Source organism: Vallitalea sp. (assembly GCF_025211055.1).
Lineage (GTDB): Bacteria > Bacillota > Clostridia > Lachnospirales > Vallitaleaceae > Vallitalea.
The window spans coordinates 1-48,358 of sequence record NZ_JAOARO010000071.1; the positions used below are offsets into that span (position 1 = coordinate 1).

A 48,358-nucleotide genomic window follows, 5' to 3' on the forward strand; every position below is an offset into this window, starting at 1 on the left:
ATAAAATTCCTGATAACCTTAAGCCAGGGGCAACATATACTGTTGAATACATTGTAAAAGACTTAGAAAACACATGGAGTTTACCATGTATAAAAGAGTTCACTTTACCAACAGTACCACCACCACAGATATTAGATACAAAATTGAAAACTCAATTAAATAAATTTAATCTAAACAGTATACCCGCATCCGAAAATCTCTTAGCATATGATATAAAAACTAGATTTCCATATAGTCATCACATAGAAATGGCTATGTACAATCAAAACACAATCAAAACACCAAACAAAATTATTACATCATACTCAATTAAAAATGGTCAAGATTATAATTGGAAAGATGTAATTTATAAAATTCCTTCGACATTACCAGACGGGTATTATCTATTTAAGCTTTTTGCAGTTGATAATAATAATAGTAATAATAAAAGGAATAAGGATTTCTCTGTAAGAGTTAAGACTCCTGTTGATCTAAAGGGAACAATACAAAAAGATAAAATAACCTATGACAGAGAAACTTTAATTGAAGCTAGTACATCAAAATACGTGAATACTGTCACTATCACACTATATAAAGATACAAGATATGAACGTACAAGGAATTTATCCTGCATCAAAACTGAAGATGATAAGAAATTTTGGTCTCTAACTTATAAAGAAGAAAGAAATTATATAAAGGATGATTTTTATACTGCTAGATTTACAGCTAGAACGCCAAACAATAATCAGGAAATTCAAGATAATAATTATGAATTCACTCATAATACACCACCAACGGTAAGTATTCAATCTACTGAACCAAGCTATATATATGAAGGAGATAATGTCTTAGCTAATATTATTGTCAAGGATATTGATTTGGATACCTTAACACTTGATATTGATTTATACAAAGATAACAACAAACTTAGTAGTAACAGGATTATAGCTAATCCAAAAGGTATGACCTATGATTTAATCAAACAGAATCTAACGAACAATATAACATCTGGTGATTATGAGATAAAAATACATGTAGATGATGGTAATGGGGGTGTGGCAAATGCTACTAAGTTATTTAAAGTGTATGAGTTAGATATTGATGGCTATGTTAATCATACCCCTAAATGGGATGAGAATAGAATCAAATATAATAGAACAATATCAAAAACTGATGATAATCCTAGAGACAGTAACACATATTGGTCAGGAGAACGTTTTATTATAAGTGCTGATACAACAAAAATTAATCCAGACAGTAATGTTGTTGCAAATCATGTGAAAACTGAAATCTTAGATACATCTTATGATGCTAATCTAGTATCAACCAATAAAACCAATTGGCATGGCGAACTATGGGATAATTCAATGATTAACAAATGGGGAAATGATACAGCTATCTACATCACTTTCAGATTTACAGTTAACTATAGCAATGGTACTGTCAAGACAGATGATGTAAAAGTTAAAATTGACAATATAGATCCATATTTTAGATATCATAGAAAATGGTAATAGGTAGTTTACATTTTCATACCTATTATATTAATATTATCGCAAAATAAATCTAGGCAGGAAATACTTACAATTCAAGTATCTCATGCCCAAATAATGAAATTGTTATAACCTCAATTAATCTACATAAATATTTTGATCTCTGTTAGGCCCTACTCCAACCATAGTTATCTTAGCACCACATAACTCTTCTACTCTCTTAACATAAGCTTTCGCAGTTTCTGGTAACTCATTATATGAACGAATGTTAGTGATATCTCCCCAACCGTCCATTTCTTCATATACTGGTTCACATTTAGCTAAATCTTCAAGACTTGCTGGGAATTCTTTTACTAATTCACCATCTTTTTTATAAGCAACACAGATCTTAACTTTATCAATGTTAGCTAATACATCAATTTTATTAAGTGCAATAGCTGTAAGCCCACTTGTTCTAACTGCAAATTTACCAATTACTGCATCGAACCATCCAGTTCTTCTAGGTCTTCCAGTAGTTGTACCAAATTCATGTCCAATCTTCCTAATCTGCTCTCCCATCTCGTCAAATAACTCTGTTGGGAAAGGTCCTTTTCCCACTCTTGTAACATAACCTTTCATAACTCCAATACAATCATCAATCAAAGTAGGTCCAACTCCTGCTCCTACACAAACACCACCAGTAACTGGGTGTGATGAAGTAACATATGGATATGTTCCAAGATCTATGTCTAGCAATGTACCTTGAGCACCTTCAAATAATACTTTCTTACCTTCTTTTATTGCATCATATACGATAACTGTAGTATCTGCAAAATATGGTTCAAGTTGTTTTAAATAACCTCTGTATTCTTCTAAAACTTCATCTGCATCAAATTGAACGTTACCGTTATATACATTTTTGATAATAGAATTCTTTAATTCTACATTTTCTCTAACTTTGGCTTCAAATACTTCTGGATTAAGGTAATCGCACATTCTAATACCTGAACGTTCTGCTTTATCCATATAACATGGTCCAATACCTTTTTTGGTAGTTCCAATATCACTTTTACCTCTATATTCTTCTTTGATACCATCAAGAGTTTTATGATAAGGCATTACTATATGAGCTCTAAGGCTTATTCTTAAGTTCTCAGTAGAAATACCTTTATTATGTAATAGTGCTATTTCTTCTAGAATTCCTTTTGGGTCAATAACAACACCATTACCAACAACACATGTAGTTCCTGGATATAGAATACCTGATGGCACTAAATGAAATTTATAAACTTCTCCATTAACTGTAACTGTATGACCTGCATTGTTTCCACCTTGAGAACGTACTACTACATCTGATTGTTCTGATAGAATATCAATGATTTTAGCCTTTCCTTCATCGCCCCATTGGGCTCCTATAATTACTTTTGCTGACATATTTATTTCCCCTTTCTAGAGAGAATTGTTCTTGCAGTTATGATGCTTAATGCAGAAACTTCTTGTTACTTCTGCACTGTCACCAGCTACAAAAAATTATTGATACCAGATTCTAAATTATTAGTTAACTATATACATAATACGTGACAGCTTTTAATTCCATCCCGTATAATAAAAATCTATATGGAAGTACCAGATTAAAAATACCTGATACGGCATCTTATAATTCAATTACATTATATCTATTATTACCCATACTATCACTTTCTATAAAATATTTTCATCACACAAAGTTATATCTCATATATTTATATAGAAGGAATTTTCTTTAGTAACATATAGAAATAAATAAACATAATCCTTTAAAATTTTAACAGAAAAAGAGAATAAAATCAATAGTTTTTCGAACATTTATTTATTTTTTTAAAAAAACATTCGTTTATTAAATGACAGCAATATCCTCTTTACATTTTACCCTACTTTCTATTATACTATACATAAGAGATAATATGTGATTTGCATAAGAAATCTCAAATTGTAACTTTCTTTTTTAATATGTAGGCAGGCAATTAATATATATCGGGTTTTATAACTATCGGTTTTATGAAATTCAATATATAAATGATTAAATGATATATGCTAGGTTAAAACTTAAGCATATATAGGTCAAGTATTAAGGAAGTGATAATATGAAAATTGAAAAGATAAGTAATGCTCAAATTAGATGTACTTTAAATAAAACAGATTTGACAAAAAGACAAATAAAGATCAGCGAACTTGCATATGGAACCGAAAAGACACAAGAATTATTTAAAGATATGATGACACAAGCATCCGTTGAATTTGGTTTTGAAGCAGATAATGTACCTTTAATGATTGAGGCAATACCCCTTTCAAAAGAAAGCATAATGTTAATAATTACTAAAGTTGATAATCCTGAAGAATTAGATGATAAATTGGCTTCTATTCCTCAACATAACATACGTAATTTTAAGAAAAAAGAAGTTGCAGATAATAACGACCAGACAGTTAACAAAGAAATCAATCAAAATACAAAACAGATTATTTATTCCTTTAAATCTCTTGACGAAGTGATTAAAGTAGCCCAGATTATTAGTCCACTTTATGATGGTCTTAATTCATTATATAAAGACGAAACTATTAATGAGTATTATCTTGTTATCCACAAATCAGATAATGAGAATCATGCATTTATAGGTCTTAATGGCTTTTTGTCCGAATACGGAAATAAGGTACCATCTACCAATATAATGGAGATATTTTATGAAGAACATCATGAAATTATCATAAAAAATAATGCAATTCAAATATTATCTAATTTATAAATAAAAATAAGGTACCCTACTTATATGGATAAGGGTACCTAAATTTAAATCAATCTTTATTTACTCTTTAGATTCTAAAAAAGTGTTGATTTTGTTAATTAATTCATCTATATCCATTCCGTGTACAAAAGCTGCTTCTTCCAATGTTTCTCCTTGAGCAGATGGGCAGCCAATACAATGCATACCTGCTTCCATTAAAATAGGAATAATATTTTGATCTACTGCAATAATATCAGCGATTATCATATCTTTAGTTACTTTTGCCATAGCATTTACCTCCTTTTAAATAGTAGTATTAGTCGTTATAAACGTCTAATCTGAAGTATTTTGTTACTAAAATTTGAAGTACCAACATCAAATTTTAATTAATTATAATATAAATACTAATTATTTACAATAAAATTAAAGTATTTAAATTTTTTTCTATACGCAACTATTACTATCTTATTACATGAACTTTTTGTGTAGATTAGTTATGTTCTTCTGAAAATGTCAACTCTATATTTATATAAGTCTGGTCTATAATATGATTCTTCATAGAATAATTTTTCCCCATTACTTGTATAGCTTATACCTGTTATTTTTAATAATGCTCTAGCTTTTTTCATATTGAATACTTTCATCATTATATTATTAGCAATACAAGCATCAATATCACAGGATATATTCTCAACTTTATAGCCATAATGCTCTTCAAATACTTTATATAAGGATTGACTTATATCATATTTGTGAAGTCCCAGACATTTATCTTTTTGAATATATACAGTTTCTAACGCCATAGGAAGTTCATTGCCTAATCTCAATCTCTTTAGTTTGTAAAATTTTGTTTCATAGGGTACTTTCATTATATTACTAATCTCTCTAAGATTATAAACCGTTGAAAATTCAATAATATTAGTGCTAGGATTAAATCCTCTTTCTCTTAATGTATCAGTAAAACTTTTAACATTTCTTTGGAGAAAATTAGGTGATGAAACAAAAGTACCTCTACCCTTTTCTCGATAGACAATACCCTCTTTCATAAGTTCATTGACAGCTTGCCTTGCTGTCATCCTGCTTATATTATACAAATCACATAGTTTTCGTTCAGATGGTATTTTTTCCCCGGATTTGAATTCTCCAGTATTAATTTTTTCTTCTATATCTTTTTTGATTTTTTGATACTTAGTTTCTATTTTCTCCATTAATTTCACTCCATCTACTTCTCATGTTTAAACTATATAATACATTTTATCATTCTATTTTTTTAAGTTCAATATCTTTTATCAATATCTTTTACTAAACGAGAATGATTATTTTGTAAAAATCTCTTGACGTGTATACAGTATCCATATATAATATAACTATAAATTATACATGATGTTTTTACATATTATAATTTATTTACTACTGAGTTATAAAATCGCTTAAATTTATTTACTAATTATATCTTGCTATTCAACTTATAAAAGAATATTGAACTTATTGAAATAGTTTTATAGATGTTTAAGTTCAATATATATAGCTAATAATAACTATAGCAATTAATAACTTTGGTAACTGTATTTAATATAAATCTAGAAGGAGGTCATTGACCATGAAAGATTATTGGGAAAATTTTACACCTGGAAATTGGAAAAAAAATATTGATGTAAGAGATTTTATCCAAACAAACTATAAACCATTTGATGGTGACGATTCTTTCTTAGAGGGACCTACAACAAACACAAAAAAACTCTGGGAAGAAGTATGTGAACTAACAAAAGAAGAAAATAAAAAAGGAATCTTAGATGCAGAAACAAAAGTTCCTTCATCTGTTATATCTCATGGTCCTGGTTATGTTAACAAGGATTTAGAAAAGATTGTTGGATTCCAAACTGATAGACCTTTGAAAAGAGGTATAATGCCTAATGGTGGTATCAGAGTTGTAAGAAACGCTTTAAATGCTTATGGCTATGAACTTGACAAAGAGACTGATAAAATTTTCACAAAGTATAGAAAGACTCATAACGATGGTGTTTTTGATGCTTATACCGATAACATGCGTCAAGCAAGACATTCAGGTATTATTACAGGGTTGCCAGATGCTTATGGAAGAGGTAGAATAATTGGTGATTATAGACGTGTGGCTCTATATGGTACTGATTTTCTAATCTCTGGTAAGCAAGAAGAGAAAAAGCAATTAGAAATGGATTTCATGGAACCAAATGTAATTGTTCTTAGAGAAGAAATCTCAGAACAAATCGATGCATTAAAACAATTAAAAGAGATGGCTGCTACTTATGGACATGATATAAGCAAACCTGCTACTAATGCAGCAGAAGCTATTCAATGGACTTATTACGGATATCTTGGAGCTATTAAAGAACAAGATGGAGCCGCAATGTCATTAGGTAGGGTTTCTACTTTCTTAGACATATATATTGAGAGAGACCTAAATTCAGGCGTTCTAACTGAAAAAGAAGCTCAAGAATTAATGGATCAGTTTGTAATGAAGCTTAGAATGGTAAGATTTCTACGTACTCCTTCATACAATGAATTGTTCTCAGGAGATCCAACATGGGTTACAGAAGTTATTGGTGGAATGGGAATTGACGGTAGAACTCTAGTAACTAAAAATAGCTTTAGAATTCTTCATACATTGAACAATCTAGGACCAGCACCAGAACCTAACTTAACAGTTTTATGGTCCGAAAGATTACCTGAAAACTTCAAGAAATTCTGTGCAAAAGTTTCTATCAATACAAGTTCCATTCAATATGAGAATGATGATCTGATGAAAGCTTGGTATGGTGATGATTACGGTATTGCTTGTTGTGTATCTGCTATGAAAATCGGTAAACAAATGCAGTTCTTTGGTGCCAGAGCAAACCTTGCAAAAGCATTACTATATGCAATCAATGGTGGTAGAGATGAAAAATCTGGAGACCAAATAGGACCAGAATTTGCTCCTGTGACTTCTGAATATCTTGATTATGATGAAGTTACAAGAAAATTTGATGCTATTCTTGATTGGTTAGCTCAATTATATATTAATACATTAAATATCATTCATTATATGCATGATAAATACTGCTACGAAAAATTACAAATGGCACTTCATGATAAAGATGTACTAAGAACTTCTGCTTGTGGTATAGCTGGATTATCAGTTGTAGCTGACTCATTATCAGCTATAAAACACTCAAAAGTCAAAGTTATCAGAAATGAGGAAGGTCTAGCTGTAGATTACGAAGTAGAAGCTGATAGCTATCCTGCATTCGGTAACAACGATGACCGTGTTGACAATATTGCAAGTGAAATAGTTGAAAACTTTATGAACAAACTAAGAAAACATAAGACTTATAGAGATTCAGTTCCTACTATGTCAATCCTTACTATTACTTCCAATGTTGTTTATGGTAAGAAAACTGGTAGTACTCCAGATGGCAGAAAAGGTGGAGATCCATTTGCTCCAGGTGCTAACCCAATGCATGGACGTGACAAAAATGGAGCAATCGCTTCAATGTCATCAGTAGCCAAACTACCATATGAGCATTCAGAAGATGGTATCTCATATACTTTCTCAATCGTACCAAAAGCACTTGGTAAGAATGAGACAACTAGAGTAAGTAACTTAGTAGGTCTATTAGATGGTTATTTCCATGATAAAGGTCATCATATCAATGTAAACGTATTTGATAGAGAAACATTAATAGATGCTATGGATCATCCAGAAAAATACCCACAATTAACAATAAGGGTTTCTGGTTATGCTGTTAACTTCATCAAATTAACAAGAGAACAACAGTTAGATGTTATTCATAGAACATTCCACGAAAGAGCGTAAAACAATGTGTTAAGCCATACCTAAGGAGGTTATTACAATGAGTGTACTAGGAAAAATTCATTCTATTGAGACTTGTGGTACTGTAGATGGACCTGGTATAAGATTCGTAATCTTTATGCAAGGCTGCCCTTTGAGATGTAAATACTGCCATAATCCAGACACTTGGAAACTAGGTGATGGCGAAGAGAAGACTGTAGAAGAATTAATTCAAGAAATCAAGAAATATAAGTCATACATGAAATTTTCAGGTGGTGGAGTCACTGTTACAGGTGGTGAACCACTTCTTCAAGGAAAATTCGTTAAAGAACTATTCAGAAGATGTAAAGAAGAAGGTATTCACACTGCTATTGATACCTCGGGTTATATCTTTAATGACACAACAAAGGAAGTACTGGATTATACAGATCTAGTACTTCTGGATATTAAGTGTTATGATAATAATAGATATAAATATATTACAGGTGTGTCCCTTGACCCTACTATATCCTTTATGAATTATCTAGGCGAACTTAATAAACCTGTTTGGATAAGATATGTATTGGTTCCAGGATTAAGTGATAATGAAGAACATATCAAAAATCTATCAATATTTTTGAATAATTTCAATAATATTGATAGAATTGAACTTCTACCTTTTCATAAAATGGGTGAATTCAAATGGGAAGAATTAGGATATACTTATGAACTTGGAGACACCAAAGAACCTACCAAGGAAGAAGTTATTAAAGCAATAGGTATTATAAAAGAACATAATCTTAATGTTGTAACTAGCTAATTAATAACTTTTTGATAATTAAATTAAGTAAATAAGCATTAAATTAAATTATTTTTATTTTTTAATTTAATGCTTGTATTATAGCTATTAATATATTAAAATGTAGCTATAAGTTTTATAAATAAAATTAGGAGGTGCTTTAATATGTCATACGTAATTAATGATGAATGTATTTCATGTGGGGCTTGTGAATCAGAATGTCCAGTAGACGCTATTTCAGAAGGCGATTCAAAATATGTTATCGATGCTGATACTTGTATCGAGTGTGGCGCTTGCGCAGGTGTCTGTCCAGTAGATGCTCCACAACCAGAATAATAATAGTTACTTATATAAAAAAAGGAGCAAATTTAATTGTTTGCTCCTTTTTTATATAAAATAATACCCTATTTCTTTGATTTCTTAGATCTGAAAAATCTTCTATTCGATGTAGTTGCTGTTTCTTGTCTCATTTTTTGCATTTCTCTTATAGTTTCATCTAGCTTTTTATATCTTTTTTCTTCTTTTTCTTCACGTTCTTCCAATAAGAATCTAACTTGGCTTGATACTTCTTTTGTTAATTGTTCTTTTAATATCTGGTTATTTTCTTTTAATGTATCTTCAAGAACACATTGGATGAACTGTTGGAATTGCTGTACCTTACTGCTTCCCGATTCTGATACTTCCATAGGAACTACTTTAGATACTTCTTGCATCTCCTGTTTTGGGGTATCTTCCTCCTCACGCAACTTGTCCTCCTCTAGAATCCCTGGCAACATCATTTTTATAGCTTTTAATTGTAATCCTTCTTCTTTTAATTTCTTTATGCTCTTTAATATATTTAAGTCCTCAGCTCGAAAGTATCTATGTCCAAGTTCATTTCTAGGGATATTAAGTTCTAATTCTTCTTCCCAATATCTAAGTACATGGGGTTCTACATCTAATTGTTTTGATGCATCCGATATAATATAACGTACTTCCGCCATGTTCCCCCTCCTACCTATAAATTATTTCCATTTGATTACTATTATACCATATATTTACAATAGTTCAAGTCTTTTAGGTATTTTAAGAAAATAATATTAATAGGTTAAAAAAAGACGCTTAATTATTACATCAGCATCTTTTCGTTTTTTATTATTTACTTCTATGCTTTAAAACCTCTAGATTCAACTTTGTTTATTATTGTTTCATTAAGTGTACCTTTTCCATATGTAAGACCAGCATATAATTTCTGTGAATTTTTGATAAGTGATTGGCTATTTTGTCCTTTTGCAGCTTCTTTGAAACCTTCTAATAGAATATCAGCCAGTTTCTTAACTTCTATCAAAGGTTCTATATTAAATTGGATTGAAGATTCTATTAGCTTTTTATTCATATAGATATATAGTGATAATAAATACCTTGATATCTCATAAGACATATCTAGTGTATCCGTTAATTCTCTATGTGATTTGTGGACTTTCGTCATACAGTGGTTAAATGTATCTTCATCCTCATTGTTAATAGCCTCAATAGATTTATCAATCTCACTTATAAATAATTCATAGGTAATTATTAACAGTTGTTCTCTACCCGCACTAATTATTTTATTTTGATATATTTTTACTGTATCTTCTACCATTATAACATTCCTTTCGGGATATATAATATTAACTCAACTTTCCTACTTCATTATTCTATGTAGGTAAGCTAATTAAAAGGCTTTGCAGAATATAGGTATTTATTCTATCTTATCCTTGCAATAATTGCAGAATAGATTGTGGTCTTTGGTTAGCTTGTGCTAACATAGAAGTTCCAGCTTGAGCTATAACATTTTTCTGAGTATATTGAGCCATCTCAAATGCCATATCCGCATCTTGAATACGTGACATAGCCTCTGTCATGCTTTCTGAAGCTACGCCTATATTATTAACTGTATGTTCTAATCTATTTTGGTAAGCTCCAAGTTTTGCTCTAATACCTGATACTTGGCTAATTGCTTTATCTACAGTATTAATCGCAAGCTGTGCATCATTAGTAGTTGAGAGATTAAGTGTATGTATTCCTAATGCTTTTGGTGATAAGTTAGGTATCCTAATTTCCATAAATTGTCCTTCATTAGCACCTATTTGGAGGTCTAATGGACCGGCGTCGAGTACGCTTACGTTAGTTTGATTAGAGACAGCCGCTTTGTAAGCCGCTAAAGCACTAATTGCTTCTCCTCTTGTTGCGGGTTTTTTCATAATTTCTGCTATAATATCCTCTTCTGTATCTCCATTAGTTAAACCTGCTTTAATAATTGTACCTACTCCACCTTTTATGGCATCTGCTGCATCGCCTGCCTTATTTAAAATTGCATCAACAGTGTTTGCTACACCTGGAGCATTACTACCTACGCTAATCGCATCACATGCAGCGTTTTTTGCCTCATCAACATTTTTGCCCTTTCCTAAGGCATTCATGAATGCCTTAACAAAGATCTCTGCTTTTTCATTAGTAAGTCCCATTCCACCTGTACCTGCAGAAGCTTTTGTAATACCCTCTTTGTAAACTTCATTGTTTCCTGCTATACCTTCAACCGCTTCAAATTTTATCTCGAATCCATTAGTATCAGTTACAGTTATAATATTCCCTTTAGTTGATACTGTTGCTGTAGGTGAAAAATCACTATTCTTACTATCAATACTCGCTTCAACATCTTTTCCTTTTACTGTCTGTGAAGATAAGCCAAGGTTATCCAACACTTCATTAGAACCCTTTAAGTCTAATTTATAATCTGAACCATAATGCTTTGATTCAAATTGTAATTTTACGCCAGCATTCAGTGCAAATCCAACTGAATTACCAGCATTATCTACTGCTTTTAAATTAACCCCTACTTTTTCAGCTAATCCTCTTAACTTAGCAAATATCATCTCAGGTGTATCAGTCTTATTTATCTTAACTTCTTCCCCATTTAGACTAACTACTCCATTTTCTTGAATTGTTTTACATTCTTTTGTAGATGTTATCTTAGCTTTTGTTGCATCAGATACAATATTTATCTTATAATTTCCTGGCTTAACAGTATCTGATAAAGATACTATTTTAGCGATATTATCAAAGTTTGGAAATGCTCTTCTATCAATCTCTCCATTTAACAATTTTCTCTCATTAAACTCAATATTATCAGATATTCTCTGAATCTCCTTTTGTAACTGTCGTACTTCTTCTTGAATAGCTTTTCTATCTTTGTCATCATATGTACCATTAGAAGCTTGTACTGATAATTCCCTTATTCTTTGGAGCATGGAATGCACTTCATTTAGTGCACCCTCAGCAGTTTGTATAAGAGATATACCATCCATCGTATTTCTTTTTGCCTGGTCTAATCCTCTTACTTGTGTATCCATTTTTTGAGTAATAGCAAGTCCAGCTGCATCATCTGAAGAATGGTTAATTCTAAGCCCTGATGATAACCTCTCTAATGTTTTATCTAATTTAGAATTGTTCATTGTTAATTGATGTAAAGCTCTAAGTGCTGGTATATTGTGATTAATTCTCATTCTGACACCCCTTTTTTATTATATAAGAAAGTTCTACTTTCCAATTTTCCAAAGTTTTTATCATATCTTTTTGACTACATATAATTTATCGACTTTTTTTAAAATATATTTAGCCATAGGTCCTAATAAAACCCTTAGTCATTATTCATCATTTAGATTCTTTTTTTTATCTAAATCACCTATAAATTCTGCTAGCTTCTTAGCCAATAAATAAATATCAGCTTTAGCCTGCTTCTTATTATTTTCATTAACTCCTGTATTCTCTATAATAACCACCCCTTTTTGTACATTAACTACCTAATAATCTCTTATCATACTATTATATACGGATTTCAAAATTACCCATTTTATTATCAGATGTACTATTATTCACCTGTTGTTTAACTTCTAGAGGCGTTTCAATCTGTGGGTTATCATATTTTATTGCAGATACATTATAACCCATATCTTCTATCATCATCTTTAGTTCTTTACTATATTCCATCAAATACTTTGTCTCATTAACCTTAGTAGCCGATATATTGATTTCAATATCTTTATCATCCATCTTTACTAATGAATTGACTGTTCCTAGATTTTTGGTTTTAAGAGATAATAATACTTTTATTGAATTTTCGTCAATTGCTTTATCTTTGTCTATGTAATACATATTAAGTTGAGTCATCTCACCATTTAATAAGATAGGTATCTGAACATAATCTTCTTTGTCTTCCATCTCTTTGTTCATATCTAATATTCTATCTATCTGTGTGAGGTCGTTAGTTATATTAGGTCTCTTATTTGGATTAAGTTCAAATGACTTTCCTTTAATCTCTTTCAATTCTTTCTGTACTTCATTATAGATATTGGATATTTCTTCTCCACTAGCAAGGCGATCTAGTATTCCTAAAAAAGTCTTATCTATCTGGTTATTAATATCTGTATCATTGAATTCTCCCATAAGATGCTTCAGTTTATTACTAAGTTCATTATTATCCTGTAATAAATTACTTATTGTGTTTAGATTTTTTAGGTTAACAGGTAATTGTAGTTTTTGTAAGAATCTAATTGATTCAGAAGATGTATTCTTTACTTGGTTAATCTGTTCTCTTATTCTATAGGTATCCAATTCTTGCATTTCACTTTCATCTATCATATTTAATATCTCTTCAATTGGTTTATCCATTATCCCATCTTCTTCTAATATTTTTTTTAGATTATTAGGAGATGATTTCCTAATTAATTCTTTAATGTTATTTTCGAGATACTGCATATCAATTATATTATCTTTGGTTATCTGTAACTGGAACTCTTCTATGCTTTCTATAAGTTTTATATTATTTTTGTTTACCTCAAAACCTGCTTTCTCAAATGCTTCTTGTATCTGGTTCCTAATAGATTCACTATCATATTTTAAGTTTTCTAATGTACCAAAATTGTCATCTATGTTCACATTGATATCTGTACGTTTTCCACCAGTTTTTCTCAAATATTTTGCTGCTTCCATAAGATTGTTTAGAGATAGTTTCATATCTTTTTTTACTAGAAACCCTACTGCTCTTCCTTCTGACTTGGATATGGTATTAAGCATTCTATATATACCTATCATACTTTTTCTCTCTTTTTCAGATAGAGTATTATCTTTATCCATCTCATTAATAAACGATGCAATTTTGTCTGTTATATCTTCTCCAATTAGCTCCTCAAAATTATGCATGTAGCTAGTAACTTCATTAATATTCATTTCTACTGGTGATAGATTATCTTTTATCATATGTGCAACTATATTAGGATGAAGTCTGTTCAACACAATATTTACCTGTTGATCCAGAAGCTTTATATTATTAATATTACTTTCTGAGATTTCCATTTCATTGTGGGCTAGAATTTTGGCAGCCCTTATATTTTCAGTATTAATATCTATATTTAACTCTTTTAGAATACTCTCTACCTGATTAAAAGTCTTTTTAATATTATCTCCTAGATCTGCTCTTGGTTTTGTTCCCAGTTTATCATACATTTCCTGTAGCATATTACTCTTATTGGTAATGTCATTATTATTACCAGTTATAGCTTTCAGAGTAAAATCTACCTCTTTTTTCATTACTTGTCCTAATACGTTAGTAGATGTATTTCTTGCTTTCTCAACTGTTTCTAGTATTTGGTTCATCTTATCAATATTAGAATCTGTTGCTTTAGCTCCTACTGATGACAGTTCATTTTTTATATCAGCTCTTTCTAGTTTTTTAAGCTCTTCGACAAGTTGGTTCAATGGTGCTGTATCAATTTTTATTCCATTATCAATCATTCTATTGGCTGACTCTATAGTCATCTTTAATCTAATCTCTTCAAGCTGTCTCTTGGCTGTTATATATTTATCTTGTTGATTTTCAGGTAAGTTAGTTTCTCTTTCTCCCCTGATAGAATTATCTTCATATTCTTTTTCTAGATTGTCTAGGTTAATAGTTTTTCCCTTGATTATAAGTTTCTTAAGATGCTCATCTTTTATGTTAGATAGATTGTCTATGGTCTTTTTAGCCTTTAATCTATTTGATTTATTATTTATAACCTTATTATACTGGGATATATTATTAGTCAATTCAATGGCATCTATTTTCTTGTTATTAACAATATTATCAACAGCTTTATCTATAATCTGTTGAGGTTTAATATTATTTTCTATATCTTTTAGGTATAGATATTTTTCAATATTTGTCTTATCTATTTCTATATTATTTTGAATTAAGGTTTTAGCAGCCTTAATAGTTTTCTCATTTGGGTTAATATCATTATTCTTAAGTATGTTTTTTATCTGTGGTTCTAGTTCTTTTAACTCATCATTTGTAATATTTTCACTTTGATTATTAGAGTTATTACCGTATGAACTATTAGTACTACTAGATTTTCCACTAGTATATTTTGCCTCATATAGTTTTTCAACTGTCATTTCTATATTATTTTTAAGGACATTTAATATGGCTTCTTCTTTTAGCTGCTTAATGGCATCATATTTATTGAGTGCACTTCTTAGTTTCATTATGTTGTGTTCATTAACAGGAAGATTTTTTTCTTTTAGTTTGTTTATTATTGATTTTATTTCTTCTTTACTTCCAAAAATTTTGGTGTATCTTTCAATTTCTTTATTTATTTCTTTTTTTATTTTTTTAGTATCATCTTTTTTTACTGCTAATTTATTCTTGGATACTATTTTTTCAAATAGATCTATAGTCATTTTTTCTGGATTGTAGCTTTTTCTAATAATATCTTTTATATCATCATCAGTAACTTTTGATAGAAGTATCTCTAGTTGTTTTTTAGTACTATTTATTATATCTTTGTATTCATCTATGGTACTTTTATCTTTGTTTTTCATAGATGTGATTATATCCATCATTTCTTTGCTCTTAGGCGTATTTTTGTTCCATATATCTCTAAAAGATGACATTTTATTGTTTCTTTTGGTTATTTCCTTTTCTTTTGAAATATATTTCAAACTAATCTTATCTCCTTTAGCTTCTTCTATCTGAAAGCTACATGTTTCACCTATATCTTCTTTTATTTCAACATTATTAGGTACCATAATATTTCTACCCATAACCTCTATCAATGTACCTGCTTCATTTTTATTCTTCACAAGTCCTGTAACATTATCTTTATTGTAGTTCATTTTCTTGGGAGCATCGTCAATAATGAAGGTAGTACTTGTTACATCCCATATAGTATTCATAACCTAATCAACTCCGTTTTGATTCAATAGTTATTTTATATATCGGCATTTATGCTCAAATAATGAGATAAAAATAATTTCTATTTCATATGCAAAATCTCCGATAAAAAAGTAAAAGAGACAGATCTCTCTGTCTCTTAATGGCAATGTATTGAAAATCTATTTTACTGGTATTGCTAATACCTGTCCTTCATAGATTTTATTAACATCCTTTATTACATCTTGGTTAGCTTCAACAATCTTATTAAAAGCACTAGCATCTTTATAGAATTGTTTAGCTATCTTAGCTAAAGTATCTCCCGCTTTGACTACATATACTTTTGTGTTTTCATCTTCAACAGGTGGCAAGTATTTTGCTGGTTCTGGAAGAACTAATGTATCACCAACATTTAGTTTGTTACCCGTCTTTTTGAAGTAATCTTTATTAGCATTATAGATTTCTTGTTTCATTGAATAATCGCCGTAATATCTTAATGATATATTACCTACTGTATCATATTGCTTGATTACAAGAGAAGTAGGCATTACTGTTTTTATATCTGCATTATCAGTTTTCTCTGATTCGGCTGAATTTTTATCAGCTTCATTATCTTGAGGTAAAGTATCAATAATACCTTCATCTACATTAGCTTCAACATTCTCAGATTCTTCTTTTTTATACTTTTGTAAATCAACATTTGACTTTGAAGTACTATTTTGAATCTCTGCTTGCATTGCTTCTATAGTATCAAAAGATTTGATATATATTTTTCCATCTTGTAACTTAGCAAAAGATTTAACTTCAGCTTGACCAATAGCATCTCTTATTATTTCTGATAATTTATCATCTCCACCTGATAATTTTAAGATAGGCTTTAGAACCCCGCCTAGTCCAGGTATTTTGTAAATCATATCAGTGATAATTACTCCAACATCACCATCACCTAAAACATCATTAATTGATACTTCTCTTACTTCTTTTTTCTCTGAACCGTCTTTATTTGTTTTTGCATTACCATTTTTATCTTTTTTTGTATCTTCCATATAGAATACAATATCGTTGATGCTATCTTTTATTTTATCTCTAAAACTATTACTTATTGGATCTCCAAATGGTACTAATGAATTTATTCCATCTTGTATTCCATCTGCAATCTCAAAAGCTATATCTGCTGGTTTTTCAAATTCATTTTTATAAATCACTTGAAGTTCATTAGCATCTGCATTGTTGATACTAGCTACAAATGCAACCTCTTCTTTATTAAGAGCTCTTTTTTCAGTAGGAATTTCTATATCTCCAAGTTTTAATGTAACAGTAAAATCATCTCTAACACCATACTTTAGTCCAGTTATTACTAACATGTAATTTCCTTGTAGGTTAGCTTTGTCACCTTTAATAGTATATGTAAAATCCATTCCATCTACTGTATCACTTGGTACAATACCGTCTTTGTAAGGATCTATATCAACTAATGTATAATCTTCTAATTCATCATTGATAGCATCTGCTACTTTGTCCCCATAAACAAATGAATAAGGAAGTAGATTAGCTACATATTCCCCTATATTAATATTTCCTGATGTTTCAGAAACCTCTGTAATTACAAAGTTACTCCAATATTCAGTAAGGCCAATATCTTTTAAAGCTTTCTTTAGATGCTTTTCTGCTTCCAATGGTAACTTTTTTTCTTTGACATTATCACCGTATATAAAAGTTCCAGTTTCTGAAGTGAGTACATTTGTTGCTGTAGCTACATCCATATTTAGTACAGGTAATAAATCAAGTTCACTTAATTCAGGATTATTTTTTAATACGTCATCCATGAACTCAGATACATCTTCTATTGCATTTTTTGTCCAGTCTGTTGCATCATCTACTGCATTTTCTGTCCAATCCTTTGCATCATCTACTGCGTTTTCTGTCCAATCCTTTGCATCATCTACTGCGTTTTCTGTCCAATCTTTTGCATCATCTACTGCGTTTTCTGTCCAATCCTTTGCATCATCTACAGTATCTTTTACTGTATCTTTTACTTTATCCCAAAACCCAGCATGTACTGAAACGCTTTGAGACAGTAGTATAGTCGTTAATAACATTAATGAAACTGCTTTCTTGATTACTTTTTTAGTTCTTTTCATAAATTTCCTCCTTAATATAAATAACATTTGAAATAAGAGATTATAATGATTACACTCCTTATATCAATTAATAAATTTCTTATTCAAAAATAAAATTTACTATTATTAAAAATGATTACATATGTAGTCACTGTCTTTAATAAAATTTAGTTACTTATAAATATTACCATAAATACTTATAGATGTAAATACTGTTTTTGCCTATATATATTAAATAATGCATTAGCTCCTAGTTATTATAACGATTTATTCCATATCTATTGATTCTTTAGCTATTTCTTATATAATATATATTGGTGATTAATATGCTGAATCTAGATTATTTATTTAATGTATGTACTATAACCTCAATTAAAGGTATTATTCTTATTATTATAATTCTTTTACTGCAATATATATTTAAGAGAAACTTTACATCTAGATGGGTCTATACTCTATGGTCAGTGGTTATACTTCGATTACTGATACCTACTAGCCCTCTTGAAAATGTATTATCTCTGTATAATTTAGGAATAATCAAAAGATTAAGCTTTGATAAAGGTAATATTTTGTTAGGCAGACTAGGTACTTCTTATGATAGTTTTAAGTTTATCGGAGATAATATCCCTATAGACTCGTTTATCAATAGTGCTTTTTCATTAGACTGGAAACATTTGTTTGCAATTATTTGGATAATTGGTATTCTATTTTTCTTGTTAATTTTTACTTATATCAATATGAACATAATAATACTTTTCAGAAATTCTAATATATGTACCAATGAAAATATACTAAATATTATGAACGAATGTAAATCTCAAATAAATGTAAAGAAAAATACTAAGCTATATATTTCTTCTAACTTATCTTCACCTATGACTTATGGGATTGTATTTCCCAAAATAATTGTACCACAAGAGATAATTACTGGCTTAGACTGCATTGAGTTAAAATTCATATTTCTCCACGAACTAGTTCATATAAAAAGATATGATGTATTATTCAATATTCTAGGTATGCTAGTATGTATCTTACATTGGTTTAATCCTTTAGTATGGTACGTTTTCTTTAGAAGCAAAAAAGATTGTGAATTAGCTTGTGATGAAAGCGTATTAAAATATCTAAAAAAACATGAATATCATACTTATGGACTTACTCTGATACAGATACTGGAGCTAACTCTTGCAACAAAAATCAATAATACTATTGTAGCAAAGGCCCTTATAAACGATCGTTCTGAAGCTAATGCAAGAATACTTCAGATAAATAGTTTCAATAAAAAAAGTAAACCTGTAATTATTTTTTCCGCAATTATAATATTATTAATCGCATTATTAGGACTTAATGATGATACATGCACAAGACCTTCAATTACTTATCACAAACAAGATTTATATACATACTTACAAGTATCTGAACAAAATGTTTGTGTAAGTTATGGTATTCAACCTGTACATACTTTTTTATTGAAGACCAATGATATTCCTTACTATATTGTTTATTATAACGTACTTGGAGAAAAAGTACAATTTTGGTTTGATGGTACTGTTGGAAATGGTTCATCTAGAAAAACACTGGAAATCACAACTACTGGATATAAGGATATAAAACAGGGTATGTCTGAATCCATAGCACTTGAAATAGCCCAAGTTAATAATATGGAACTGATAAATAAGGATCTTACCAATTCATTTCATAAATATTTCTATGAAGACACAGACTGTAACGTAATGATACTCATTAACTCGAATAATGAAAAAGTTTATAGTATAACTATATATTAAGGTGGAATAAGATGAGATTAAAGAAAAAGATTTTTATTATATTATTGTTTTTAAATGTGTCTGTATTATTCTACTTTTTTGTGGTAGAAGATATATACATACAATATGATGATAATCCATTAGACCTAAGATCGGGGAATAATCTATTTAATAATATAACTCCCTTTGTAGATAATTCTTACAATGCTTTAATAACTGAGCGTACCATATCTACTGGAATGTATACTGATGCCAATTACAAGAATTTCTATGTAACTATAAAAATTCCAAGTAGTCATCTATTGTTAAAAAACAAAGATAACGTACATATAGAGTTTGAATCAAAACTACAAAAAACAAACGAATGGATTTCCAATAATAAATATATTATAAAAATGTATTATTATAAAGATGATAATTCCGACAATGACCCCATTCTGTTTTATAATAAAAAATGGGTAGGTTTAGATAAAATAGTATCTACCAAACAACTGATTCCAAAAGAAGCACATGGTAATTCCATATACATTCAATACGCTTCTGATTTAGGTTCTTTTTTATTCATGAAAAATGGTAATGATATACGTTTCTTCCATAATTACTTGTCAATAATAAGTTAATAATATTATTCTGCTTTGAATACCTTTACTGAGCCAAAAATAAAACTCATGAATAGAGTTTTATTTTTTATTTTCATCCTCATTGAGTAGATCTTTTAATACATCTATATCCTTCTGTGTTAGCTTATTGTTCTTAACGAAATTAGATACCAAAAGTCCTATCGAACCTTTGTATACTTTATTAATGAATTTATTAGTTACTTCTTTGACACATTCCTCTTTAGATAATAGAGGATAGTACATATTGAATTTTTCCTTTTCTATGGCTAATACTTTTTTATCCACCAATCTTCTTATTAGAGTCCTTACTGTCTTATCACTCCAAGAAGTTTTCAGTTCTAACTTTTTGATGATGTCATACGCTCTTATCTTCTTATTATCCCATACTACCTCCATTACTTCCCATTCGGCGTCAGAGATCCTATTGTCTGTTTTCATTATTTATCATCCCTTATTATTTAATCTATACTAAGTTATGTTACTATTATACACTATTTTTATATTAATAACTAATAACTTAATCATATAAGATTTTAAGCGTAATAGAAAGTAGTACTTTGGTCTTAATAAAAACAAAAATCATAATTAAAACAACTTTTAATTATGATTTTCATATATAAGTATATTATTATAATTCTATTCTTCCTTCTAATGCCCTTGATAATGTTACTTCATCAACATATTCCAAGTCTCCGCCAATAGGTACACCATTAGCAATTCTAGATACCCTTATCTGTAAGGGTTTTATTAATTTACTTAGATACATTGCAGTAGCTTCTCCTTCTACTGTTGAATTGGTAGCAAGTATAACTTCTTTAACAGTATCAGATGATAGTCTTGTCAACAGTTCTTTTATCTTAAGGTCCGATGGTCCTATTCCAATCATAGGTGAAATTGCTCCATGAAGTATATGATATACTCCTTTGTACTGTTTTGTTCTTTCATAGGCAGCCATATCCCTAGAATCTTCTACTACCATTATAGTATCTAAATCTCTTTTTGGACTGCTACAAATAGGACATAGCTCTGCATCTGTAATTGTACAACACTTGCTACAGTACTTAACATGTTTCTTAGCATCAACTATTGCACTTGATAATCTTTCTGCTTGTTCTACTGGCATATTAATTATATGAAAAGCTAATCTCTGAGCTGTCTTACTTCCAATACCAGGTAATCTTGATAGTTCTTCTATTAACTTTCCTATTTGATTTCCAAAGTAGTCCATTATATCATCCTTCTAGAATAATCCTGGCATGTTTAATCCACCAGTAACTTTTGACATTTGCTGGTTAACCTTCTCATCAGCTGTACGCATAGCTTCGTTAACAGCAGCAAGAATTAGGTCTTCTAACATTTCTACGTCATCTTCATCTACTACTTCAGGGTTTATGTTTACTTTTGTAACTTCTTTTTTACCAGTTACTGTTACTGTTACTGCTCCACCGCCTGCTGAAGCCTCAAACACCTGATTATCTAGATCTTCTTGCATTTCTTGCATTTTCTTTTGCATCTTTTGTGCTTGTTTCATTAAATTGTTCATATTATTAGGCATTCCGCCTCCAAAGCCGCCTCTTTTTGCCATAGTGAAAAATCCTCCTTAAATTAATAATTCAATAATAATTGATAATTTTTTGTTTTATTTATAGAATCTTAACATCCAACTTATCTTTTGACGTCATTTCTTCATATTCTTGTTAATAATTTCTAACCCAATGTATATTTTACTAATAAAAACATCTTATGACAAGTACTTTTTATTAACATTATCAACATAGATAATATACTTACGTGAGGTTGTATTCCTTCATTATGTTCATCTTACTTATTGTTTTTATAGAATCTCAACATCCAAATTAACCTTTGCCACAATTTCTCCATAATTGTTTTCTACCTTATTCGTCTTTTCAGTCGAAGTTCCACCACTTAACATCTTGTATTCATCTGCGTCGATAATCTTAAGATCAAATTGCTTATTACCTATATTCTGTAACTCACAATTAACTTTACTGATAATAGCCTCTTGGGATAAGTACTCCTTACCTACATCATCTTTACAAACAATATATAAACATCCATCCATAAATATGGGCTTTGCATCGCATATTAGTGCTTTTCCAATACCACTAAAATGTTCTACAAATTTATCCCAATTATTAATAACTTTTTTAATATCTTCTGGAACCGCCTTGGATAAAGGTTTCATCTTATGCACCTTTTTTTTCACTGGCTCATTGATATTTACTTTACTTTGTGTCTGTACAATTTGGACACCTTTTTCCAATTTTTCTTCTAGATCCTTAATACGTTCTAATAAGCCCATTGCAGAATTATCCATAGAAGGTTGACATAACTTCATAAGTTCAACTTCTAATAGAATTCTTTTCCTAGATGAATATTTAATCTTCGCTTCTAGTTCAGAGAATACTTTTATATAGTATATTAATTCATTCTCTGTAACTCTGTCTGCCTGAACCTTAATTTCCTCAATATTCTCCTTAGACATATCTAATATCTGCATACCATCTTTTACTGATTTTAGGACTAGTATATTTCTCAAGTGATTTATCAAATCCATAATGAACTGATTAATATCTCTTCCCTGCATTATTACGGATTCTGTTAATTCCATACATTTCTTAGCATCTTTTTTGTTTATTGCATCTATCATATCAATGAAAATACTAGTATCAACTGCTCCAAGAACTTCTAATAATTTTTCTATAGTTATTTCTTGCCCCAGATAGAAAGCTATACATTGATCTAGTATACTCAGTGCATCACGCATAGAACCATCTGCTACTTTTGCTATATATCTAATTGCTTTTTTTTCTATATCAATATGTTCCTCATTCATATAAAAAGCAAGTGTATCAGAGATTGTCTGTATGGATATTCTTTTGAAATCATATCTTTGACACCTTGATAGAATTGTTGCAGGTATCTTGTGAGGTTCTGTCGTTGCAAGTATGAATATAACATGCTCTGGAGGTTCTTCTAGTGTCTTTAAAAGTGCATTAAAGGCTCCTGTTGAAAGCATATGAACCTCATCAATTATATATACCTTGTATTTACCTTGTGTAGGTGTGTATTTGACTTCTTCTCTAATCTCTCTAATATTATCTACACCATTATTAGAAGCGGCATCTATTTCAATAATATTCATACTACGATTCTCATTGATGGTTCTACAAACCGAACATTCATTACAAGGACTTCCCTCTACAGGTGTCTCACAATTGACAGCCTTTGCGAATATTTTAGCAGTTGAAGTCTTACCAGTACCTCTTGTACCGCAAAATAAATAGGCATGTGCTATTCTATTTGCCATTATCTGATTGCTCAATGTCTTAACTATATGTTCTTGTCCCATCACGCCCTCAAAACCTTTTGGACGCCATTTTCTATAAAGAGCTGTATATGACATGATTACACTTCCTTCTAAACATCTAAGAGATTATTTCTCATCAAAACTTTTCTAGTCTGCACACTTATATTAAATTATATCACAAAAAACATACTTGTTAAACATATACACAAATTTTGGATTCTCCAAACTCTTTTTCTGACTTACTTGTACTATATTTAAAAAAACTAATTTAAAAAAGGCTACTAATAATTACTAGTCAGCCTCATAAATTCACATAATTAAACCGTGCACCGCACATCGACAAATATTCATAAGCGTTACCTCTATAGTTAGCTCAAATCAGGCAACCTTACGGCACACAGGAGGTTCTACTTAGTGCTGCTTCCTTCCAGACCTGACACGGTTCATAGATTCCTGTTGCGTAAGACCCAATCATCATCGCCACTTTTAAAGGGCAGCCTTACAAAATAAATGCCTCCGATTGGCAACACCCCTGCTATAGCGGATTGCAGGTATAGGGCACCGCTAACTCCCCGGCTGCACGGAAACTTTATATTATTCATATTAAAATCATATGAGACTCTAATATGATAATTCACTTTTATAATATAAGTATAAGCTAATAGGTCAATAATATACTTTATATTGTATCGAATAGTATATATGTTTTTTGCCCATATGTCAACTGGAATATTATATATTTCATCAATTTTTAATCTTATGTTTGGCTTATTACCTATCCTTGGCATCCTGCTTAAGGTTTAGTTACATATATTAACCTGATTTATCTAATAATTTATTAAGTGATTTTTATCTAGTATAAAAAATTATTTGTTCTTTTCTCTTAATTTTTTAAAAAAATCTTTTAATAATTTACTACTTTCCTCTTCCAGTACTTCTCTAGTTATGTCAACTTGATGATTAAATCTTTCCTCTTCTAATAAGTTTATTATAGATCCTGCGCATCCTGCTTTTTTGTTATAAGCTGCCATTACAACTCTAGGTATTCTAGCTTGTACTATGGCTCCAGCACACATAGGACACGGCTCCAATGTGATATACATTGTACAATCATCTAGTCTCCAATCCCCCACTACTTTGGAAGCTTCATTTATAGCTAATATCTCTGCATGAGCTAGTGTATTTTTATCTGTATTTCTTCTATTAAAAGCTTTTGCAATTATTTCATCATCTTTAACTATTACTGTACCTATAGGAACTTCATCTATATCATATGCCTTTTTTGCTTGTTCAAGTGCTTCATTCATATATTCTATGTCTTTATTAGTTTGCACACCCTCACCTACATTTCTTCTACCTTGAATTATTGAAACATTTTCTTGCATTTTCCCTTAGATAATGCTACCATTATTATAAAATAACTGTGCGATAAAAACAATGATATACTATAACATTTTAACATAAAATAAGGTTAATTCTAAGGAGGTTATTATGTCTACTTCATTCAATATGGTAAAAAAAGGTTACGACCCTAAAGAAGTACAAGAATACATACAACTATTAGAAAAAGAATTAGCAACTTACAAGAATAAGGAAGAATTTATTTCAAGAGCTCTAGTTGAGGCACAAGTTTCTGCTAAGAATGTAGTGGAACAAGCGAAAGAGCAAGCATTACAGATTGAAGAGGATGCAAAACTCAAACTTGAACACATTAAAGAAAGAATTACACAATCTAAGGATAAGATTTATCAATTTGAAGAGGAATATGCAAATTTTACTAAAAGATTTGAAGCTTCCTTTAATAAGAATGAACTTAATAAATTACTTACAAGTTTAGATTCTATATATACATCTTTAGAAGTAAGTCAATCTTTGAATGAAGAACCTACAGAAGATGTAATTAACTCTGCAGTATAATTTAAGATTAGGAGTTTATATATATGAATATAAAAGGGTTTACAAAAACAACTTTATTAGATTATCCTGGACATATTGCATCCACTATATTTACTGGTGGATGTAATTTTAATTGTCCTTATTGTCATAATGGAGATTTAGTTATCGCTCATAAGGACATGGATAATATTACTGAACAGAGTGTACTAGCTCATATAAAAAAACGCTGTGGTATAATTAACAATATATGTATAAGTGGCGGAGAACCAACATTACAACCTGATTTGATTAGTTTCCTACGGAAAATTAAAGAATATTCCATAAAAATAAAGCTTGATACCAATGGAACCAATCCTAGTGTGATTAAATCAGCTTACGAAAATGATTTAATAGATTACATAGCCCTTGATATAAAAAATAGTAAGAATAAATATGCTCTTACATGTGATAGAAAAATTAACATTACTGATATTGAAAAATCTGTAAATTATATAAAAACCTGTGGTATAGATTATGAATTTCGAACCACTGTTATAAAAGAATTCCATACTATAGATGATATAGTTAGTATTGGTGATTGGTTAAATGGTAGTAAAAGATTTTATATTCAACAGTATGTTGAAAGCGATAAACAAATAAAACAAGGTTTCCATGCTTACAGCCATAAAACATTAATGAATTTTAAAAATCATGTTGAACCTTATTTTGAATCAGTATCTATTCGAGGAGTTGGTTAGATGGTTAGTAATTCTGGTTATTCTGAAAATAATCAAGAACCTTTAGGTTACAAATCCGACGATCAATTTTTCATTGTCAACAGTTGTGGTAATGACAAATTTTATAATACTAGTTTTTGGCAGAGAAGGTTTAACGGAAGAAAAGATTATTATCTAATATATGTTAAAAAAGGTGTTCTATCATGTAATATCAATTGTACTCCATATAAAATTAATAAAGGTGAAGTAATTATTATAGATCCTGACATATCCCATGAAATATATTATTCAGATAAAGTATATCATGAAATCTTTTGGGTTAATTTTACTGGCTATGGAGTTATTGATGTATTACAACAACTACATCTAATTTGCCAAAATATCTATTCTGTTAAAGATTGTCCAGTAATTGATAACCTTTTTTTAAATATAATAAAAGAACTTCAAATTAAAAGCAAATCATATATCATAATATGTAGTGGATACCTTGTTGAATTGCTGACAACTATCTCTAGATGCAAAAAAAATTGTCATGGTAATACCCATGCCAGTGAATTTGAATTACATAAAATCATGAATTATCTAAATGAAAGTTACCACCATCAACATACAGTAGAAGAACTGGCTAATAAGTGTAATCTATCACCCTACTATTTTATAAGGAAATTCAAAAAAATATCTGGTTATTCACCACAAAAATATTTATTAAGAATACGTATGGAAAATGCTAAGAAAATGCTTGTAGAATCAAATCTTAATATTGGTGAAATCGGAACTATGGTTGGATTTAAGAACGCATTATATTTCAGCAAAGCTTTTAAAGAGTTTGTTGGTATAAGTCCTTCTCAATATAGGAAGATATCACAGGATATAAAAGAATAAAATGAAATAAGAATACTTATTAAAGCTAAAGCTATCAAAGGTACATGATAGCTTTAGCATGAGACGAGTAAATCTAGCTTTTAAGGAATAGGTCAAAATAAATGCTTACCAATAAAGCTCCCAATCTTTTACAAGTCTTGTAAGTGCTTCAAAATAAAAGTAGTCTCCCCAAGTGTTGCATTCATCAACTCCAAAATTCTCACAAGGATTATTAGGCGATTTTCTAGCATATACACCATGTAAAAGCTGACCATTTGAGAATTTAGCATCTTTCACACTGTAATTATCTATAAGAGATTTTAATATTTTCAAAGCAACATCTTTGTAATACTCGCTTTCAGATTCCTTTAGATATTTAGACATTTCAAGCATTCCACATACAGCAATTGCTGCCGCAGAACTATCCCGTGGCTCATCACTTCCATCTGTAAAATCAAAGTCCCAATATGGAATTAAGTCTTTTGGCAAATTATTAATAAAATAATCTGTAATATCCTTGAAAACCTTAATATATTCATTGTTCTTAGTATATTTATAACTAAGTGCTACACCATAAATACCCCATGCTTGTCCTCTTGACCACGCAGAGCCATCTCTATTACCTTGTTTTGTGACTCCTTTTATAGGTTCTCCTGTTTTTACATCAAAAAAGTATGTGTGATAAGTTGATTTATTATCACGCATTATATTCTTTAGAGATGTTTTAATATGTTTCTTGGCTATGTCAGCATATTTATCATCCCCGGTTACTTCCGTTGACCAGTAGAGTAAAGGCAAATTCAAAAGACAATCAATTATTAAACGGTAATTATCTTCTGCACCAAGTTCTCCCCATGCTTGTATAAACTCTCCCACAGGTTGATACCTTGAAATCAAATTATTAGCTGCGAGAAGTGCTGCTTTTTTACCATTATTATTTTGCGTAAGTTTATAGGCAGCTACACAAGAAAGACTATATAAAAAACCCATATCATGATTATCTATATCTATTCTCTTTTCAATTCGATTGAGAAAGCTCTCTACTTGAATTTCAGCAGCTTTCTTAAATTTTTCATCCTTAGTATGCTCAAATGCTAGCCATATTTCACCAGTCCAAAATCCTGAAGTCCAGCTTATATTCTCTTGTGGTCTATAAAAATTATCTATACTAGCATCTACCTTAAACTTATAAGTAAATTCTGGCAAACATCTTTCTACTTGATTGATAGCATTGTCTATAGCTTTTTTTACTTCACTATCTGTGACTTTTTCATACTTTAATAAATCTATCATAGCATATATCCTTTCTCTATTATCCTTTTAATCCTGAAGATGCAAAACTTCAGCTACCATAATAAGTCTATAGTCAGAATATTAAGAAATAAACCTTCTTATACCTAATTGAATTATTTTATTTATTTCAGAATTGTTTTTACCGCATTTTTTTTGTATAATATTACTATACTAGATTATATTTTGTTAGTGAACTTATAATCTTATGATGATATAATCAAATTTTTAAATTTATAAAATTTTACTAATATAATTTCTATTTTATAATAATATTTTTTGATAACCAATTGAGGAGTAGACATATGGATAAAAAATTGATTTATAAAGTTTTACTTGTAGATGATGAACTTATTATTTTATCTGGATTAAAATTTTTAATTAATTGGGAAGCTATCAGCTGTGAGATAATAGATACTGCAAGCAATGGACAAGAAGCGTTAAGAATTATAAAAGAACAATCCCCTGATATTGTAATCTGTGATATTAATATCCCAGTATTTGATGGTTTAGAAGTTTTAAAACAAGCAAATGAGTTCAATAAAAATATAGTCTTTATAATGCTTACAAATCATCAAGATTTTCATCTTGCACAACAGGCTCTTAAGTACAAAGCAGTGGATTATATACTAAAAACTAATTTACAGCCGAAACTTCTTACACAAGCAATTGAAAATGCACAACATGAATTAAATAAAAGAAAAAAAATAAATAAAATAGATTTTGTAGAAAGTTACATAAATAAAAATGAAAAAAAAATGGTAAAAAATAGCTTATTAAATATTTTAAACAGCACTGTAAATGATAGGTATTCTCTAGTTGAACAATTCAAAATATGCGAATCTGCGGGTATTTTTGAATCATATTCAATAATGCAGATTTATATAAATAATCCAGATATTGTTAATATCAACCTATTCTCCGCAGAAGATAAAAATAAGCTAGTGGAGTGTGAAAAAGATATTATCAATAAAATATTCAAGAATTTCTTTGAGCATTATATCATATTAGATTACGGTAGTAGTTCTGTACTTGCAATTATATCAAATCATCCTAATATGGAAAAAGAATATATAAGGCATTTTTATAGAAAACTATTGACAACTTCAAAAAACATTCTCGAAACATCCGTTGATATTGCTATAACACAAGTTTTTAATGCTAGAAAAGATATTTACTCATGCATTGAACAATTAAAGCAAATAAATAACTTCTATTATTATAATAATACAAATATTGTTTTTTATGATGAAATAAATCAGAAACTCTATAATGGCAGTTTTGATATATCTAATATCATTAATGATTTGAGTAAGGCATTAACAACTCATAATACAGAAAATATTAATAATGTATTTGAAAAACTTATAGATCTATTAATTTCTTCAAAACCCAAAAAGCAAAATGCTATAAATTGTTGTATTAGAATATATAATTATACAATGGTCACTTTACAGTCTCTTGACAACCAAAAAGCTTTTAATGAAAGCTTTAGTAATAGTGCTGATACGATAAATAAGTTAATGTCTCTTGGTACTTTTGAAGATGTTATTCTATGGATCAAAGAATTAAATAACACTATTATTAATTATAATTTATTAGTTGCATCAAAGAGCAATAATTTAATCAACAGTGCTAAAGAATTTATACTAGAGCATATAGATACTAAACTAACATTAAATTCCGTAGCAAATTATTTAAATATTTCACCAAGTTACTTATCTTACCTTTTTAAAAAAGAATGTAATCGTAATTTTGTAGATTATATAAATCAATTAAAAATAGAAAAAGCTTGTAACTTATTAAATAAAAAACAATACTTAATATATGAAATAGCATATATGTTAGGATTTGATAACGCCTATTACTTTACTAAAATATTCAGAAAATATAAGGGTGTTACCCCAAAAGAATATCTACAAAAAATTAATGGAGACCTTAATGTATAATTTTTCTACACTGATAATACTGAACTGATAATACTGATTTGGGTTCTCAGCACATTAATTGTTCCCCTGTGATAGGTCTTGTACTGTACGAGACCCATCACAGGATATTATTTACTGGGCAATCTATTAACTCTCCTATTATTATCTTTTTTCTTATCTATTCCTACGATTTTATATTCAAATTCTTGATACACAAATCTTTCCTCTATTCCTCTTTGTAATAAATCTTTGCTAAAATTACTCATTATATTTTTATTATAGGGATTAGATTCAATATCTACTTCAAAAACTTCCTTAGACATATTATCTTGTACATATACTCTATCTCCAAACCATACTGTTTGTTCTGGATGAAAGTCTCCTTGCAATTCAACATTTTCTACATTTTGTTCATCCTTTTCAACTATAGTTTGTTCATTACTATCATTTTCTTTCATTTTACCTTTTATGAATTCAATTCTATCAATTACATTATTTACAACCTTCTCGGAATCCTTCCACCAATCTAAGCTCCATATCCTGTATAGATTCCAACCTCTTGATTCTAGAAATCTCTTTCTATGGATATCACGTTCTCTTGTAGAAGGCTGGTTATAATAAGAATAACCGTCGCATTCAATTCCTAGTAAGTATCTAGAACTATCTTTGTCATATACTGCCAAGTCGATTTTATAATCAGAGACTCCCACGTTTTTCTCTACAAGATATCCTTTATCTTTTAACTTAGCATATAACTTGGATGTAGTATTATCCATATCATCTGCTTTTTTATCCCTATCTTTTGTAAATACCAACTCTCTTAGGACATTTTCTGCTTCAGCATTTTCTTTAGAAGATACTTCTCTAGCATACTGAAGATAGTTTTTGAATAATTTTGCTCCCATATTTTTTGTTCCTTCTACTCTTAATTCTTCTGGTTCAATAGAAGTTATCACATATATCTTTTCCTTAGCACGGCTAATAGCAACGTTTAATCTATTTTCGCCCCCGTCTTGTGATAGAGCACCGAAGTTCACAGAAACTTTGCCAGATTCATTAGGAGCATAACCTATTGAGAATATAATTATATCTCTTTCATCCCCCTGGACATTTTCAATATTTTTGACGAATATACTAACATCTTCATTTCCGTTCTTACGATTCTTTTCATGGTTATACAGCTTTTTGAACTCTTTGTCATAGTTTCCTCTAGTATCCAATAAATCGCTGATTAGATCTTTTTGGGTCACGTTGAATGTGATAATTCCTATAGTCTCATTGTTTTTTCTTGTTTTCAATATTGAACCTACCAAGTCCACTACTTTACTTGCTTCTGCATTATTTTTCCTCTCTATCCACTTACCATCGACTTTTATTCTTTCTATTGGAGAAGGCTTATTACTTCTTATGTTAACTATGTTAGGGGATATATTAAGATTACCACCATAAAAAGCATAGTTAGAAAAGTTTATAAGTTCCTCATATCTAGAACGATAGTGATAGTTAAGGTGTACTGAAGGATAATTAATCTTAGCAAGGTCTAAGAGACTTTCTTCTTCGAATGCCGCTGCAGTTTCTATAGTAGCTAGTTCTTCGTCAAAATCATCATATCTTGTCATAAATGTAGAACTTGGTTTTAACTGCTTATCATCCCCAGTTACCACAACTTGTTTTCCTCTATATATGGTAGGTATTGCATTTTCAACGTACATTTGAGAAGCTTCATCAAATATTATCATATCGAACATACCCTCTCTTAGAGGTAATATATCAGAAACAGTTTCTGGGCTAAGAAGCCAGCATGGGAAAACAGTCAATAGAAGTTCACTGAATTCAATGACATATTTTCTGATTGGCCATGTCTTACGTTTTTTCTCGGCTTGTCTCTTAAATTCCTTAAAAAGAGGTGTATCAACAAACAACTGCAACTTATCGTTCCATTTACTTTTTATCAGGTCAGCAGTAAGACCATTCTTTTCCTTCATCAAATTATCAATTTCTTGTATAGTCTCTTGGTACATGGAAAAATGAAGATAAAAATCGTTATATTCTTTTGTTTTTTCTATATCATTAATATGTATCAACGTTGTAAAAGGAATTATATTACTTAGTACTTCATTAATGTTACCATGATCTTTTACTGCACTTATAGCATAATCCAGTATTTTTATTTGGAGATTGGATAAATTGTCTATTCTATTTTTTAATCCATAAAACACTTCAATATTATCAGCTGCTTCTTTTATTTTTTTGAGGTCACTGATAATATCAAATTCTAGTACGAATTTTTCACATAATGAGTTGAATATATCTTCTCTTATTACTGGTTTCAATTCTTTTAACATAGCTATTACTTCATTGATTATTATGCCATACTTAATGAATAGCTTCTCAAGGTCAGTTTTTTTTCCTTCAAAAGTCAGCATATTTTTCTCGTATTCTTCTTTTTTGCTTTTATGTTTTATCCAATGATTGGGACTCCACCATTTCTTATCTTCATTTTGCTCTACCAACTGACCATTAACCTGTTGATTTGTCATATGAGCATGATTGATTACCTGTTGTTTGGTTACTCCAAACCCATTTTCAGCATACAATCTCCCTACTTTTTCTAAGTTATCTAGCTCTATTTTTGGTATTTCACTGTTGATTTTATCAGTAATCCTAATAATGGTATCTTGTAATTCTTGTATTTCAATAAAATCTAGTTTTCTTACAAAAGTATCGAGCATGGGATTTTCTTTACACATTTCTTTGTAACTGATATAGGTCTGTGCAATTATATCATTAAATTCTATACCATCCATAGCTTCTCGTAATTCTTGATATTTAGTATTTTCAAAAGGGTTGTCCTTACGAAAACTGATATAGCTTTCATATCTTATATCTTCTGTTGAGGTTATAGCTTCTGAGCATGCATACATGTCATGAAGAGTTATACCGTATTCTCTTTCTTTATGAAGTATTTTTGCCATATTTGTTAGATAGCTTATCTTTCCATCAATTGCAGATGCATCATCATCAATCTTAAGGTTAAGGGAGTTGTCGAAATCCATTGCTTCTGTACTAATGCATTCACATACTTTTCTATAGAAATCTCTCTTATTCTTGTTGGCATCATGTATTAGGGCAATCTTTTGATTAATATCCGCTAATCTATTATATATTACATCTAGGGCAGCTCTTTTTTGAGATACCATCAAGACTTTTTTCCCTTTGGCTAGAGAGTCACATATAATATTAGCTATGGTTTGGGATTTACCTGTTCCTGGAGGTCCATATATAACTAAATTACTTTTCTCATTAGTACTTAAGACTGCATTTTCTTGACTATTATCAAGTGAAGATAAGAAGTAAACTTCTTTTTCTGATAACTGTTTTACTTTTTCATCTGATTTTTTGACAGGTTCATCAGATACATTCTCATCTTCTTTGTTCATCAGTAGTAGTTCAAGTACTTCATTGTATAACTCTTCCTGCTCTAGATATTGATAATCAGTATATATGGAGTTAGATAATGGAAATTGCCCTAATACCATATAGTTTTTCAATATCAATTCTCCCGCTTCATAGCTAGGCAGTTTTGCATTAGTGTAATCAACAAATTTTTCAATATCTCTTTTACCCGTATCTTCTATATTTATTTTATTATCATAAAGATATTTTATTAGTCCAGAGACTGCATCATCAGAGAATTGTTCTAGTGATGAGAACTCCATGTCTAATTCTGTTATCTTGGATTCATTGAACTTGCAATAAGCAAATATGAATACTTTATTTATTAATATCTCTTGGTCAATAATATTGGAAAGCTGCCAATTATTACTAACTTTTTCTAGTTTTACAGGAAACATAAAAAGTGGGGCTCTAACAAAGGTTGTGTCATTGAATCTTCCCTCAACAAATGGATAGCTTAGATATAATTCATATTTTCCTGTTTCTTTTTCTACTGCATCAATTTCTCTAAGCAAGTAGTTAATGTTGTTAGAGTAACTAATCATCTTTTCAATCTTATCATCTATCTTTTTCTTGCTCGCAATTAATTCCATATCATATTTATCATTGATTTCTTGTTTTCTAATAGCGAGTACTTGTTTTTCTTCTTCAGATACATCATTTAATTCTTTTATTATCTCTTCAAGAGCTAATAATTCCTGTTTTCTATTATTGGCAATTTGCTTTTCTGAAGCTTTTACATCTTCATTTCTTATCTTGTAAGGGTCGTCAATAATTATTTTCTTTCCTTTTTCCCTGTTTATTAGAAAATTGGTAAGTTCATTATTTATGTTTTTATCTAATTCAATCAACCTTGATATATCGAATGATCTTTTTTTATGTATTTTCTTGAGAACCAGACTTCTATTTCTTCCGCTTAAGTTAATTAACCTGTCTTTATATGTTTTTAGAATATCTTTCACCTAATATTACCCCCTGCTAAGTAGATAAATTGATATTTATTGCTTACTAATGGTTTTATTATATCAAAATTATAGCTTATTACAAATAATTTAAGATAGATTTTTCCTAAGCTGACTAACTCTTTGTCATAATAGCGACTTTAGATTACGTAATATTCACAGATAATATGGTTAAACTAGATATTGATAACACTGTTAGAAGGGAGCATATCATGTTAAATAGTATATATGAAACACGTACAAGATTAGATGAAGGTTACCATATCTCATTAACAATGCCAAAAGAAGAATACACAGTTATTTATGGAAATGATATTAATGAACAACATGCTACTGAGATTATTAATGATTATCTACAACATAGAGATGATGACGGTGAAGCTTATGACATCAAGATATATGACCATGATACCAGTAATTTGATTGAGATAGAAGCTCAGTTGAATTATATAGGAAATGAGCATACTGATTATAGTAAATCTCATGGAGAATTGTTTTCAAATAATGCCAATGAATAATATACTAAGGGGCTTAATTAATTAAATTTTCAGCCCCATTTTTCCCTTATAAAGGACTCATGTCCATTGACTGCTGTCGGGAATTATACTATAATTATAGTACTTGGAGATATTATAATTTATATCTTTTAATATATTCAAGTATATCATAATTAAATATCATTGGGAGGATTATTATGAAAAACAGAGTAAGAAAGTTATTAAGTATGTTATTAGTTCTAACCGTAGTATTTAATCTACACACTGTATTCATGTATGCAGGCGAAGACGCTTCAACACCAACAAATACTGACACAACCTTACCAGCAGTCAATCAGCTAGAAAATGTAATTGACATATTAACTGTCAACGACTTTCACGGAAATGTAAAAGAAAGTGGTAAAAACATAGGAATGTCTAAAATGGTTCGTTATATTAATGATCAAAAAGCTATAAATCCTAATACCATTGTAGTTTCTGGTGGAGATAATTACCAAGGAACAGCTCTCTCTAATCTAACATATGGTGCTCCTGTTAATGAGATGTTTAAAGGAATGGATGTTCTTGCATCAGCAGTAGGGAACCATGAATTTGACTGGGGTGTAGATAGAATTAAGCAATGGGCAAAAGATGGTAATTTTACTTTCCTGGCTTCTAATATCTACGATAAAACAACCAATAAACCTGTAACTTGGGCCAAGCCTTATCTAATTCATGAAATAGCTAATAAAAAGATTGCTTTTATTGGTCTTTCCACTATAGAAACAGCTCATAAAACTAAAGTAGATAATGTAGCTACTCTAGAATTCAAACCAGCTGACGAGGCTGCTAAGATTTGGGTAGATTATCTACAAGCTGGTAAAGCTGAAGAAGGAACTCCAGATATAATAATCGCCCTAACTCATGTTCCTACATGGCAGGATAATTATGGTGAAAATCCTGAAACTCCTATAACTGGTGATGAAATCAATGCTCTATGTCAAGTTGAAGGACTTGACGGGGTTATAACAGGTCATTCGCATAAGACAGTAGCTGGTTATATCAATGATAAACCTGTTGTTCAAGCGTATAAATATGGTAGAGCAGTTGGTAAAATATCTATTAAACTAAATGAAGATGGTACAGTAAAATCCATTACTCCATCTGTAGATTCTGTTTATAAAAATTCTAAAGACCTACTTGAAGAGCCAGAAACCAAAGAAGTATATGATAAATACGAAGAAGATTTTGCTCCAATAGCTGACGAAGTGGTAGGCCAGTTAAAAGGGCGTTTGTCACATGATACTAATAACGTTACTCCACTAGGCTATTATGTTACAGATGTCATGAGAAAATCTGCTAATGCCCAAATAGGATTAACTAATGGTGGTGGTCTTAGAAGAAGTCTTGAAGAAGGCGACATTACTATGGGAGATCTATACGAGGTAATACCTTTTGATAATACTTTAGTTACAATGGAAGTAACAGGTTCTCTACTTAAATCATTAGTAAATCATGGAATTGACGCAGCTGACATGGTAGACGGTCAATTTGCTGGATTAAAAGTTATATATGACCCTAATTCAGAATATGAAAAAAGAATAATCAGCATTACATTAGAAGATGGTACTCCATTAGATATGAATAAAAAATATTCATTGGTAACTAATGATTTCGCAGCTACTGGTGGAGATAAATACAACTTTGAAGGTGCTGAAAAAGTTGTAGATACATTTGTTCCTATAAGAGATGAACTTGTTAAAGCAATAAAAGCAAAAGGTACAGTTGTGGCTCCTACCATAAACGTAATATCAACTATAAGTACTTATAAAATTAAAGCTGGTGATGTTCTATGGAAAATAGCTAAGGTATATAATACTACTTATAAGGAACTAGCTAAATTAAACAACTTAAAGAATCCTCATAAAATATATACTGGAAAAACATTATTAGTACCCGTTAACTAATTAGTACTTAGTAAGGGGCTGTATCATAATACAGCCCCTTTTCTTAACCTTGAACAAGGAGAAAAATGACATGAAATGTAGATTATTAGTTCTGATTATACTTACTTCATTGTTCTTGACCTCATGTAGTTCAAAACCTATAGGTGATATTACTAAAGATGAAAAATACGGGGGTCTTGCTGCATATTATGAAGAAGATATGGAAAAACCTGAATATGACGTAGTCAAAGCAAAAGTTATTAGAGTAGATAGAGATGATACTACTCTTGAACGTCCTGACATCCCTATTGAACAAGACATTAGATATCAGCATCTTTATATTAGGATATTACAAGGCAAACATAGAGGTGAAGAATACTCTGTGAGGAATACAGTTGAGATGGTTAACCCCTATAGATTGGTTTTTAAAACAGGAGACAAAATGTATATCTATGTTTATGAAACGGATAAAGGCACAGTTGGAAATATACATATATATGAACGTTGTAGAGACAGTGCGATCTTTATTCTTGTGATTTCTTTCTTAATATTATTAGTTGTTGTTGGAGGATTGAAAGGACTAAAATCAGTAATTACCCTTACTTTTACTATAATATTGATAGCTTTTGTCATGTTACCACTTATTCTGAGAGGTTTTAATCCTTTGATAGTAACAGTAGGAATCATATCCGTAACTACTACCTTTACATTACTTATAATAAGCGGATGGAATAAGAAAACAAGAACAGCTATTCTAGGTACTGTAGGCGGAGTTCTAATTGCTGCACTTGCTGCTGGTCTTGTTGGTAAAGTTGCCATGCTTACTGGACTTGGTGATGAACAAGCTAGAATGCTAGCATATATTCCTCAGAACAGGCACTTGGATTTCAAAGGAATCTTATTGTCTGGTATTATAATAGGTGCTCTAGGAGCTGTTATGGATGTTTCTCTATCAATAGCTTCATCTATGTGGGAAATTGAAGACAATACACCTAAAATATCAACTAATCGATTAATAAAATCAGGTATGAACATTGGCAAAGATATAATGGGGTCTATGTCCAATACATTGATATTAGCTTATGTTGGAGGTTCAATACATCTCTTATTGTTATTTATCGCTTATGATATAACTATAATTGAAATCTTGAATATGGATATGATAGTCTCAGAAATCGTAAGGGCAGTAGCAGGAAGTATAGGCCTTATTTCAGCTATCCCATTAACTACTTGGATAGGAGGCACATTAGGAAGAAAGAAATAATTTTTTATAGACAACCAATACTTTATTCTATATAATATACTTGTACTGTAGCAGAGCAGATATTATGCGTTAAGTGTTAGAGGATGGGAAGTTTCCTCTAAACGAAAAACCTGCATTTTGTTAGGTTTGCGGTGTGATATTGTTTCCGCTGTTACATAGAGAATAAATGTATGATTAATACCTTTTTTCTTTTTATGTAACAGATACTATGTAAAAAGAAAGGGGGTTTTTTGTTTATGCAAAATAATACGAAAACCATTTATGTGATTCTTTTATGATTATTTTCGGAATTATATGATTAATTATCCATAAAATTATAGGAGGCACATAAATGAATAGATCAAAATCAAGTTATTATGTAAAAGTAATTGTACAGACAGGTTTACTAATCGCTATTGCACAAATTGTTAAGATGTTCAGCACTTATCTCTATTTTGCAGGAGCACCAGCAATTAGAATTAGTTTTTCAGGTCCTTTTACCAAGATGCCTGGTATCTTATTTGGCCCTGTTGTTGGTGGTATTAGTGCTGGTCTTTCTGATATTATAGGCTATCTTATTAAACCACAAGGAGCGTATATTCCTTGGTTAACTGTTACATCTATATTAGGTGGTGTTCTCACACCTCTAATCTGGAAAGGCTTAAGGAATATCGAAATCAGAAAGCTACAAACCATATGTATTATCGTTTTTTCAGTCATTGGTCTACTTGGTATATTTAATCATATTCAACTTACTTACTATGGAACTGGTACTTGGGCTAAATATATATCATCTATTGGCAAAACCACTACTTTTGCGACTGTTTTATTAATAGCTACTTCTCTAGTAGGATTTTTATTGCTATTGATAGATCGTATCATTCAAAAGAGCTATAATCAACTTAATATATATAATAATTTCTTAAAATTAATTATATCTGTAGGCATACCAGGATTATTAGTAACTACGATTAATACTCAACTTCTTAGAATATTTATTCCTGTATTATCTAAAAAAGCTTTTATGGCTTTTTTACTACCTAGAATTGTAGAAGAATTATTTATGACAGTTTATATATCATATATGTTGTCCCTATTGCTTTATTTATATAATAATTTATTTAAAAACAAATAATTAGCTATTAGAGGTATGAGTAATGAAAAAGATATATTCAACAAATAGATTAGTACTTCGAACTATTGATACATCCTTCACTAAGAAGGTATTAGACTATTATACACATAACAAAGATTTTTTGAAGTATTGGGAACCAAAACGTGAACAAAACTTTTATAAACCTATGACACACAGAAAAACTATTCGAAGAGAACAAGATTTAATTAATAGTCTATCTATGCTTAGACTTTGGATTTTCAAGAAAGAGGATACTAGTTTTGAGAGAATTATAGGAACATTAGCTTTCTCTAATATTGTTAGAGGTTGTTTTCAATCATGTTTTTTAGGCTATAAGCTTGATAAAGATGAAGTTAACAAAGGTTATATGTCAGAAGCTCTTAAAAAAGGAATAGAAGTAATATTTCAAGACTATAAACTTCACCGTATAGAAGCTAATATTATGCCCAGAAATGAGGCCTCTATAAATTTAGTAAAAAAATTAGGATTCACTAATGAAGGCTTATCAAAGAAATATCTTAAGATCAATGATATATGGGAGAATCACTATCATATGGTATTGTTAAATGAAGATATGGAATAGAATGTAATCAATAAGGAAGTTTATTTATATAAAAAAAGCATTGATTAAATCCTCTGAACAATGCTTTTTTTAATTATTGAACTCAACAATATTTTTCCTATATCTAGTGGGAACGAGTTGTCTTTGTAATACTAGATTTTTTCTCTCATTGATTCCTATATGCTCAAAATAGCCTTTCCACATCTCTTGGAAATTTCTTTCTCTATCTGAAATAGCTATATCTTCCTGATACTCAAAATCTGTTATCATCCATTCTCTTTTATTATATATAACTGCTTTATTACGCTTTTTGTCATGAATAATGAACTTCTCATTTTTCATTCTATCTGCGAAATGATCAGCAAGTAACTCAATCACATCATTATCAGGTGTTAACTGTGCATACAACACATCTCCCACCTCTTGGAATCTTAATAAACCTAACAGTCTATGCCTTTCCTTTGATACTTTGGAAGATAGGTTGTGAACATTATTAACATCCTTATGAGTATGATCGTTATCTATTTTATAACCTATCTTGAATCCTAATTCTAGGTATTTTAATATATAGCAATCTTTTTTATACTCATTAGATAAGAACGTATAATAGACGTTTTTCATAGCTTCATCGGATATCTTATTCCATATGGCAGTATATACTTTACCTGCTTTTTTATCATCAGTGGTAATAATAACTTCTTGTTCTAATAGTTGTATTTCATATCTGTTTTCATAATATATTCCTTTAGCTTTTTCAGTATAATAATGTTCGTATACACAAGTTAAGAGTCCATTAAATGTTCCATCATGTAGATACACCATATTATCAATCCTTTTATTAATTATTGCTATATATTAAGCTTCACCATCTATACGCCCATTTTATAATCAATATATTTTCTCTGATTTTATAAAGCCTAATAGAATTAAGTAATTGCTGTGTTATAGCAATCATTTAATTTAACTTGTAATATATTTATATTTTTAAAGTAAGTTGTTCATAAGGTGGTAGAGGATTCAATATGCTTTTTATAGTCTCTGGGTCAAGATTTTTTTCTCCGTAATACTTGCCGTTACATGTAACAAAAAATCTAGCTCTTTTCAATACCACTCCCATTTTTTTTAAATCCTCATAGGTAACTATTCTTACTTTCCTTTGTTTTAGTATTCTTCTGGCTGAGACCATTCCAATTCCTGGAATTCTTAATAATTCGTTTACTGACACTTTGTTAACTTCTTTTGGGAATTCCCCAATATTTCTAAGTGCCCAAATCATCTTAGGATCATAATCCAAATCAAAATTAGGGTTACTGTTATCAAGTAATTCTTTTGCTTCAAATTTATAGAATCTCAAGAGCCAATCTGCTTGATATAACCTGTGTTCTCTAAGCATTGGTGTTGTGGTTGAACTTATAGCAGGTAAGTTACCACCTTTATTAACAGGTACGTATGCAGAAAAATATACCCTTTTTAGATTAAATCTTTTATATAATTGGTTAGTTATGCTTAACATAGACAAATCGCTTTCACTGGTAGCTCCTACTATCATCTGAGTAGATTGACCTGCTGGAACAAATTTTTTGGCATGTTTGTAACGGGATGCTTCATAACTTGATTTGTTTATCTCGTCTTTTATTTGATTCATTGGCAAAAATAATTTTTTCATGGTTTTTTGAGGTGCTAATAATTTTAGTCCATCTTCTGTTGGTAATTCTATATTAACACTCATCCTGTCAGCTAGCTCCCCTGCTTGCTGAATGAGTATCTTATCTGCTCCTGGTATAGCTTTTACATGAATATAACCAGAAAATCCATAGTGATTTCTAAGTATAAGTAGAGTCTTGACTATCTTCTCCATTGTGTGATTGGGATTCTTTTCAACAGCTGAGCTTAAGAATAGACCTTCTATGTAGTTTCTTCTGTAAAATTCAATAGTAAGTTCAGCTACTTCTTCTGGTGTGAAACTAGCTCTTTTTACATCATTACTTAATCTATTAACACAGTATTCACAATCATATACGCAATAGTTGCTAAGTAATATTTTTAATAATGATACACATCTACCATCAGAAGCCCAAGTATGACATATCCCACTAGCTTGTGAACTTCCGATTTTACCTGTATTCTTTCGATTAACACCACTAGAAGCACATGAAACATCATACTTAGCTGCATCAGCTAATACTTGTAATTTTTCTATTATATTCTTCTTCATATAATCACCATCTATATTATACCAAAATTATGGCAGTAATGCAAACATATGTTCTGTCAAATAATCTGGTCTTTATGAATGTGAATAAATCAGTTTATTGTATGTAGGTCAAAAAAAGTATTTATCACTTTAATCATGAGTCACAATATTATTGATATACTCGTATACTTCTTCTGCTAACTTTTTTAGTATCATTTATTAGATACGTAAAATTCATAAAGTAAAATCCAGCTGTATTAGATGAATGATAATCATGGTTGAAAGTATATCTTGTAGTTTTCTAGGTATGCTGAAGTTAATAATCTGTATTATAATTATTAGTGCAATAAGTATTAATATTTATTTTTTATATTTCTTCATATAGCACCTTACCTACTCCAAATAATTATTTGCATCCTCCGTATTCAACTGTCCATTAAAATATTTCCTGACAGTATTCATATTGACCGCCCAGACAATCATAGTTATTATCATTGCACAAGCACATATAAAATTCATGGTAATCGCTGTCCCTTCTGCTACATTGAGACTGAAAGTCATAACAAAGCTTGCTATTAGCTGCACATATAGAAAAAAGTTACGACCACTTTTTATCTGCTCCACTAATTGGACTTTCTCTTTTTCCAACAGTTTAATTACAGCTTCATACAAATAAAATCCTAATACTAATATTAGTAATTGTACTATGGTACCAATGGCTGTTGATAATATAGTGACTTCTGAATTTTGACTCAAGAAGAAGAAAAAAGTAATAATACGTACAACTGCACATACTGAACCTACATAAGTTGCAATATGAAATTCCTTGATTTTTGTTTTATCATATAACTTTGATACAGCGCTTGTAATAAGTATATATCCTACTACATTTGGCAAGATATCGATAAAACCAATGTTTATATTAATTAGTATGAAAACTATCCCCCATACAATTATTCCAAAATGTTTACCCATCTTATAATCCCCTTTTTTTAACAAGTTGTCTAACTAATTTATCTGTAAAATATGGTGAATACCTTATGTTATACAGACTCTGACTACCCTCATTACCATTTTCATCGGTAGAATGCAATGTATATCTAATGTCATAAACATTGTACTTACAATCATTATCCAACATTTCAAAATTAGTATTAACACTTAACGTATTATAGGCTTGGAATGGTAGTTGTAGTTCATCTACAGGATAACACTCTATATCCTTTTGATTATTATGGTAATTATCTTCGATTTCCATAATCTTGTCTTTATCGGTCTCCTTTGAGATATTTACTAAAGTATTGTCTAACTCATCATTACTAACTAGATTCATTTTAACAAAATTATGTGTCTCTTCATAAAGCTTGGATGTAATATCGTTAATAATTATACTGTTATCAAGTTCAAACACTGTCTTAGAAAATCCTGTACTAGAAGAACTGCTCATTGTACTATGCAAACCTTTTTCTTTATTGTTATTGATAATAATCTTCCCAATATCTATATTTTGTTCCAACCCATTATTATACATAATGACTGCATCTTCTAAGATAATATTATCCATTTCCTCATATTCTTTTTGCTGATCTAAATTCAAGCGAGTATTAAGAACAGCTGTATTACTATTATAGTATTTTAAACTATTAGTATCTTGAAAGTTCTTATCATAAAAAGTAAGATCATATTTAGGGAAATAGATACTATTAATTTTGATACTATCTCTTCTATTGGTTATGTAATTAATACTAAGATCAATTTCATCATGTAATGATACTTCTAAGTAATGCTCTAATACTATGGGTTCACTAATCTTGTGTACTTGAATATTTATAATATTAAGTATTAGACTTATTAAACATGCTATGACTCCAATAATTAGTATTCTCTTCTTATTTCTTAACATAATTCCCCTTCTTTCTTATTGGTTCCTTTTAATTTGAAATCTCATAATAAACTTGTCCATAAAGTATTTCATTGTTTAATATTTTAACATTAATGTTCCATAAATACTACCTAAATAAATTTTGTGGATATTTTTTCCATTAAAAATAAGGGCTAGACATAAGCTAAGCCCTTATTTTAATACTCTTATATTAAATATATAATATCAACAATTATTTATCTGGAGAAATTAACGCAAGAACTATTATAAATCCCAGTCACGGAACCTGATCATAATGAATATACTGATCCAAAGAAATTATCCCTACCTACTAACCTACTAAACAATTCATAATTCATCATATCCTATCCCAATTATAAATTGAATAATTTTTTGAAGTAATTCAATCTAAAGGCAACTGTAGCTAATAATATAAGACCAAAAAGTGCAGTAATCAAAAATTGATCTACACGTAGAATATTTAATCCACTTGCCACTATCTGTAACAGTAATACAGCAAGTATCATACCACTAATTTTTCCCTTACCACCATTAGGGTCTATACCTCCAAGTACTGCTATAAGAACACTTTGTAGCAAATAGCTTGTCGCATAACCAGATGCGGCTGAGTTGAATCTTGATGTTAATATAACCGCTGCTACACCTACAAAGAAACCAGATAGAGAGTATACTTTGATAATCATACGCTTCACATTAACACCTGAAAACTCTGTAGCAGTTGGATTAGAACCATACATATAAGCCTTTTGTCCCAATGGCAAATGATGTAGCACAATATACATTATGATTGCACATATTGCAAATATATAAAGAGGAACCGGTATTCCTAAAACACTCTTATTTCCTATGAACTGAAAACTCTCTGGAAAGCCGGAAACAATCTCACCTTTTGTAATTACAATGCTAACTCCTGAAATAAGCATCTGCATACTCAACGTTACCAAAATAGCAGGAACTTTCAAATAAGCAATAATAACTCCATTACCAAAAGAAACTAATACACTAATTGAAATTCCAACTATTATAGCTAATATCACAACTCCAACGTTTTCAGTACCTTTTGGAATCATAGAGGTCATCATCTTAGCCATAATAATACCAGAAAGATTGGCAGAAGCAATACACGATAGATTGATACCTCCTGTTATCATTGTAATCATCATACATAGGGTAAGCAATCCCATTTCAGGAAATTGTCGAGTTACAGAAATAAAGGTATTGTATGATAAAAAACGTTCACTAATCAGAGAAACGATAATTACTACAACCATTAAAATGATGGATAGCATAATATTGTCTCTATTTCTCTTTACCAAAGAACTTTGCATGTCTAATTTCATTGCTCAATCTCCTTCCCTCTTTTTTTCCTTCCTCTGAGTCCAGTGAAGCAAAAACTTATCATTACAACAATACCCATAAAGAGGGTTTGATAATAACTAGATACTCCTACGAAAACAAGTCCATTATTGATTATTGTTACAAGCATCAATCCAAACAAAGTACCAATAACAGTTCCCTTACCTCCTGATAAAGCAGCTCCCCCTAAAACAACCATAGCAAGAACTTCCATTTCTTTTCCTACCAGTGCATTAGGTGCTACGTTTTGTGTTACATACATAAGTACTATGGAACCCAAAGCAGCCATTACACCCATATAAGCATAAGCAAAAATAAGTGTACGGTGAACTTTTATACCAACCCTTTTTGAAGCTTCTGTATTATCTCCTACAGCATAAACATGACGGCCAATATTTGTACATTTTAGAATCCACCATGTAAGTAATGAAGCGAATACTAGTATTCCTATTGGAATAACCAATACTGTAACCGAAGTCTTTGTTGCAAACCACTCTGGGAAGCCATATAACCAAGTACCTCCTGTAAAATACATTAAGAAACCATAAAAAACATTCATTGTCGCAATGGTTATAATAATGGCAGGAACCTTTAAGTTATATACTAGTACAGCATTAATCAATCCTAGAACAATACCAACCATTATAGCTACAGCAAATACAACAAACATATTTCCACCAATACTCATTATGAACATTGCAGCAAGATACTGTGCAACTGTCGCTGTTGCCATAAAAGAAATATCTATACCACCTGATATAATAACTACTAACAAACCAATAGCCATAACTCCTAAAGCAGCAGCACTTGCAAGCATATCAGTGATATTTCCAAAAGAAAGAAATCTCCCTTTAGAAACCACCGTTAAAATAGCAACTAAAGCCAAAACTACCATCATAAGATAAAATTCATGGGTCTGAAAAATCTTCTTTATTGAGCTTTTATTGTGTTTGTAAGACATCATTATAAAACTCCTTTTCACTAATTTCCATGGTATTTACTTCTTTTACAATAGATCCTTTATTCATTATAAGGCAACGTGAGCAATTGTAATAAATCTCTGGAACTTCATCAGATATTATAATAATTCCCATACCACTTTCTGCCAATGTTCGAATAATATCATATATAACACTTTTTGCTCCGATATCAATACCATTTGTTGGTTCATCCAATATTAATACATTTGGTTCAATAGCCAACCATTTTGCTATAACAATCTTTTGTTGGTTACCACCAGACATAGCTGATGCATGAATATTTGGAGTAGCACTTTTGATACTTAACTTCTTAATATAATCATTCGTAATATTTACTTGTCTCTTTTTATTTATAAGACCAAACTTTTCCTGTAATTTCTCAATAATTGTGAGCGACATATTATGCTTGACTGATTGGTCAATAACCAACCCTTGTAATAGTCTATCTTCTGGTACATAGGCTATTTTATTTTTTATAGCGCATTTATTGGTTTTTAGTTTTACCTCTTTACCTTCTATATAGATTTCGCCAGAAGTAGGGGGATTCATACCAAACAATGAAAGCGCAAGCTCCGTTCTTCCTGAACCTAACAATCCTATTATTCCAAGAACTTCTCCTTTACTAAGTCGAAAAGAGATATCTTTATAATGACCAACCCGATAAAGATTTTTCACTTCTAATAATATAGTATTATAATCAGGCATATTGAATTTCTGTTCAGGAATGATGTTTTGTTCGCTGATAAGATAACCTAGTTTAGTATCATCAATATCCTTGGAATCAAAAACACCAACAATTTCTCCGTCTCTTAGCGCTGTGATACGTTCTGCGATCTCTAAAATTTCATCCAACCTATGGCTAACAAACATAATCGTCATACCTTTTTCTTGCAAATCCCTTATTATCCCAAATAATATATTAACCTCTTTTCGGGTAAGAGATGATGTAGGTTCATCCATAATAACTAGTTCTGCGTCAGTTGCTATGGCTCTTGCTATAGCTACTAACTGTCTATCTGCTATAGAAAGTTCTGAAACAGGCGTTGATAAGTCTAATTTTACTTGTATTTTCTCCAAAGCCTTTTCTGCTTTTTTATAGATTTCTTTCCAATTGATATGTCCTACAGCTCTGTCTGCATAAGAATTGATTGCAATATTTTCTGCTATAGTCATATTAGGGAATACACTTAGATCTTGATATATTACAGATACTTTATTTTGTGCGTTTCTATCAGTAACTTCTAGTCCCTTATTTCCGTCAAATATATGAACAATAGAATTTTTGTCTGGTTTAAGTACTCCAGCTATAATTTTAATAAGCGTAGATTTTCCAGAACCATTTTGTCCAACAAGACAGTGTATTTCACCTTTATTCAGTTCAAACTCAACATTTTTCAATGCTTTTACTCCACCATAAGTTTTACTGACTTGCTTCATCTCTAAAAAAAGTTCTGACATAAATTACCTCCATAATACTATAATATTCTCTCGGAATCTCTAAGCCAGTAAATTCAACGCTTCTAGATTCCTTTTTATTAAAACCCCCCACTTTTTTGTCAAAAACCATTGACATATTCATCGAAAAATGTGCGCTTCGCGCCTTGATTATGAAATATA

General features: G+C 30.2%; 40 protein-coding genes, 1 other RNA gene and 1 riboswitch. Of the genes, 16 read left to right on the plus strand and 25 right to left on the minus strand.

What is annotated here, in order from left to right:
- Positions 1-1,493: hypothetical protein (locus N4A55_RS09940; protein ID WP_330666372.1), on the plus strand; the 1,493-nt coding region annotated here is incomplete at its 5' end.
- Positions 1,494-1,610: 117 nt separating this feature from the next.
- On the opposite strand, the gene N4A55_RS09945 is transcribed toward N4A55_RS09940, so the two are convergent.
- Positions 1,611-2,885: an adenylosuccinate synthase gene (locus tag N4A55_RS09945; RefSeq protein ID WP_293755706.1), complete on the minus strand. Its 1,275-nt coding sequence runs from the start codon at positions 2,883-2,885 to the stop codon at positions 1,611-1,613.
- Between the two features lie 689 nt (positions 2,886-3,574).
- On the opposite strand from N4A55_RS09945, the gene N4A55_RS09950 reads away from it, so the two are divergent.
- Complete coding sequence (locus tag N4A55_RS09950; protein ID WP_293755707.1) at positions 3,575-4,231, plus strand: adaptor protein MecA; 657 nt, start codon at positions 3,575-3,577, stop codon at positions 4,229-4,231.
- Positions 4,232-4,291: 60 nt separating this feature from the next.
- Here the strand turns inward: N4A55_RS09950 and N4A55_RS09955 are convergent, their stop codons facing one another.
- Positions 4,292-4,498 carry a DUF1858 domain-containing protein gene (locus N4A55_RS09955; protein WP_293755709.1) on the minus strand — a complete coding sequence of 69 codons (207 nt, stop codon included), beginning with the start codon at positions 4,496-4,498 and terminating at the stop codon, positions 4,292-4,294.
- Between the two features lie 206 nt (positions 4,499-4,704).
- A complete protein-coding gene (locus N4A55_RS09960) occupies positions 4,705-5,418 on the minus strand; it encodes a GntR family transcriptional regulator (RefSeq protein WP_293755711.1) in 714 nt (237 codons plus the stop codon).
- A gap of 392 nt (positions 5,419-5,810) precedes the next feature.
- On the opposite strand from N4A55_RS09960, the gene pflB reads away from it, so the two are divergent.
- The 3 genes from pflB to N4A55_RS09975 all read left to right on the plus strand — a co-directional run bounded on the left by pflB (position 5,811) and on the right by N4A55_RS09975 (position 9,132).
- Positions 5,811-8,042, plus strand: coding sequence for a formate C-acetyltransferase (gene pflB, locus N4A55_RS09965; RefSeq protein ID WP_293755713.1), 2,232 nt, complete (start codon positions 5,811-5,813; stop codon positions 8,040-8,042).
- A gap of 37 nt (positions 8,043-8,079) precedes the next feature.
- On the plus strand, positions 8,080-8,817 hold the full coding sequence (gene pflA / locus N4A55_RS09970) for a pyruvate formate-lyase-activating protein (RefSeq protein ID WP_293755714.1): 738 nt from the start codon (positions 8,080-8,082) through the stop codon (positions 8,815-8,817).
- A gap of 144 nt (positions 8,818-8,961) precedes the next feature.
- On the plus strand, positions 8,962-9,132 hold the full coding sequence (locus N4A55_RS09975) for a DUF362 domain-containing protein (protein ID WP_293755715.1): 171 nt from the start codon (positions 8,962-8,964) through the stop codon (positions 9,130-9,132).
- A 68-nt stretch (positions 9,133-9,200) separates the two neighbouring features.
- Here the strand turns inward: N4A55_RS09975 and N4A55_RS09980 are convergent, their stop codons facing one another.
- The 6 genes from N4A55_RS09980 to N4A55_RS10005 all read right to left on the minus strand — a co-directional run bounded on the left by N4A55_RS09980 (position 9,201) and on the right by N4A55_RS10005 (position 18,144).
- Positions 9,201-9,779, minus strand: coding sequence for a MerR family transcriptional regulator (locus tag N4A55_RS09980; protein ID WP_293755717.1), 579 nt, complete (start codon positions 9,777-9,779; stop codon positions 9,201-9,203).
- A gap of 161 nt (positions 9,780-9,940) precedes the next feature.
- Complete coding sequence (locus tag N4A55_RS09985; protein ID WP_293755718.1) at positions 9,941-10,417, minus strand: flagellar export chaperone FliS; 477 nt, start codon at positions 10,415-10,417, stop codon at positions 9,941-9,943.
- 109 nt (positions 10,418-10,526) lie between these two features.
- Positions 10,527-12,320 carry a flagellin N-terminal helical domain-containing protein gene (locus N4A55_RS09990; protein WP_293755720.1) on the minus strand — a complete coding sequence of 598 codons (1,794 nt, stop codon included), beginning with the start codon at positions 12,318-12,320 and terminating at the stop codon, positions 10,527-10,529.
- 141 nt (positions 12,321-12,461) lie between these two features.
- Positions 12,462-12,596 (minus strand): hypothetical protein, encoded by a 135-nt coding sequence (locus tag N4A55_RS09995; protein ID WP_293755722.1) that lies wholly within the window; start codon positions 12,594-12,596, stop codon positions 12,462-12,464.
- A 43-nt stretch (positions 12,597-12,639) separates the two neighbouring features.
- Entirely contained in the window at positions 12,640-16,026 is a 3,387-nt protein-coding gene (locus tag N4A55_RS10000) for a DUF6240 domain-containing protein (RefSeq protein ID WP_293755724.1), read from the minus strand.
- Between the two features lie 159 nt (positions 16,027-16,185).
- Entirely contained in the window at positions 16,186-18,144 is a 1,959-nt protein-coding gene (locus N4A55_RS10005; protein ID WP_293755726.1) for a LysM peptidoglycan-binding domain-containing protein, read from the minus strand.
- 305 nt (positions 18,145-18,449) lie between these two features.
- On the opposite strand from N4A55_RS10005, the gene N4A55_RS10010 reads away from it, so the two are divergent.
- The gene (locus tag N4A55_RS10010; RefSeq protein WP_293755727.1) at positions 18,450-19,907 is read left to right on the plus strand and encodes a M56 family metallopeptidase; all 1,458 of its coding nucleotides are present in this window, start codon (positions 18,450-18,452) and stop codon (positions 19,905-19,907) included.
- A gap of 11 nt (positions 19,908-19,918) precedes the next feature.
- A complete protein-coding gene (locus N4A55_RS10015) occupies positions 19,919-20,506 on the plus strand; it encodes a hypothetical protein (protein ID WP_293755729.1) in 588 nt (195 codons plus the stop codon).
- A gap of 60 nt (positions 20,507-20,566) precedes the next feature.
- Here N4A55_RS10015 and N4A55_RS10020 read toward each other — a convergent pair whose 3' ends face one another.
- The 6 genes from N4A55_RS10020 to tadA all read right to left on the minus strand — a co-directional run bounded on the left by N4A55_RS10020 (position 20,567) and on the right by tadA (position 25,222).
- Positions 20,567-20,944, minus strand: a complete 378-nt coding sequence (locus N4A55_RS10020) for a BlaI/MecI/CopY family transcriptional regulator (RefSeq protein ID WP_293755731.1) — start codon at positions 20,942-20,944, stop codon at positions 20,567-20,569.
- A gap of 190 nt (positions 20,945-21,134) precedes the next feature.
- The gene (gene recR, locus N4A55_RS10025) at positions 21,135-21,734 is read right to left on the minus strand and encodes a recombination mediator RecR (RefSeq protein WP_293755732.1); all 600 of its coding nucleotides are present in this window, start codon (positions 21,732-21,734) and stop codon (positions 21,135-21,137) included.
- A gap of 12 nt (positions 21,735-21,746) precedes the next feature.
- Positions 21,747-22,091 carry a YbaB/EbfC family nucleoid-associated protein gene (locus N4A55_RS10030; protein WP_293755734.1) on the minus strand — a complete coding sequence of 115 codons (345 nt, stop codon included), beginning with the start codon at positions 22,089-22,091 and terminating at the stop codon, positions 21,747-21,749.
- A 249-nt stretch (positions 22,092-22,340) separates the two neighbouring features.
- Positions 22,341-23,933 (minus strand): DNA polymerase III subunit gamma/tau, encoded by a 1,593-nt coding sequence (gene dnaX / locus N4A55_RS10035; protein ID WP_293755736.1) that lies wholly within the window; start codon positions 23,931-23,933, stop codon positions 22,341-22,343.
- Positions 23,934-24,159: 226 nt separating this feature from the next.
- An RNA gene (ffs, locus tag N4A55_RS10040) (signal recognition particle sRNA large type) lies at positions 24,160-24,421 on the minus strand.
- 282 nt (positions 24,422-24,703) lie between these two features.
- Positions 24,704-25,222 carry a tRNA adenosine(34) deaminase TadA gene (gene tadA, locus N4A55_RS10045; RefSeq protein WP_293755738.1) on the minus strand — a complete coding sequence of 173 codons (519 nt, stop codon included), beginning with the start codon at positions 25,220-25,222 and terminating at the stop codon, positions 24,704-24,706.
- 106 nt (positions 25,223-25,328) lie between these two features.
- Here tadA and N4A55_RS10050 point away from each other — a divergent pair, with 106 nt between their 5' ends.
- From N4A55_RS10050 to N4A55_RS10060, 3 genes are read left to right on the plus strand one after another with little or no spacing between them, the layout of a single operon-like run.
- The gene (locus N4A55_RS10050) at positions 25,329-25,754 is read left to right on the plus strand and encodes a DivIVA domain-containing protein (RefSeq protein WP_293755739.1); all 426 of its coding nucleotides are present in this window, start codon (positions 25,329-25,331) and stop codon (positions 25,752-25,754) included.
- Between the two features lie 23 nt (positions 25,755-25,777).
- A complete protein-coding gene (locus tag N4A55_RS10055) occupies positions 25,778-26,470 on the plus strand; it encodes an anaerobic ribonucleoside-triphosphate reductase activating protein (protein ID WP_293755741.1) in 693 nt (230 codons plus the stop codon).
- Entirely contained in the window at positions 26,471-27,331 is an 861-nt protein-coding gene (locus N4A55_RS10060) for an AraC family transcriptional regulator (RefSeq protein WP_293755743.1), read from the plus strand.
- Between the two features lie 105 nt (positions 27,332-27,436).
- Here N4A55_RS10060 and N4A55_RS10065 read toward each other — a convergent pair whose 3' ends face one another.
- On the minus strand, positions 27,437-28,603 hold the full coding sequence (locus N4A55_RS10065) for a glycoside hydrolase family 88 protein (protein ID WP_293755745.1): 1,167 nt from the start codon (positions 28,601-28,603) through the stop codon (positions 27,437-27,439).
- Positions 28,604-28,905: 302 nt separating this feature from the next.
- Between N4A55_RS10065 and N4A55_RS10070 the strand changes: the two genes are divergently transcribed.
- Entirely contained in the window at positions 28,906-30,549 is a 1,644-nt protein-coding gene (locus N4A55_RS10070) for a response regulator transcription factor (protein WP_293755747.1), read from the plus strand.
- Positions 30,550-30,656: 107 nt separating this feature from the next.
- On the opposite strand, the gene N4A55_RS10075 is transcribed toward N4A55_RS10070, so the two are convergent.
- On the minus strand, positions 30,657-34,946 hold the full coding sequence (locus N4A55_RS10075; RefSeq protein ID WP_293755750.1) for an AAA domain-containing protein: 4,290 nt from the start codon (positions 34,944-34,946) through the stop codon (positions 30,657-30,659).
- A gap of 212 nt (positions 34,947-35,158) precedes the next feature.
- On the opposite strand from N4A55_RS10075, the gene N4A55_RS10080 reads away from it, so the two are divergent.
- The 5 genes from N4A55_RS10080 to N4A55_RS10100 all read left to right on the plus strand — a co-directional run bounded on the left by N4A55_RS10080 (position 35,159) and on the right by N4A55_RS10100 (position 40,329).
- Positions 35,159-35,464 carry a hypothetical protein gene (locus N4A55_RS10080; protein WP_293755753.1) on the plus strand — a complete coding sequence of 102 codons (306 nt, stop codon included), beginning with the start codon at positions 35,159-35,161 and terminating at the stop codon, positions 35,462-35,464.
- A gap of 176 nt (positions 35,465-35,640) precedes the next feature.
- A complete protein-coding gene (locus N4A55_RS10085; protein ID WP_293755756.1) occupies positions 35,641-37,389 on the plus strand; it encodes a 5'-nucleotidase C-terminal domain-containing protein in 1,749 nt (582 codons plus the stop codon).
- Between the two features lie 70 nt (positions 37,390-37,459).
- Complete coding sequence (locus N4A55_RS10090; protein WP_293755759.1) at positions 37,460-38,632, plus strand: YibE/F family protein; 1,173 nt, start codon at positions 37,460-37,462, stop codon at positions 38,630-38,632.
- Between the two features lie 49 nt (positions 38,633-38,681).
- Positions 38,682-38,785: riboswitch (THF riboswitch) on the plus strand.
- Between the two features lie 178 nt (positions 38,786-38,963).
- Complete coding sequence (locus N4A55_RS10095; protein ID WP_293755762.1) at positions 38,964-39,746, plus strand: ECF transporter S component; 783 nt, start codon at positions 38,964-38,966, stop codon at positions 39,744-39,746.
- A 22-nt stretch (positions 39,747-39,768) separates the two neighbouring features.
- Entirely contained in the window at positions 39,769-40,329 is a 561-nt protein-coding gene (locus N4A55_RS10100) for a GNAT family N-acetyltransferase (RefSeq protein WP_293755765.1), read from the plus strand.
- A gap of 69 nt (positions 40,330-40,398) precedes the next feature.
- On the opposite strand, the gene N4A55_RS10105 is transcribed toward N4A55_RS10100, so the two are convergent.
- From N4A55_RS10105 to N4A55_RS10140, 8 genes are all read right to left on the minus strand, one after another.
- Positions 40,399-41,130: a TIGR03915 family putative DNA repair protein gene (locus tag N4A55_RS10105; RefSeq protein ID WP_293755768.1), complete on the minus strand. Its 732-nt coding sequence runs from the start codon at positions 41,128-41,130 to the stop codon at positions 40,399-40,401.
- A gap of 154 nt (positions 41,131-41,284) precedes the next feature.
- Positions 41,285-42,523, minus strand: a complete 1,239-nt coding sequence (locus N4A55_RS10110) for a putative DNA modification/repair radical SAM protein (RefSeq protein WP_293755771.1) — start codon at positions 42,521-42,523, stop codon at positions 41,285-41,287.
- Positions 42,524-42,895: 372 nt separating this feature from the next.
- Positions 42,896-43,477, minus strand: coding sequence for a hypothetical protein (locus N4A55_RS10115; protein WP_293755774.1), 582 nt, complete (start codon positions 43,475-43,477; stop codon positions 42,896-42,898).
- 1 nt (position 43,478) lies between these two features.
- Positions 43,479-44,405, minus strand: coding sequence for a hypothetical protein (locus tag N4A55_RS10120; RefSeq protein WP_293755777.1), 927 nt, complete (start codon positions 44,403-44,405; stop codon positions 43,479-43,481).
- Between the two features lie 353 nt (positions 44,406-44,758).
- Entirely contained in the window at positions 44,759-45,745 is a 987-nt protein-coding gene (locus N4A55_RS10125) for an ABC transporter permease (protein WP_293755779.1), read from the minus strand.
- Positions 45,742-46,725: an ABC transporter permease gene (locus N4A55_RS10130; protein ID WP_293755781.1), complete on the minus strand. Its 984-nt coding sequence runs from the start codon at positions 46,723-46,725 to the stop codon at positions 45,742-45,744. The genes N4A55_RS10125 and N4A55_RS10130 overlap by 4 nt, the downstream gene beginning before the upstream one ends.
- Positions 46,703-48,199 (minus strand): sugar ABC transporter ATP-binding protein, encoded by a 1,497-nt coding sequence (locus tag N4A55_RS10135; RefSeq protein WP_293755784.1) that lies wholly within the window; start codon positions 48,197-48,199, stop codon positions 46,703-46,705. Before N4A55_RS10135 ends, N4A55_RS10130 begins: the two co-directional genes overlap by 23 nt.
- On the minus strand, positions 48,162-48,358 hold a 197-nt coding region (locus N4A55_RS10140), incomplete at its 5' end, for a hypothetical protein (RefSeq protein ID WP_293755787.1). The genes N4A55_RS10140 and N4A55_RS10135, both read right to left, overlap by 38 nt.

Coding starts and splice junctions, on each gene's coding strand:
- N4A55_RS09945 (WP_293755706.1), bottom strand. CDS start 2,885: ATGTCAGCAAAAGTAATTATAGGAGCCCAATGGGGCGATGAAGGAAAG.
- N4A55_RS09950 (WP_293755707.1), top strand. CDS start 3,575: ATGAAAATTGAAAAGATAAGTAATGCTCAAATTAGATGTACTTTAAAT.
- N4A55_RS09955 (WP_293755709.1), bottom strand. CDS start 4,498: ATGGCAAAAGTAACTAAAGATATGATAATCGCTGATATTATTGCAGTA.
- N4A55_RS09960 (WP_293755711.1), bottom strand. CDS start 5,418: ATGGAGAAAATAGAAACTAAGTATCAAAAAATCAAAAAAGATATAGAA.
- pflB (WP_293755713.1), top strand. CDS start 5,811: ATGAAAGATTATTGGGAAAATTTTACACCTGGAAATTGGAAAAAAAAT.
- pflA (WP_293755714.1), top strand. CDS start 8,080: ATGAGTGTACTAGGAAAAATTCATTCTATTGAGACTTGTGGTACTGTA.
- N4A55_RS09975 (WP_293755715.1), top strand. CDS start 8,962: ATGTCATACGTAATTAATGATGAATGTATTTCATGTGGGGCTTGTGAA.
- N4A55_RS09980 (WP_293755717.1), bottom strand. CDS start 9,779: ATGGCGGAAGTACGTTATATTATATCGGATGCATCAAAACAATTAGAT.
- N4A55_RS09985 (WP_293755718.1), bottom strand. CDS start 10,417: ATGGTAGAAGATACAGTAAAAATATATCAAAATAAAATAATTAGTGCG.
- N4A55_RS09990 (WP_293755720.1), bottom strand. CDS start 12,320: ATGAGAATTAATCACAATATACCAGCACTTAGAGCTTTACATCAATTA.
- N4A55_RS10000 (WP_293755724.1), bottom strand. CDS start 16,026: ATGAATACTATATGGGATGTAACAAGTACTACCTTCATTATTGACGAT.
- N4A55_RS10005 (WP_293755726.1), bottom strand. CDS start 18,144: ATGAAAAGAACTAAAAAAGTAATCAAGAAAGCAGTTTCATTAATGTTA.
- N4A55_RS10010 (WP_293755727.1), top strand. CDS start 18,450: ATGCTGAATCTAGATTATTTATTTAATGTATGTACTATAACCTCAATT.
- N4A55_RS10015 (WP_293755729.1), top strand. CDS start 19,919: ATGAGATTAAAGAAAAAGATTTTTATTATATTATTGTTTTTAAATGTG.
- N4A55_RS10020 (WP_293755731.1), bottom strand. CDS start 20,944: ATGAAAACAGACAATAGGATCTCTGACGCCGAATGGGAAGTAATGGAG.
- recR (WP_293755732.1), bottom strand. CDS start 21,734: ATGGACTACTTTGGAAATCAAATAGGAAAGTTAATAGAAGAACTATCA.
- N4A55_RS10030 (WP_293755734.1), bottom strand. CDS start 22,091: ATGGCAAAAAGAGGCGGCTTTGGAGGCGGAATGCCTAATAATATGAAC.
- dnaX (WP_293755736.1), bottom strand. CDS start 23,933: ATGTCATATACAGCTCTTTATAGAAAATGGCGTCCAAAAGGTTTTGAG.
- tadA (WP_293755738.1), bottom strand. CDS start 25,222: ATGCAAGAAAATGTTTCAATAATTCAAGGTAGAAGAAATGTAGGTGAG.
- N4A55_RS10050 (WP_293755739.1), top strand. CDS start 25,329: ATGTCTACTTCATTCAATATGGTAAAAAAAGGTTACGACCCTAAAGAA.
- N4A55_RS10055 (WP_293755741.1), top strand. CDS start 25,778: ATGAATATAAAAGGGTTTACAAAAACAACTTTATTAGATTATCCTGGA.
- N4A55_RS10060 (WP_293755743.1), top strand. CDS start 26,471: ATGGTTAGTAATTCTGGTTATTCTGAAAATAATCAAGAACCTTTAGGT.
- N4A55_RS10065 (WP_293755745.1), bottom strand. CDS start 28,603: ATGATAGATTTATTAAAGTATGAAAAAGTCACAGATAGTGAAGTAAAA.
- N4A55_RS10070 (WP_293755747.1), top strand. CDS start 28,906: ATGGATAAAAAATTGATTTATAAAGTTTTACTTGTAGATGATGAACTT.
- N4A55_RS10080 (WP_293755753.1), top strand. CDS start 35,159: ATGTTAAATAGTATATATGAAACACGTACAAGATTAGATGAAGGTTAC.
- N4A55_RS10085 (WP_293755756.1), top strand. CDS start 35,641: ATGAAAAACAGAGTAAGAAAGTTATTAAGTATGTTATTAGTTCTAACC.
- N4A55_RS10090 (WP_293755759.1), top strand. CDS start 37,460: ATGAAATGTAGATTATTAGTTCTGATTATACTTACTTCATTGTTCTTG.
- N4A55_RS10095 (WP_293755762.1), top strand. CDS start 38,964: ATGAATAGATCAAAATCAAGTTATTATGTAAAAGTAATTGTACAGACA.
- N4A55_RS10100 (WP_293755765.1), top strand. CDS start 39,769: ATGAAAAAGATATATTCAACAAATAGATTAGTACTTCGAACTATTGAT.
- N4A55_RS10105 (WP_293755768.1), bottom strand. CDS start 41,130: ATGGTGTATCTACATGATGGAACATTTAATGGACTCTTAACTTGTGTA.
- N4A55_RS10110 (WP_293755771.1), bottom strand. CDS start 42,523: ATGAAGAAGAATATAATAGAAAAATTACAAGTATTAGCTGATGCAGCT.
- N4A55_RS10115 (WP_293755774.1), bottom strand. CDS start 43,477: ATGGGTAAACATTTTGGAATAATTGTATGGGGGATAGTTTTCATACTA.
- N4A55_RS10120 (WP_293755777.1), bottom strand. CDS start 44,405: ATGTTAAGAAATAAGAAGAGAATACTAATTATTGGAGTCATAGCATGT.
- N4A55_RS10125 (WP_293755779.1), bottom strand. CDS start 45,745: ATGAAATTAGACATGCAAAGTTCTTTGGTAAAGAGAAATAGAGACAAT.
- N4A55_RS10130 (WP_293755781.1), bottom strand. CDS start 46,725: ATGATGTCTTACAAACACAATAAAAGCTCAATAAAGAAGATTTTTCAG.
- N4A55_RS10135 (WP_293755784.1), bottom strand. CDS start 48,199: ATGTCAGAACTTTTTTTAGAGATGAAGCAAGTCAGTAAAACTTATGGT.